This is a genomic window from Mycobacterium sp. IS-836, assembly GCF_001954275.1.
GTDB lineage: Bacteria > Actinomycetota > Actinomycetes > Mycobacteriales > Mycobacteriaceae > Mycobacterium.
Genome location: NZ_MBEU01000055.1, coordinates 1 through 56,680 on the forward strand (window position 1 = coordinate 1; position 56,680 = coordinate 56,680).

General features: G+C 67.7%; 57 protein-coding genes and 1 pseudogene (1 of these 58 cut by a window edge). 31 read left to right on the forward strand and 27 right to left on the reverse strand.

From position 1 onward, the window contains the following. Both A5747_RS15120 and A5747_RS15125 read right to left on the reverse strand, forming a co-directional pair. On the reverse strand, window positions 1-1,094 hold a 1,094-nt coding region (locus A5747_RS15120), incomplete at its 3' end, for a DEAD/DEAH box helicase (RefSeq protein WP_233148057.1). Between the two features lie 39 nt (window positions 1,095-1,133). Next, window positions 1,134-1,802, reverse strand: coding sequence for a TetR/AcrR family transcriptional regulator (locus A5747_RS15125; protein WP_076125576.1), 669 nt, complete (start codon window positions 1,800-1,802; stop codon window positions 1,134-1,136). A 360-nt stretch (window positions 1,803-2,162) separates the two neighbouring features. Here A5747_RS15125 and A5747_RS15130 point away from each other — a divergent pair, with 360 nt between their 5' ends. Next, window positions 2,163-2,546 carry a hypothetical protein gene (locus A5747_RS15130; protein WP_076057658.1) on the forward strand — a complete coding sequence of 128 codons (384 nt, stop codon included), beginning with the start codon at window positions 2,163-2,165 and terminating at the stop codon, window positions 2,544-2,546. Between the two features lie 13 nt (window positions 2,547-2,559). Here A5747_RS15130 and usfY read toward each other — a convergent pair whose 3' ends face one another. Both usfY and A5747_RS15140 read right to left on the reverse strand, forming a co-directional pair. Beyond that, window positions 2,560-2,874 carry a protein UsfY gene (gene usfY, locus A5747_RS15135; protein WP_076125578.1) on the reverse strand — a complete coding sequence of 105 codons (315 nt, stop codon included), beginning with the start codon at window positions 2,872-2,874 and terminating at the stop codon, window positions 2,560-2,562. Between the two features lie 64 nt (window positions 2,875-2,938). Beyond that, window positions 2,939-3,319, reverse strand: a complete 381-nt coding sequence (locus A5747_RS15140; RefSeq protein WP_076125580.1) for a phage holin family protein — start codon at window positions 3,317-3,319, stop codon at window positions 2,939-2,941. Between the two features lie 437 nt (window positions 3,320-3,756). On the opposite strand from A5747_RS15140, the gene A5747_RS15145 reads away from it, so the two are divergent. Continuing rightward, entirely contained in the window at window positions 3,757-4,194 is a 438-nt protein-coding gene (locus A5747_RS15145; RefSeq protein WP_076125582.1) for an anti-sigma factor, read from the forward strand. Continuing rightward, entirely contained in the window at window positions 4,191-4,979 is a 789-nt protein-coding gene (locus A5747_RS15150; RefSeq protein ID WP_076125584.1) for an RNA polymerase sigma factor SigF, read from the forward strand. The genes A5747_RS15145 and A5747_RS15150 overlap by 4 nt, the downstream gene beginning before the upstream one ends. Here the strand turns inward: A5747_RS15150 and A5747_RS15155 are convergent. The 4 genes from A5747_RS15155 to A5747_RS15170 all read right to left on the reverse strand — a co-directional run bounded on the left by A5747_RS15155 (window position 4,942) and on the right by A5747_RS15170 (window position 8,794). Then, window positions 4,942-5,361: an STAS domain-containing protein gene (locus A5747_RS15155; RefSeq protein WP_083667583.1), complete on the reverse strand. Its 420-nt coding sequence runs from the start codon at window positions 5,359-5,361 to the stop codon at window positions 4,942-4,944. The two genes, A5747_RS15150 and A5747_RS15155, sit on opposite strands and share 38 nt — an antisense overlap. A 195-nt stretch (window positions 5,362-5,556) precedes the next feature. After that, on the reverse strand, window positions 5,557-7,353 hold the full coding sequence (locus A5747_RS15160; RefSeq protein ID WP_076125587.1) for an acetyl/propionyl/methylcrotonyl-CoA carboxylase subunit alpha: 1,797 nt from the start codon (window positions 7,351-7,353) through the stop codon (window positions 5,557-5,559). Between the two features lie 131 nt (window positions 7,354-7,484). After that, complete coding sequence (locus A5747_RS15165) at window positions 7,485-7,904, reverse strand: SufE family protein (RefSeq protein ID WP_076057664.1); 420 nt, start codon at window positions 7,902-7,904, stop codon at window positions 7,485-7,487. After that, window positions 7,904-8,794, reverse strand: a complete 891-nt coding sequence (locus A5747_RS15170; RefSeq protein ID WP_076125589.1) for a sulfurtransferase — start codon at window positions 8,792-8,794, stop codon at window positions 7,904-7,906. The genes A5747_RS15165 and A5747_RS15170 overlap by 1 nt, the downstream gene beginning before the upstream one ends. Window positions 8,795-8,890: 96 nt before the next feature. On the opposite strand from A5747_RS15170, the gene A5747_RS15175 reads away from it, so the two are divergent. Both A5747_RS15175 and A5747_RS15180 read left to right on the forward strand, forming a co-directional pair. Then, window positions 8,891-9,874: an NAD-dependent epimerase/dehydratase family protein gene (locus A5747_RS15175; protein WP_076125592.1), complete on the forward strand. Its 984-nt coding sequence runs from the start codon at window positions 8,891-8,893 to the stop codon at window positions 9,872-9,874. A gap of 144 nt (window positions 9,875-10,018) precedes the next feature. Next, window positions 10,019-11,050, forward strand: coding sequence for a hypothetical protein (locus tag A5747_RS15180; protein ID WP_233148061.1), 1,032 nt, complete (start codon window positions 10,019-10,021; stop codon window positions 11,048-11,050). 12 nt (window positions 11,051-11,062) lie between these two features. Here A5747_RS15180 and A5747_RS15185 read toward each other — a convergent pair whose 3' ends face one another. From A5747_RS15185 to A5747_RS15215, 7 genes are all read right to left on the reverse strand, one after another. After that, window positions 11,063-12,283, reverse strand: coding sequence for a peptidoglycan DD-metalloendopeptidase family protein (locus tag A5747_RS15185; protein WP_076125595.1), 1,221 nt, complete (start codon window positions 12,281-12,283; stop codon window positions 11,063-11,065). Between the two features lie 11 nt (window positions 12,284-12,294). Next, on the reverse strand, window positions 12,295-13,224 hold the full coding sequence (locus tag A5747_RS15190) for an SAM-dependent methyltransferase (protein WP_076125772.1): 930 nt from the start codon (window positions 13,222-13,224) through the stop codon (window positions 12,295-12,297). Between the two features lie 155 nt (window positions 13,225-13,379). Further along, a complete protein-coding gene (locus A5747_RS15195; protein WP_076125597.1) occupies window positions 13,380-14,288 on the reverse strand; it encodes a class I SAM-dependent methyltransferase in 909 nt (302 codons plus the stop codon). A 38-nt stretch (window positions 14,289-14,326) separates the two neighbouring features. Next, entirely contained in the window at window positions 14,327-15,763 is a 1,437-nt protein-coding gene (locus tag A5747_RS15200) for a serine hydrolase (RefSeq protein ID WP_142245599.1), read from the reverse strand. Window positions 15,764-15,936: 173 nt separating this feature from the next. Further along, a complete protein-coding gene (locus A5747_RS15205; protein ID WP_076125602.1) occupies window positions 15,937-16,593 on the reverse strand; it encodes a nucleoside triphosphate pyrophosphatase in 657 nt (218 codons plus the stop codon). Beyond that, window positions 16,590-16,829, reverse strand: coding sequence for an acyl-CoA carboxylase subunit epsilon (locus A5747_RS15210; protein ID WP_083667585.1), 240 nt, complete (start codon window positions 16,827-16,829; stop codon window positions 16,590-16,592). Before A5747_RS15210 ends, A5747_RS15205 begins: the two co-directional genes overlap by 4 nt. Continuing rightward, window positions 16,826-18,466, reverse strand: a complete 1,641-nt coding sequence (locus A5747_RS15215; RefSeq protein WP_076125604.1) for an acyl-CoA carboxylase subunit beta — start codon at window positions 18,464-18,466, stop codon at window positions 16,826-16,828. The genes A5747_RS15210 and A5747_RS15215 overlap by 4 nt, the downstream gene beginning before the upstream one ends. Window positions 18,467-18,692: 226 nt before the next feature. Here A5747_RS15215 and A5747_RS15220 point away from each other — a divergent pair, with 226 nt between their 5' ends. Genes A5747_RS15220 through A5747_RS15230 form a run of 3 tightly spaced genes read left to right on the forward strand, consistent with a single transcriptional unit; the run spans window position 18,693 to window position 21,682 of the window. Further along, window positions 18,693-20,285, forward strand: coding sequence for an MFS transporter (locus tag A5747_RS15220; protein ID WP_083700474.1), 1,593 nt, complete (start codon window positions 18,693-18,695; stop codon window positions 20,283-20,285). Between the two features lie 24 nt (window positions 20,286-20,309). Beyond that, the gene (locus A5747_RS15225; protein WP_076125609.1) at window positions 20,310-21,143 is read left to right on the forward strand and encodes a biotin--[acetyl-CoA-carboxylase] ligase; all 834 of its coding nucleotides are present in this window, start codon (window positions 20,310-20,312) and stop codon (window positions 21,141-21,143) included. 20 nt (window positions 21,144-21,163) lie between these two features. Continuing rightward, window positions 21,164-21,682: a PH domain-containing protein gene (locus A5747_RS15230; RefSeq protein WP_076118993.1), complete on the forward strand. Its 519-nt coding sequence runs from the start codon at window positions 21,164-21,166 to the stop codon at window positions 21,680-21,682. Here A5747_RS15230 and A5747_RS15235 read toward each other — a convergent pair. Continuing rightward, complete coding sequence (locus A5747_RS15235) at window positions 21,637-22,293, reverse strand: GtrA family protein (RefSeq protein WP_076125611.1); 657 nt, start codon at window positions 22,291-22,293, stop codon at window positions 21,637-21,639. The two genes, A5747_RS15230 and A5747_RS15235, sit on opposite strands and share 46 nt — an antisense overlap. Window positions 22,294-22,402: 109 nt before the next feature. On the opposite strand from A5747_RS15235, the pseudogene A5747_RS15240 reads away from it, so the two are divergent. From A5747_RS15240 to A5747_RS15265, 6 genes and pseudogenes are all read left to right on the forward strand, one after another. Further along, window positions 22,403-23,708, forward strand: a pseudogene (locus tag A5747_RS15240) (5-(carboxyamino)imidazole ribonucleotide synthase); the annotation flags it as partial. Continuing rightward, the gene (purE, locus tag A5747_RS15245) at window positions 23,706-24,221 is read left to right on the forward strand and encodes a 5-(carboxyamino)imidazole ribonucleotide mutase (RefSeq protein WP_076125613.1); all 516 of its coding nucleotides are present in this window, start codon (window positions 23,706-23,708) and stop codon (window positions 24,219-24,221) included. The pseudogene A5747_RS15240 and the gene purE, both read left to right, overlap by 3 nt. A gap of 74 nt (window positions 24,222-24,295) precedes the next feature. Continuing rightward, window positions 24,296-25,465, forward strand: coding sequence for an acyl-CoA dehydrogenase (locus tag A5747_RS15250; RefSeq protein WP_076125616.1), 1,170 nt, complete (start codon window positions 24,296-24,298; stop codon window positions 25,463-25,465). Window positions 25,466-25,681: 216 nt separating this feature from the next. Further along, window positions 25,682-26,845, forward strand: coding sequence for a PP2C family protein-serine/threonine phosphatase (locus A5747_RS15255; RefSeq protein ID WP_076125778.1), 1,164 nt, complete (start codon window positions 25,682-25,684; stop codon window positions 26,843-26,845). Window positions 26,846-26,919: 74 nt separating this feature from the next. Continuing rightward, on the forward strand, window positions 26,920-28,443 hold the full coding sequence (locus tag A5747_RS15260) for an ATP-binding protein (RefSeq protein WP_233148062.1): 1,524 nt from the start codon (window positions 26,920-26,922) through the stop codon (window positions 28,441-28,443). Then, on the forward strand, window positions 28,440-28,880 hold the full coding sequence (locus A5747_RS15265) for a response regulator (RefSeq protein ID WP_076125621.1): 441 nt from the start codon (window positions 28,440-28,442) through the stop codon (window positions 28,878-28,880). Before A5747_RS15260 ends, A5747_RS15265 begins: the two co-directional genes overlap by 4 nt. Before the next feature lie 10 nt (window positions 28,881-28,890). Here the strand turns inward: A5747_RS15265 and A5747_RS15270 are convergent, their stop codons facing one another. The 5 genes from A5747_RS15270 to A5747_RS15290 form a co-directional block, all read right to left on the reverse strand. Next, window positions 28,891-30,102: a CoA transferase gene (locus tag A5747_RS15270; RefSeq protein ID WP_076125623.1), complete on the reverse strand. Its 1,212-nt coding sequence runs from the start codon at window positions 30,100-30,102 to the stop codon at window positions 28,891-28,893. A gap of 111 nt (window positions 30,103-30,213) precedes the next feature. Beyond that, on the reverse strand, window positions 30,214-32,322 hold the full coding sequence (gene ctpC, locus A5747_RS15275) for a manganese-exporting P-type ATPase CtpC (protein ID WP_142245604.1): 2,109 nt from the start codon (window positions 32,320-32,322) through the stop codon (window positions 30,214-30,216). 58 nt (window positions 32,323-32,380) lie between these two features. Then, window positions 32,381-32,656: a DUF1490 family protein gene (locus tag A5747_RS15280; RefSeq protein ID WP_076125628.1), complete on the reverse strand. Its 276-nt coding sequence runs from the start codon at window positions 32,654-32,656 to the stop codon at window positions 32,381-32,383. A gap of 83 nt (window positions 32,657-32,739) precedes the next feature. Then, window positions 32,740-33,438 (reverse strand): TIGR03089 family protein, encoded by a 699-nt coding sequence (locus A5747_RS15285; RefSeq protein WP_369805106.1) that lies wholly within the window; start codon window positions 33,436-33,438, stop codon window positions 32,740-32,742. Window positions 33,439-33,478: 40 nt separating this feature from the next. Then, window positions 33,479-34,951, reverse strand: a complete 1,473-nt coding sequence (locus tag A5747_RS15290) for an LCP family protein (RefSeq protein ID WP_369805108.1) — start codon at window positions 34,949-34,951, stop codon at window positions 33,479-33,481. A gap of 84 nt (window positions 34,952-35,035) precedes the next feature. Here A5747_RS15290 and rfbD point away from each other — a divergent pair, with 84 nt between their 5' ends. Genes rfbD through A5747_RS15305 form a run of 3 tightly spaced genes read left to right on the forward strand, consistent with a single transcriptional unit; the run spans window position 35,036 to window position 37,936 of the window. Beyond that, the gene (gene rfbD / locus A5747_RS15295) at window positions 35,036-35,941 is read left to right on the forward strand and encodes a dTDP-4-dehydrorhamnose reductase (RefSeq protein ID WP_142245600.1); all 906 of its coding nucleotides are present in this window, start codon (window positions 35,036-35,038) and stop codon (window positions 35,939-35,941) included. Next, window positions 35,938-36,843, forward strand: a complete 906-nt coding sequence (locus tag A5747_RS15300) for a glycosyltransferase family 2 protein (RefSeq protein WP_076125633.1) — start codon at window positions 35,938-35,940, stop codon at window positions 36,841-36,843. Before rfbD ends, A5747_RS15300 begins: the two co-directional genes overlap by 4 nt. Before the next feature lie 13 nt (window positions 36,844-36,856). Beyond that, complete coding sequence (locus A5747_RS15305; RefSeq protein ID WP_076125636.1) at window positions 36,857-37,936, forward strand: sugar phosphate nucleotidyltransferase; 1,080 nt, start codon at window positions 36,857-36,859, stop codon at window positions 37,934-37,936. 75 nt (window positions 37,937-38,011) lie between these two features. On the opposite strand, the gene A5747_RS15310 is transcribed toward A5747_RS15305, so the two are convergent. From A5747_RS15310 to cofD, 4 genes are read right to left on the reverse strand one after another with little or no spacing between them, the layout of a single operon-like run. Then, a complete protein-coding gene (locus tag A5747_RS15310; RefSeq protein WP_198938200.1) occupies window positions 38,012-38,545 on the reverse strand; it encodes an NUDIX hydrolase in 534 nt (177 codons plus the stop codon). After that, window positions 38,542-40,131, reverse strand: a complete 1,590-nt coding sequence (locus A5747_RS15315) for a class I SAM-dependent methyltransferase (protein ID WP_076125638.1) — start codon at window positions 40,129-40,131, stop codon at window positions 38,542-38,544. Before A5747_RS15315 ends, A5747_RS15310 begins: the two co-directional genes overlap by 4 nt. Window positions 40,132-40,141: 10 nt before the next feature. Continuing rightward, a complete protein-coding gene (locus A5747_RS15320; protein ID WP_076125640.1) occupies window positions 40,142-41,506 on the reverse strand; it encodes a coenzyme F420-0:L-glutamate ligase in 1,365 nt (454 codons plus the stop codon). Beyond that, a complete protein-coding gene (gene cofD, locus A5747_RS15325; protein WP_076125643.1) occupies window positions 41,503-42,504 on the reverse strand; it encodes a 2-phospho-L-lactate transferase in 1,002 nt (333 codons plus the stop codon). The genes A5747_RS15320 and cofD overlap by 4 nt, the downstream gene beginning before the upstream one ends. A gap of 376 nt (window positions 42,505-42,880) precedes the next feature. Between cofD and A5747_RS15330 the strand changes: the two genes are divergently transcribed. After that, entirely contained in the window at window positions 42,881-43,216 is a 336-nt protein-coding gene (locus A5747_RS15330) for a WhiB family transcriptional regulator (protein WP_076125646.1), read from the forward strand. A 39-nt stretch (window positions 43,217-43,255) separates the two neighbouring features. Here the strand turns inward: A5747_RS15330 and A5747_RS15335 are convergent, their stop codons facing one another. Continuing rightward, on the reverse strand, window positions 43,256-43,678 hold the full coding sequence (locus A5747_RS15335) for a metallopeptidase family protein (RefSeq protein WP_076057693.1): 423 nt from the start codon (window positions 43,676-43,678) through the stop codon (window positions 43,256-43,258). A gap of 198 nt (window positions 43,679-43,876) precedes the next feature. On the opposite strand from A5747_RS15335, the gene A5747_RS15340 reads away from it, so the two are divergent. The 4 genes from A5747_RS15340 (at window position 43,877) to manA (ending at window position 48,192) form a co-directional block, all read left to right on the forward strand. Further along, window positions 43,877-44,317 (forward strand): DUF3499 domain-containing protein, encoded by a 441-nt coding sequence (locus A5747_RS15340; protein WP_076125648.1) that lies wholly within the window; start codon window positions 43,877-43,879, stop codon window positions 44,315-44,317. 122 nt (window positions 44,318-44,439) lie between these two features. Continuing rightward, complete coding sequence (locus A5747_RS15345; protein WP_076125650.1) at window positions 44,440-45,837, forward strand: phosphomannomutase/phosphoglucomutase; 1,398 nt, start codon at window positions 44,440-44,442, stop codon at window positions 45,835-45,837. Continuing rightward, entirely contained in the window at window positions 45,834-46,958 is a 1,125-nt protein-coding gene (locus A5747_RS15350; protein ID WP_076125653.1) for a TobH protein, read from the forward strand. Before A5747_RS15345 ends, A5747_RS15350 begins: the two co-directional genes overlap by 4 nt. Window positions 46,959-46,965: 7 nt before the next feature. Continuing rightward, complete coding sequence (manA, locus tag A5747_RS15355; protein WP_076125655.1) at window positions 46,966-48,192, forward strand: mannose-6-phosphate isomerase, class I; 1,227 nt, start codon at window positions 46,966-46,968, stop codon at window positions 48,190-48,192. On the opposite strand, the gene A5747_RS15360 is transcribed toward manA, so the two are convergent. Beyond that, window positions 48,193-49,590: an NAD(P)/FAD-dependent oxidoreductase gene (locus A5747_RS15360; protein WP_142245605.1), complete on the reverse strand. Its 1,398-nt coding sequence runs from the start codon at window positions 49,588-49,590 to the stop codon at window positions 48,193-48,195. Window positions 49,591-49,681: 91 nt separating this feature from the next. On the opposite strand from A5747_RS15360, the gene A5747_RS15365 reads away from it, so the two are divergent. The 9 genes from A5747_RS15365 to mtrB form a co-directional block, all read left to right on the forward strand. Further along, entirely contained in the window at window positions 49,682-51,178 is a 1,497-nt protein-coding gene (locus A5747_RS15365) for an APC family permease (RefSeq protein WP_076125658.1), read from the forward strand. 89 nt (window positions 51,179-51,267) lie between these two features. Beyond that, entirely contained in the window at window positions 51,268-52,524 is a 1,257-nt protein-coding gene (locus A5747_RS15370) for an alkane 1-monooxygenase (protein ID WP_076125784.1), read from the forward strand. After that, entirely contained in the window at window positions 52,521-52,745 is a 225-nt protein-coding gene (locus tag A5747_RS15375; protein WP_076125659.1) for a rubredoxin, read from the forward strand. Before A5747_RS15370 ends, A5747_RS15375 begins: the two co-directional genes overlap by 4 nt. After that, the gene (locus A5747_RS15380; RefSeq protein ID WP_076125660.1) at window positions 52,742-52,924 is read left to right on the forward strand and encodes a rubredoxin; all 183 of its coding nucleotides are present in this window, start codon (window positions 52,742-52,744) and stop codon (window positions 52,922-52,924) included. Before A5747_RS15375 ends, A5747_RS15380 begins: the two co-directional genes overlap by 4 nt. Window positions 52,925-52,950: 26 nt before the next feature. Next, a complete protein-coding gene (locus A5747_RS15385; protein ID WP_142245606.1) occupies window positions 52,951-53,547 on the forward strand; it encodes a TetR family transcriptional regulator in 597 nt (198 codons plus the stop codon). Between the two features lie 119 nt (window positions 53,548-53,666). Next, the gene (gene ahcY, locus A5747_RS15390; protein ID WP_076125663.1) at window positions 53,667-55,139 is read left to right on the forward strand and encodes an adenosylhomocysteinase; all 1,473 of its coding nucleotides are present in this window, start codon (window positions 53,667-53,669) and stop codon (window positions 55,137-55,139) included. A gap of 92 nt (window positions 55,140-55,231) precedes the next feature. Next, on the forward strand, window positions 55,232-55,864 hold the full coding sequence (locus tag A5747_RS15395; RefSeq protein WP_076125665.1) for a dTMP kinase: 633 nt from the start codon (window positions 55,232-55,234) through the stop codon (window positions 55,862-55,864). A gap of 94 nt (window positions 55,865-55,958) precedes the next feature. Further along, window positions 55,959-56,645, forward strand: a complete 687-nt coding sequence (gene mtrA / locus A5747_RS15400) for a two-component system response regulator MtrA (RefSeq protein ID WP_007168097.1) — start codon at window positions 55,959-55,961, stop codon at window positions 56,643-56,645. Then, window positions 56,642-56,680 carry the 5' end (the start) of an MtrAB system histidine kinase MtrB gene (gene mtrB / locus A5747_RS15405; RefSeq protein WP_076125666.1) on the forward strand. It continues 1,629 nt past the right edge of the window, so 39 of the gene's 1,668 nt are visible here — the first part of the coding sequence; the start codon lies at window positions 56,642-56,644; the stop codon falls past the right edge of the window. The genes mtrA and mtrB overlap by 4 nt, the downstream gene beginning before the upstream one ends.

A 56,680-nucleotide genomic window follows, 5' to 3' on the forward strand; every position in this document is an offset into this window, starting at 1 on the left:
GGGTCCCCGCGGTCCGCGCGTCCGGGGGGGCGCGCGGGGCGCCGGGGGGGGGCCGGGGGCGGGCGCCCCCCCGGCAGGGGGCGCCGCGCCCACCCCCCCCCCCCCCCCCCGCCCCGCCGGCCGCCGCCCCCCCCCCCGGGGGGCCCGACCCCCCCCCCGCCCCCCGTGGCGTCGCCCCCCCGCCCCCCCCAACCACCGCTGCGCTCGGCGTGAATCTCGTTGAGCCGTGCGGTCAGTCGCTCGGCCAGCCGCCGCGAGTTGGCGAACACGATGGTCGAACCGTGCGATTCGATCAGGTCGACGAGCCGCGCTTCGACGTCCGGCCAGATGGTGTTGTTCGCCAGGTTGGCCATGTCGGGCACCGGCACTTGCACGGTCAGCTCGACGGTCTTGGCCGACGGCGGGGCCACGATGGTCGTCGGCGCCTGGCCGGACAGGAACCGGGCGAGTTCCTCGGGCGGACGCACGGTCGCCGAGAGCCCGATGCGCTGGGCGGGCCGGCCCCCGGGGACGTCGCGTGACAGGTCGTCGAGGCGCTCGAGCGACAGGGCCAGGTGCGCGCCGCGCTTGCCGCCGGCGATGGCGTGGATCTCGTCGACGATCACGGTCCGCACGCCGGCCAGGGTTTCGCGCGCGGACGAGGTCAGCATCAAAAACAGCGACTCCGGCGTGGTGATCAGCACGTCGGGCGGGGAGTTGATGAGCTGACGACGGACGGCGGGTGGGGTGTCGCCGGAACGGACCCCGACGCTGATGTTCGGTGCGGGCTGGCCGTGGCGCTCGGCGATCCGGGTGAGGCCGGCCAGCGGGGTGCGCAGGTTGCGCTCGACGTCGACGGCCAGCGCCTTGAGCGGTGACACGTAGAGCACCCGGGTCCCGGACGGGCGCTCGGCGCCGCCGGCGAGGCTATCCAGGGCCCACAGGAAAGCCGCCAGCGTCTTACCGGACCCGGTGGGCGCGATCACAAGAGTGTTGTCGCCGTCGGCGATCGCGTCCCACGCGTCCGCCTGCGCGGTGGTCGGAGTGGCGAAGGTGCTGCCGAACCACTCACGCGTGATCGCGCTGAACCGGCCTAGCGGGTCGCGAGTGGTCATCTAGCCATGGTGCCAACAGGCACCGACAAAAACGATCGGCTAGCGCGGTTCGAGACGAGCGGTCGCCATCGCGTGGGACAGCTCGTCGGGGATCTCCGGCACCCGGGCGATCGCGTCGAACAACGCGTGCGCGCACGAATCGGCGAGGCGGTCGGCGTTGGTGCTGGGGTCGATGATGCGCTGCCGGCACGTCTCGAAGGTGAACGCGAGCCAGCCGTGGCAGATCACCCGCAGGTCCCGTTCGACGTCGGGTTCCAGCTTCGTCCCCAGCTTGTGGACGAGCTCGGCGATGCGGCTCATGATGTGTTCCATTTGCCGGTTCTTGGCGTCGTCCTCCACGCCCAGCAGAACCGGGTCCGACCGGCCCAGGCCGACGTATGCGGCCCACGCCGCCTCCGGGTTCTGCTCGTGATAGGCCATGTAGGCGAGCACACCGCTGCGCACCTCTTCGAACATCGTCAGTCCGGTGGCGGTGTCCTTGTTGGTGGTTTCGTACAGCCGGTCGGCCTCGTCCTTGACGACGGCGGCGAAGAACGCGCGCTTGTCGGGGAAGTAGTGATACATCAGGGCCCGGGACACGCCGGCGCGCTCGGCGATCTCGTCGATACGGACCTCGTCGTAGGGCCGCTTCCCGAAGACTTCGGCACCTAGCGCGAGCAGCTCGGCGCGCCGATCCTCTGGGGATAACCGCCTCCTGGCTGTCGGCATGTGTCAGATAGTACTCACGGTGTTCAAGATCACTCGCCGACTGCGCGTTATTCGAACTTCCCCCCTGGCCAGCGGTAACTCGCCCGAGTAATTGACGGTGTTGGTACTTCGGCGCGCGGAGGCCTTCCCGCTGCCGACCCCCGCCATTTCGCGCGCCGCTTTGGTGGCTGCTGCTAGGCCGGCGACGCAGGCGATATCGAGGCGGTAAGCGGTTTACCCGGGTTTAGCGCGGGGTATCTGCTCCCATGCGCCTTCTCGCCGGGCCGGCAGGACGGGGCGGGAGGAAATTTCAATAACGCGGTAATAAATGCCGCGTAACGAACGATGGATCAAGAGCAGCCGGAGATATGAGGTTCTCAGATGCCAAAAGCGGATGAGCGATCACGAGGTGATCGCTTAGGCCAGGAAGACGGCGAGGTACACGCCGCCATCCGTTTTGCCGCCCTGGCCACGGCCGCCGGCGTCGGGTTCATCGTCCTGGCCGCGTTGTGGGTCAGCACGTGCCCGGGGACGGGCGTCGACACCGCGGCGTGCGGCGCGCCCCAGCGGACGGTGCTGGCATTGGGGGGACCGCTGATTCTCCTGGCCGGCGGGCTCTGGGCATTCCTGCGCACCTACCAGGTATGGCGCCACGAGGGGACCTGGTGGGGATGGCATGGCGCGGGCTGGTTTCTGCTGACGCTGACCGCGGTGACGGTCTCTATGGGCGTGCCCGCGATCGCGGGACCGGTTCTGGCCCTTTAGCCGCTTCCGGCGCTTAGCTGACGGCGCGCTGGCGCGGCGGGCTCTTGGCGCCCGTGACGTGCCACTGCTCGTCGATGCGGCTCACGCGGCGAAGCTCTACGACGAACCACAGCGCCCCGGCCACGGTGCCGAGGACCGCGACGAGGACCGTCGTGGGCAGCCATTCGTAGTGTCCGTACGCGGCGGCCGCCGCGGTGGCGATCATCCCGGCGACTGCGACGACGAACAGGATGAATCCCGGCCAGAAGAGGTTGTCCTTCATCGTGATACCAGCGTGAGGTTGCGTGGTCCGGAAATGGTCCGTCGGATCGTGATGCCTGTCTCCCATCACCTCTCCCTCCGCCTCTCCCTCCGCCAATGACGGATGAGATAACCAACCTTCTAAAACGCCGTCAGATAGGGCCTGGCGCCTCGCGAACCAGCGCCTCGGGCAGCGTGATCGCCCCGACCGTCGTCACGAGCCAGACGACGGTCGTCGCGGCAATCCAGGACGCGCCGCCGTGGATGGTGAGCCCGTGAGTGAACCCCGACGCCAGACCCAACGCGACGACCGTCAGCGCGAGCCCGGTGCCGCCGAAGAGCAGCGACGCGTACGCGCGCGGCAACCGCAAAATCCACGGGGACAGGATCGCCTGCAACACCGAGAACACCACCACCGCGACCACGAATCCGGACACCGACACCCGAACGCCGGGGACAACCCAGGCGGCCACCGCCAGGCCGATCGCCCACGATCCCAGAAGCACAACTGCCCGAAGCAGAATTTGCCTCATGACGACAAGTGTAGGTCTCGCGGTTGCCGCCGTTAAGGGCCGCGATTACGGACCGCGATCGCCAATCGCAAACCGCTTCGGAGGGTTCGCCAGAAAACCCGGTCGTTGCGGTTACCGGGCGCGCGGAGCGGGTATCTGGACTAGACCATGAATGAGTGCCGCGATGCTGCGTTAGCGTGGTTATCCCATCATGGGAGACAAAATCACGAAGGCACCGACATAGATGGCTATCGCGATAACGACCAATACGACCAGCGTGATCCCGGCGACGACTGCGACGCGCTTGAGCCGGCGCGTCCGCACAGTGTCGGTCGTGTCAGGCCCGTTCATATCGGGTGGAATACCCGGCGGGAATCGTGACTAACCGGCTCGATCACGCGGCCGAAGGCGGGCTGCGAAGCGGAAGTAGTGTCAGTCAAACATTGCCGGGAGACCATATGACCGATGCGCGATTGCACGGGAGCAAGCGCCAGCGAGGCCACCGCGCCGTCGAGGTACACGTTGCTGCACGCCTGGAAAACCTGGCGATGCTGCGCACCCTGGTCGGTGCCATCGGCACCTTCGAGGATCTCGATTTCGACGCCGTGGCGGACCTACGGCTCGCGGTCGACGAAGTGTGCACTCGGTTGATCCGGTCGGCCACCCCCGATGCCACGCTCGTCGTATTGGTCGACCCGCTCGACGACGAATTGATAGTGGAGGCGTCCGCGGCGTGCGACACTCACGACGTGGTGGCCCCGGGTAGCTTCAGCTGGCACGTGCTGACCTCGTTGGCCGACGACGTCCAGACTTTCCATGACGGTCGCGAACCCAGTGAAGCCGGCAGCGTTTTCGGTATCGCGCTGACGGCGCGAAAGGCGGCCGCCACCCGGTGACGGCCCGAGATGCCGGCGGTTCGGATACGCGGCCGAACGAATACGCCGATGTTCCGGACATGTTCCGGGAATTGGCTACTTTTCCCGCCGACTCCATGGAATTCCAGCGCCAGCGGGACAAGATCGTCGAGCGGTGCCTGCCGCTGGCCGATCACATCGCCCGGCGGTTCGAGGGGCGGGGGGAACCGCGCGACGACCTGGTTCAGGTCGCCCGGGTCGGGCTGGTCAACGCGGTGGTCCGCTTCGACATCGACGCCGGGTCGGACTTCGTCTCGTTCGCGGTGCCCACGATCATGGGAGAGGTCCGACGGCACTTCCGCGACAACAGCTGGTCGGTCAAGGTTCCGCGGCGGCTTAAGGAACTGCACCTGCGGCTGGGCACCGCCACCGCCGATCTGTCCCAGCGGCTCGGCCGGGCCCCGACCGCGACCGAACTGGCCGGCGAACTGGGAATGGATCGCGACGAGGTCATCGAGGGCCTGGTGGCGGGCAGCTCCTACAACACGTTGTCCATCGACAGCGGCGGCGGCAGCGACGACGACGACGCCCGCGCGATCGCCGACACTCTGGGCGACGTGGATACCGGCCTGGATCAGATCGAGAACCGCGAATCGCTGCGACCGCTGCTCGAGGCGCTGCCCGAGCGGGAGCGGACGGTGTTGGTGCTGCGCTTCTTCGAATCGATGACCCAGACGCAAATCGCCGACCGGGTCGGCATCTCACAGATGCACGTGTCTCGGCTGCTGTCTAAATCGCTAACCCGATTGCGCGACCAGTTGCGGTAGCGCCACCGGCGGCCCAGGTCGTCGACTGCAGCAGCGGCTCGTCGGCCGGTGACGTCACCGGCAGGGTGCCGTCCGGGTCGCAGACACGCAGCAACCGCGAGACCGCCGCATTCGTTACCATCGCCCAGGACGTCTGGGCGGCCGAGCACACCACGTTAATGCGATGCAGCGCCGAAAAACCGGCTGTACCAATGAATTCCAGTCCGCGCAGGTCCACTATCACGCGCTGGGAAGGGCTGGCGCTGCGGCGCACATACTCGGCGAGCTGATCCGAGTTGGCGGCATCGAGCTCACCGTCGACGGTGATCACCATGCCCCCCGGCTCCCAGCGGGCGCTGAATTGGGCGGTGTGGCTTTGTTGCCAAGATTGGGTCACAGGCATTGCGTACTCCCTCGCTACCGGAGGATTCGTGCGGTGCAATACGCCAGCCGCGCGTCCTAAAACGCTTGAGGGCAGGGAATTCGCCTACCTCGACGTCAGCGACGTATTCCGGGTGGCTGTGAACTCAACCTGTCCCGAACCCTACCCGTGCCTGGACGGCCCGACAACGTTTCGCGAGTATTGCCGGTCGGACCCTTACTTGATCTCGGCGAGCACCGTGCCCTGGGTGATGGCGGCGCCGGCTTCGACCGCGAGTCCGGTGATGGTGCCGTCCTTGTGCGCGGTGACCGGGTTCTCCATCTTCATCGCCTCGAGGACCACGACCAAGTCGCCGGCGGCGACCTCCTGGCCCTCCTCGACCGCCACCTTGACGACCGTGCCCTGCATGGGTGCGGTGACCGCGTCACCCGACGCCGCCGCGCCGGAATGCGAACCGCGCTTGCGGGGCTTGGGCTTTTTGCGGATGGCGCCGACGGCGTCGGTGGTGGCGCCGTTGGACAGCGCGAGGTCCGCCGGCAACGAGACTTCGAGCCGCCGGCCGCCGACCTCGACCACCACTTTCTGCCGCGGCCGCGCGTCCTCGTCGTCCAGCGGCTGGCCGCCGGTGAAGGGCTCGACGGTGTTGTTCCACTCGGTCTCGATCCAGCGGGTGTGCACCGAGAATCCGTCGTCGTCGCCGATGAACGCCGGGTCGGACACCACGGCGCGATGGAACGGGATCACCGTGGCGAGGCCCTCGACCTCGAATTCGTCCAGCGCGCGCCGCGCCCGAGCCAGCGCCTCGTTGCGGTCGGCGCCGTAGACGATCAGCTTGGCCAGCATCGAGTCGAACTGCCCGCCGATCACCGAGCCGGTCTCGACGCCGGAGTCCAGCCGCACGCCCGGACCGGTGGGCGGGTGGAACTTGTTCACGGGGCCGGGGGCCGGCAGGAAGTTGCGGCCCGCATCCTCACCGTTGATGCGGAATTCGATGGCGTGCCCGCGCGGCGTGGGATCCTCGGTGAGCTCCAGCCTGTCGCCGTTGGCGATCTTGAACTGCTGCAGCACCAGGTCGATGCCGGCGGTCTCCTCGGTGACCGGGTGCTCGACCTGCAGGCGGGTGTTGACCTCCAGGAACGAGATCAACCCGTCCTGGCCGACCAGGTATTCGACGGTTCCGGCGCCGTAGTAGTGGGCCTCTTTGCAGATCCGCTTGGCGGACTCGTGGATCTCCTTGCGCTGGGCGTCGGTCAGGAACGGCGCCGGCGCCTCCTCCACCAGCTTCTGGAAGCGGCGTTGCAGCGAGCAGTCGCGGGTGCCGGCGACGACGACGTTGCCGTGCTGGTCGGCGATCACCTGCGCCTCGACGTGGCGGGGCTTGTCCAGGTAGCGCTCGACGAAGCACTCGCCGCGGCCGAACGCCGACACCGCCTCGCGCACCGCCGACTCGTACAGCTCGGGAATCTCCTCGATGGTGCGGGCCACCTTCATGCCCTTGCCGCCGCCGCCGAAGGCCGCCTTGATCGCGATCGGCACGCCGTATTCCTTGGCGAAGGCCACCACCTCGTCGGCGTCCTTGACCGGGTCGGGGGTGCCGGGAACCAGCGGCGCCTGCGCGCGGGCGGCGATGTGGCGGGCGGTGACCTTGTCGCCCAGGTCGCGGATGGACTGCGGGCTGGGGCCTATCCAGATCAGGCCGGCATCGATGACCGCCTGGGCGAAGTCGGCGTTCTCCGAAAGGAATCCGTACCCGGGGTGGATGGCGTTGGCGCCGGACTTCTCTGCCGCGTCGAGGATCTTCCCGAAGTCCAGGTAGGACTCCGCCGACGTCTGACCGCCCAGGGCGAACGCCTCGTCGGCCAGGCGCACGTGCGGCGCCTCGGCGTCGGGCTCGGCGTACACCGCCACGCTGGGCAGGCCCGCGTCGCGGGCCGCCCGGATCACCCGGACAGCGATCTCGCCACGGTTGGCGACGAGCACCTTGGCGATCCTCGAGCTGGCGTGATTGGCCACTTCGCCTCCTGTTTGGCTGGACGTCTCTTTGTCTAAGAGAATTTCTTACAAGTCTTGTCCGGGGAAGTTTATGCGCCGCGCCGTGGGCGCTGATACCCGGTCTCCGATCCGTTTGAAGATCACGTTTGCGATCACGCCGCCTCGCGCAGCCGCCGTTTGATGCGGGCCAGCATCGCCGACATGCCGCGCAACCGCAGCGGGCTGATCAGAGCGGCCAGACCCAGCTCGGCGTAGAAATCCTCGGGTACCGCGAGAATGTCGGCGGCGGGTTGTTCGTCGAGCCCGGCGGCCAGGATCGAGGCAAACCCGCGGGTCGTCGGCGCCTCGGCGGGCGCGCTGAAGTACAGCCGCACCCGATCCGGGTCGTGCGCGTCGACATGCAAAAACAGCGGTGACTGGCACTCGGGGACCGGCTCCATGGCCGCTTGTTCCATGTCGGCGGGCAGCTCCGGCAGGTCGTTGGCGAATTCGAGCAGCAACGTCAGTTTGTCCTGGCCCTGCACTTCGGCGAAGTCGGACACCACCTCGGCCAGCGGCGCGGGCAGACTCATCAGACCGGCACGGCTCCCGGTTCCTCGCCGGCGACGATCGGCACCCGCACGGTGTTGCCCCACTCGGTCCACGACCCGTCGTAATTGCGCACCCCGGGCTTGCCCAGCAAATGGGTGAGCACGAACCAGGTGTGGCTGGACCGCTCGCCGATGCGGCAGTAGACGATGGTCTTGTCGTCCGGCTGCACAAAGCCGTACAGCTCTTCCAGCTCTTCGCGGCTGCGGAAGCGGCCACTCTCGTCGGCCGCCTTGCCCCACGGGATCGACCGGGCGGTGGGGATGTGGCCTGCGCGCAGCGCGCCCTCTTCGGGGTAGTCGGGCATGTGGGTGCGCTTGCCGGTGTACTCGTCGGGCGAGCGCACGTCGATCAGCGGCTGGCTGCCGAGGTTGGCCAGCACGTCGTCCTTGAACGCGCGGATCGGCGCGTCGTTGCGCTGCACGACGGGATAGCCCGACGAGGTCTTGGTGGGGACCTCGAGCGTCATGTCCCGGCGATCGGACAGCCATAGGTCGCGCCCGCCGTTGAGCAGCCGCACGTCGGCGTGGCCGAACAACGTGAACACCCACAGCGCGTAGGCCGCCCACCAGTTGCTCTTGTCGCCGTAGATCACCACGGTGTCGTCGCGGGCGATGCCCTTGCGGTCCATCAGCTCGGCGAACTGCTCGCCGTTGATGTAGTCGCGCACGCGCGGGTCGTTGAGGTCGGTGTGCCAGTCGACCTTCACCGCACCCGGAATGTGGCCGACGTCGTAGAGCAGGACGTCCTCGTCGGACTCGACGATCGCCAGGCCCGGGGCGCCCATGTTGGCGGACAACCAGTCGGCGGTGACCAGCCGTTCGGGGTGGGCGTAGGCCGACAGCGTGGGGCTCGGATCAGGAGGTAGCGGCACAACGTCGAGCCTACCGCCAGGAAAAAAAGCGGGTTATTGACCCGCGAGTACCGATTAAACTTACGGCTTACCAATAACACCCGAGGGGCGAACCAGATGGAAATACTTGTCACGGGGGGCGCGGGCTTCCAGGGAAGTCATCTATCCGAGTCGCTACTCGCGAACGGGCATTGGGTCACTGTCCTGAATACATCGTCGAAGAGCGCAACCCGAAACACGAGTGACTTTCGTTCGCACGAGCGCGCCGCCTTTATTTCGGGTTCGGTCACTGATGGGGAAACGGTCCATCGCGCGGTGCGCGATCACCACGTCGTTTTTCATCTGGCCGCCAATATCAACGTCGACCAGTCTCTCGGCGAACCAGAGAGCTTTCTCGAAACCAACGTCATGGGTACCTACCGCGTGCTCGAGGCGGTCCGACGCTACAAGAACCGGCTGATCTACGTGTCAACCTGCGAAGTGTATGGCGACGGACACAATCTGCGGGAGGGCGAGCGTCTCGACGAGAGAGCGGAGCTGAAACCGAACAGCCCCTACGGTGCCTCCAAGGCGGCGGCCGATCGGTTGTGCTACTCCTACTACCGCTCCTATGGCCTTGACGTCACGATTGTTCGGCCATTCAACATCTTCGGGGTGCGGCAGAAAACCGGGCGATTCGGCGCGCTGATTCCACGACTCGTCCGCCAGGCCATCAACGGCGAAAACCTCACGATCTTCGGCGACGGCTCGGCGACACGCGACTATCTATACGTCAGCGACATCGTTCGTGCCTACAACCTTGTGTTGCAAAACGCCGGGCTTCGCGGACAGGCGATCAATTTCGCGAGCGGCAAAAACACCCGGGTGAAGGACATCGTCGAGTACATCGCGGAAAAGTTCGGCGCCAAGATCGCCTATCGCGAGGCACGCCCCGGAGAAGTCGCTAGTTTCCCGGCCAACATCGATCTCGCAAAGAGCATCGGATTCAAGCCCGAAGTCGGTATCTGGGAAGGCATCGACCGCTATATCCAATGGGCGAAGGATCAGCCGCAATACGCCTACGAACAAGACGGGGTCGGCGGCGTCTTGTCTTTCCAGTGAGCCCCATCATTGCGGGTAAAAAAAGCGCATCTTGACCCAGTTCACCGCAGTTAGGCTGATGAAAGGCTGCATTCCACATGCGGCGGGTGTTGTGTCGTGTTCAGGGAGCGAGAAATTGACGTGAACGGTCCGGCTGAGGTGTCGATGCGTGGCGGCGAGTGGGATGGCGAGTTCTTGACGTCGCTGCACGGGGATGTCGACGCGTGGAGCGCCCACGACGCGCTGGCGCAGTTGGTTGCGATGTTCGGCGGAGATTTCCCGCGGCACGACAGTCTGGCGGACCGGTTGGCCTACCTGGACGAGTTCAGCGAGGTATGGGATTACCGGAGCCGGACGCGGGCACGTTACGGGGAACAGGTGCGGTGCCAAGACGCCGGCGGCGGAGCGCGGTGGATGATCCCCCGTCTAGACTTGCCGGACCGGCAGCTGAACGCGATCACGACGCTGGCGCGACGGCTGGGCCTTACAGATGAAACATGGCCCACTGAAACAAGATTCGACTACATGCTGGTGATCGGCACCGGACGTTACTCGAACATGCTCAGGGCCCGGTTGGCGCGGGACCTGGCTGCAGAGAACCGCGTCGGTCATGTCGTGTTGGCCGCCGCTTCTCGGCGGCTGTTGCCGTCCGAAGACGACGCGGTCGCGTCCTGCGCGCCAGGCGCGCGTTCCGAATTCGATTTGCTGGCCGCCGCCGCGGCCGACGCGTTTGGGGTGGATACTCGCGAAGCCGTACGGCATGGGCGTCAGCGGGGCGGCGACCCGCATCGAGGCCAGATGGTCTGGCGCTTCGACGAAGACAGCAATGGCCTCGGGCTGCCCATCACACTCATCGAGGCACCGTCGCCGGACCCCGACATCCGCCGTGCCACCTCCGCGGATACCTTCACCTTTACCGCGCGGACCCTGGATATGAACCAATCGAGTTGTCTACTGGTGACCGGTCAGCCGTTCGTCCCCTATCAGCACTTTGACGCGCTGCGAACTCTGGCCCTGCCGTTCGGAATTCGTATCGAGACCGCGGGTTTCGGCATCGACCGCTACGAAGGACTACACGACGTGGACCTGCAGCATCCCGCCAAACTGTTGCAGGAGGTCCGCTCGACGATCCGCGCAGGCCGCAGTCTGCTGGAACGGATCGAGGCTTGCCAACGAACAGCCCACGCTCCGCGCTGACGTCGCCCAGGATTACTCGTCGGCGATGATCGTGCATGGTGTGGCGGGCGGATAGCTGCCCGATACCGCGCGCAGCCGCCCCGGCGGCGGCCAGGGCCGCAGCCCCATGTTGCCCAGATAGCGCAGGGGATTGACGTGTGCACGCCCAACCCGCGTCTCGAAATGCAGATAACCGTCCGTCGATTGGTCTTCCGCACCGATGCTGCCAATCCGGGTTCCCGCGCTTATCCGATCACCGCGCGCGATTTGTGTGTCGCCACCAGGCCGGAACACGTAGCGGATTTCGGTATCGCCGTTCGAGATGATCACTGAGTAAAGATCACCGACATCGCTTGCGCGGCAAACAGTTCCGGATATGACGGCGTAGATCGGGCTGCCGGGGTCAGCGGCGAAGTCGACGCCGGGATGGAAACCGTCCGCGCGGGGCCCGTATCCGCGGCCAATCGCGCGTGGCTCCGCCTCGATCGGCAGCCGCGCCCGCGGCTCGATCCGGTCGAAGTCGCCGCGCACTCGCCGCTGGTAGTCCGCTTTGAGGAGGTCGACCTCGTCGAGTGCATAGCCGAACAACAGCGACCGATCGTAGGCCACGCCGAAGTTGTGCCGAAAATCCGGATCGAGCCGCAGATAGTGTTTGACTCGCGAGATCCGTTCCTCCAACGTCGCCCAGCCGTTGTGCGTCAAGCGGATTCCGTCCAGCTGCCCTATCCGACCGTGCTCGGTGATGTTGGCCGGCCAGTGCGAATTGTGCATCAACTTGGGCCCCGCATACAGGCCCGGGTACCAGCGCCAAAACGGCCCGCGCATCGCCTCGGCGGTGCCCATCACCGGCACCATGTCCGGATATTCCGGATCATCCCAGCGGGATACCATCGGACACATCAGCGCGGCTACGTCGTCCGGTGTGCGCGCAAGCACCTCACGGATGTCCACGTCGATCTGGAAAGTCCAGTCGGCGTCCACCATCACCATCCAGTCCGGGCGACAGAAATCGGCCATCCGGTACAGCAGCTCCAGCCCGGTGGACTCGGGGACCAGCCATGGTGTGGACGGTAGATCTGCCCGGGCGCGAACAACATTGGTGACCGCGGGGTGGTTCGCGAGAATCGCGGCGGTGTCGTCGGTGCTGCGGTCGTCGATCGCGTAGATGTCGTCGCTGAAGGTGGCCAGCGAGTCCAACGTTTCGGCCAAGGTCTTGCCGGCGTTGTGGGCACGCGTGACCGCCAGAATCCGCAACGAGTTCCCCTTTAAGCCGCCAGAACCGAAGTGTAATAGCTGGGCTTGTCGGAGGGCGAGTCGTAATCGCCAGGCGTCCCGAGCAGGCCGTGATCGGCCAGGAGCTGCGCGGCCGTGGTCCCCGTCGACTGCCACCCGTGGTTGTCGAGATACCCGGCGACCTCGTTGCGGGCCCCGGGATAGTTCAGCGAGCAGATGTCCAGATCGAATCCGTGGTCGCGCCAGGTGCGAGTCGCACCGCGGATGATCTCTTGGACCCGCCCGGAGTCCAGCTCCGCCGACCCCACGAACGCCTCGATGGCCATCCGGCTTCCCGGCGCGCTGAGCCCGGTGACGTTGTCCAGCAGGCGATCCTGGGCTTCAGGGGGGAGATAACCGAACAATCCTTCGGCGATCCAGGCGGTCGGTAACGCGGGGTCGAATCCGCTACGCAGCAGCGCGACCGGCCAATCGTCCCGCAGGTCGGCCGGCACTATTTGCAGCCGCGCCGTGGGCTGGGCGCCCAGCCTTGCCAGCGTTTCGGCCTTGAACCGAAGCACGGCCGGCTGATCGATCTCGAACACCGCCACGCCCGGCGGCCACGGCAGCCGGTAGCCCCGCGCGTCGAGCCCAGACGCCAGGATCACCACCTGCCGGATACCGGTCGCGGTCGCGTCGGTAAGGAACTGATCGAAATAGCGAGTGCGGGCCACCAAATCGGTGGTCATTCGCTGCAGACCCCAGGCCGCTCCGGGCTCGTCGACGTCGGACGCGCGGAGCTCTCCGGTGGCCCATTTGACAAGGAATTCGATACCCACCGCGCGGACCAACGGCTCGGCGAACGGGTCCTCGATCAGCGGCTCGGGCGAATTGGTGGCCCTGGCGCGGCCCGCGGCCACCAGCGTCGCGGTCGCGCCGACATGGCTGGCCAGATCCCAGCTATCGCGGTCTTGGCGCATCACGATTCCGCCTTTCTGGTGTGGGATCTCGGCGCCCGAGGGACGGCCGAGCTGCACACTTCGAATCTAGGAAGATTTGGTCTGGCGGAACTCCGCCGATCGGCCCGCAATGGTGATGAACGCGTCGTCCCCCGATCGGGGGACACGGCGGGGGTTGGTTACCGCGGCTGGTCGGTCAGGGTGCCGCTGATGAAGATGGTGTCGTCGTCTCCGGCGGGCGCATCGAGGCCGCTGCGCCGGAACAGTTCGGCGAGCGGCACGCCCTCGAGCTGCCAGCCCAAGGCGGTCAGGTAGTCGAGGACGTGGTTGCGTTCGCCGGGGTAGATCAACGAAGCCAAGTCGACGTCGACGCCATGGTCGCGGAATGGGTTGGATATGGTCCGCGCTCGCTCGGCGCCGAAATCCACGATACTGGAAACGAATTCGGTGGCTGCCATACTCCCGGGCGCACTGAGTGCGGTGATGTCGTCGAACAGCCGATCCTGGGCCTCCGGCTTCAGATAAATCAGTAGCCCCTCGACCAGCCACGCCGTCGGTGCTGACGAGTCAAAGCCGGCGGCTCGCAACGCCGTGAGCCAGTCCGCGCGCAGGTCGATGGGCACGGCGCGCAGAGTGGCGGAGGGCTCCGCGCCCAGGTCGGCCAAGGTCGTCGTCTTGAACTCCATCACCCGTGGTTGGTCGACCTCGTACACCACCGTCCCGGCCGGCCACGACAGCCGGTAGGCCCGGGCGTCCAACCCGGAAGCGAGGATCGCCACCTGCCGAACACCCCCATCGGTGGCGTGGAGGACGTAGTCGTCAAAGTACTTCGTGCGCACCGCGTTTCCGTCGACCATCGCCTGCGCCACGGTCGGCGAGACGTCCGCGATTGCCGACATGCCGAGTTCGCCGTCCATCAGCTTGGTGAAGAAATCCAGGCCCACCGCACGGACCAGCGGCTCGGCGAACGGATCGTTGATCAAGCCGCGCGGATCCCTGGTGGCCAGCGCGCGCCCGGCCGCGACAATGGTGGCGGTGACGCCGACACCAGACGCCAGGTCCCAGCTGTCGTCGTCGGTGCGGGGCATCGGCCCACCTTAGCGCCGCCTAATTCTGCGGTGCGGTGTTATTGGCGTCGGAACAGACGCCCATGCTGACTACAGAACCAGGCGATGTTGCCGTCCGGACCGCGGACGAAGTTTGATCGACTGCCGGTGGGCTGGCCGTCGGGTCCGAGGTCGAGCCCATAGTCGGGCCGGTAGAAGGCGAGGCCCAGTTCGACGTTGTTTTCGCCATCCGCGTCGGCATCGCCGGCGCCCATGGTGCCGGCGAGCTGGCCGTGCCTTGCCCGGAATTCGATGACCGTTTGCTCGACGCTGCCATCTTGCGAGACTTGCTCGGCAATGTACCTGCCCTGGTAGGGCTCGAGCTCGGCGGCGCCAAGGTGTTGTGGTGTGGCGGGCAGGTTGGTGACCCCGGCGAATCTTCGCAACGCCCAGTCGCAGGCGAAAAGGTCGTTGATGAGATGAAATCCACCATCGGAATTGGTGAGCACGGTCATGGCGAAGTTGCGATCGGGCACCATGACGAAACCGGAGCGTTGCCCCTTCCAGGTCCCCCCGTGCTCAACGATGGTCACATTCTCCGCGGAGGGCCGCAGCATCCAGGTCACGCCCATCCCGGTCAGCTCGACAAAAAGTGTTCCGCCCGCGCCCGGGTTCGAACGCATCGCCTCCAGCGACTGTCGGCTCAGGGTCCGCTCGCCGTTGGGCACCCTGCCGTCGCCGAGGTGGAACTGTGCGTAGCGCAGCTGATCTCGCGCCGTGGACATCAACCCACCGGTGGGATTGCAGCTGCGCGGGAATGCCCAAAAGTCGGTATCGACCAGGGGTTTGCCGTCGACCACCCGGTGAGGTGCCGCCACATTCAGACCGATGATCTGGTCGGAAAAGTAGTGGGTGTGCGCCAGCTGCAGCGGGTCAAGCACCAGTTTCTGCATCGCAGACTCGTAGGTTGTTCCGGTGACAAGCTCGATGATGCGGCCCGCCACCACAAGGCCCGAATTGTTGTACGAGAACGCGGTTCCCGGAGGAGTCAGCTGCGGTAAACGTGTCATCGAGTTGACGTAGCGCCCCACCGCGTCATCGCCGCGCCCGAAGTCCTGCCCATTGCGACCATCCCAGCCCGCAGTGTGGTTGAGCAGTTGGCGCACGGTCACCACGGCGCTGGCTGACTCGTCGGCCACCGCGAAGTCGGGGATAAAGCGACGCACGTGTGAATCCAGGTCTACCTCGCCCCGCTCGACCAGCCGCATCATCGCCGTGCCTGTGAAAGTCTTTGTGGTAGAACCGATTCGGAAGACGGTGTCGCCGTCGACGGGCAACGGATGGTCGACGTTGGTGACCCCGTAGCCCTTGACGTATTCTTGGCCGCCGGCCCACACGGCAACCGCGACGCCCGGAATCGCATAGGCCTTCATGCCCGCGTTGATCTTGGCATCGAGCTCGTCGAACGCTACGCCAAGGTCTGTGCGGTTAGCGGTTTCAACCACGGCAGCGGCGATTTCTTGCGGCGGCCCGGCCCGTGGCGGCTGATCTGAATGGGTTCGTGGGCGGCGGTAACGTCCACATGGCCATTAAATATAACTGAACGTACCCGAAACATCCTGAAGCCCAGGAGTGGGAGTGGATTCGGTTGCAGCGCTTGGGGCCTCGCCCGCTCCCGCGGGACCCGGTTTTACCGCGGGCGGTGCTGGCCGAGCGGATTGTCCGCCCACAGCGCGGCGATCGACAGGCCCGCGCGGCCGAGCAGCGATCGCGTCAGCGGCAGCCCGAGGCCCACCACAGCCGACGGGTCGCCGTCGACACCGTCGATGAACCAGCCGCCAAGGCCGTCGAGCGTGAACCCTCCGGCGACCCGCAACGACTCCCCGACGGCAAGGTAGGCCTCGAGGTCATCGGGTGATGGATTACCGAACCGCACAGTGGTGATCGATGTTTCCGCGTCACGATGAACGATTTCGCTGTCCACCAATCGGATAGCGCAGTGGCCGGTATAGAGCCGGCCGGCCCGGCCCGCCATCGACTGCCACATCTGACGAGCGGCAGCGACGGATTGCGGCTTACCGCACAACTTGTCGTCGATGTAAAGCATCGAATCACAGCCGATGACAACGCAATCCGCGGCGATGCCGCCATCCAGCCTGCCGGCGACCTCATCAGCCTTGGCCACCGCCAGCGCGTTGACGACGTCACCGGGTGATGCGTCCGGGCCCAGGGCCGCGGCGATTGCATCCTCGTCCACACCGGAGACGACGACCAGCGGATCGACGCCGGCCTGGCGCAGCACCTTGAGCCGGCCGGCCGAGGCCGACGCCAGCACCAGCCGGGTCACTGCTTCATATGAGTCATCTGCTGCATGGTGAGCCGCTGGTAATTCGTCATCGCAAAACGCAACCGGTCGACCGGGAGGCCCCAGCGGGTGCGCTCGGCCGGTGGCGGCTCCGGCGCAGCGCCGGCGGCGCCCAGCACCGCGATCAGTGCGGCCAGCTCCTCGGCGGTGGGTTGCCCCTTGAGGATCTGGATGTGCGGCTCGTGCGGCTTCTGAGTCTCTTGGATATCCGGGCTCACAGTGGGATGTTCCCGTGCTTCTTGGGCGGCAGGTGCGAGATCTTGCGCTCCAGCAGACGCAGCGCCGTGCCGATGTAGCCGCGCGTGTGCGACGGCGGGATCACCGCGTCGACGTATCCGCGCTCGGCCGCGACGTAGGGGTTGACGAGCGTGTCCTCGTACTCCTGCTGCAGCTGCAGCCGCAGCGCGTCGACGTCCTTGCCTTCCTTGGCGGCCTCGCTCAACTGCTTGCGGTAGACGAACCCGACGGCGCCCGAGGCGCCCATCACCGCGATCTGCGCCGTCGGCCAGGCGATGTTGACGTCGCAGCCCATGTCCTTGGAGCCCATGACGCAGTAGGCGCCGCCGTAGGCCTTGCGGGTGATGACGGTGATCTTCGGGACCGTGGCCTCGCCGTAGGCGAACAGCAGCTTGGCGCCGCGCCGGATGATGCCGTTGTATTCCTGGCCGGTGCCGGGCAGGAAGCCGGGCACGTCGACCAGCATCACGATCGGGATGTTGAAGCAGTCGCAGGTCCGCACGAACCGCGCCGCCTTCTCGGAGGCGTCGATGTCCAGGCAGCCCGCGAAGTGCGTCGGCTGGTTGGCCACGATCCCCACCGGCCGGCCCTCGATCCGACCGAACCCGACGACGATGTTCTGGGCGTAACCGCCCTGGATTTCCAGGAACTCGTCCTCGTCGAGGATGCGGGTGATCACCTCGTGCATGTCGTACGGCTGGTTGGGGGAGTCGGGGATCAGCGTGTCCAGCTCGATGTCCTCGTCGGTGAGGTTCTCCTCGATGGCGCCCACCGGGATGGGCGCGGCGTAGCGGGGCGGATCGGTCGCGTTGTTGGGCGGCAGGTAGCTCAGCAGGTCGCGGACCCATTCGAAGGCGTCCTGCTCACCGGAGGCCACGTAGTGCAACGTGCCGGACTTGGCCATGTGCGTGTGGGCGCCGCCGAGCTCCTCCATCGTGACGTCCTCGCCGGTGACGGTCTTGATGACGTCGGGTCCGGTGATGAACATCTGGCTGGTCTGATCGACCATCACCACAAAGTCGGTCAGGGCCGGCGAGTACACGTGCCCGCCCGCCGCGGCCCCCATGATCAGCGAGATCTGCGGGATGACACCGGAAGCCAGGATGTTGTTGCGGAAGATCTTGCTGTACAGGCCCAGCGAGACGACGCCCTCCTGGATGCGCGCCCCGGCACCGTCGTTGATGCCGATCAGCGGGCGCCCGGTCTTGATCGCCAGCTCCTGGACCTTGACGATCTTCTCGCCGTACACCTCGCCGAGGCTGCCGCCGAACACGGTGGCGTCCTGGCTGAAGATGCATACGTCGCGGCCGTCGATGGTGCCGTAGCCGGTGATGACGCCGTCGCCGAGCGGGCGGTTTTTCTCCAGGCCGAAGTTGGTGCTGCGGTGCTTGGCCAGCGCATCGAGCTCGACGAACGAGTCCTCGTCCAGCAGGGCGAGGATGCGCTCCCGGGCGGTCAGCTTGCCCTTGGCGTGCACCTTCTCGACGGCCTCTTCACCGACCGGGTGCAGTGCCTCTTCCCGGCGCTTGTGCAGCTCGGCCAGCTTGCCCGCCGTGGTGTGGATGTCGATGCTGTGCTCGGCCGCGGGTTCCGCGGTGTGGTCGGTAACGCTCGTCATGGGTGTCGAGCTTAGCGGCGGTTATCCCGTCTTCCCCATGAAGGGCCTGCCCATGAGGGTGAGGTCTCGGGTCGAGCGATCGTGAAGATCCCCGAATCTGAGTCCAAAGCAGCCGAAGTGAGCAAAATTAGATGCGCGAGAGCAAGGAGGGCCTGATGGGCCATTGTCCCGAACCCGTCGCGAAAAGCTTGTCGCAATGACCGGGGTGCAGCATGCCCATCCGGCGATGACGGCGCGCCAGCGGATGACCGTGGTCGCGGCCGGGCTGGGCATCTTCATCGTGTGTGTGGACGTCAACGTCGTCAACGTCGCGCTGCCCAGCATCCAGGCGGCGTACAAGGCGGGTGAGCGAGGTCTTCAGTGGGCCGTCGCAGGCTATAGCCTGGGCATGGCTGCCGCGTTGATGAGCTGTGCCTTGCTGGGTGATCGGTACGGTCGCAAGCGCGGGTTTTTGATCGGGCTCGCGGTATTCGTCACCTCCTCCGTCGTGTGCGCGCTACCCGTCAGTCTTGGACTGTTCACGGTGGCGCGAATTATTCAGGGCGTGGGAGCGGCCTTCATCTCGGTGTTGTCGCTCGCCCTGCTCAGTCACGCGTTTCCCGACCCGGGGTTGAAAGCGCGGGCGATAGCCGGCTGGATGGCCATGGGGAGTGTCGGTGCAGCGGTTTCCCCGGCGCTGGGCGGGTTCCTGGTCCAGGACCTCGGATGGCGCAGCGTCTTTGCGGTGAACCTCCCGATGGGAGCAATCGTCGGGCTCCTCACGCTGGTTGCTGCCGCTGAGTCCAGGGATCCCGACCCGACCCAACTCGACTGGCCGGGTCAGCTGATGTTCGCCCCCGCGATCGCAATGATCGCTTACGGACTCATCGAGGTCCCGCGGATGCATCGGGAGCTGAACGTAGTAGGGCCGGCGCTGCTGCTGGCTGTCGTGCTGCTATGGCTGTTTGTTCGGCACGAACGCCGCGCGGCATTCCCCTTGATCGAACTTCAGCTGCTTAGCCAGCCGGTGTACCGATCGGCGCTGCTGATCTACTTCCTGGTGACATCCTGCTTTTTTGGCTTGCTGATGGTGGCCACCCAGCATTTCCAGAACGTACGCGCGTTCTCTCCCATGCACGCGGGTCTGCTGCTGTTGCCGGTCCCGGTGGCATTTGGGGTCGCGAGCGTACTGGCTGGCCGCGCGGTAGAAGATTCGGGCCCCCGACTGCCGGCGCTGGTCTGTCTGGCGGCGTCGATCATCGGGTTGGCACTATTCGCGGTCGCCATCGGCCGCGCAATCCCCGTGGTGATCATTGGCCTGGCGCTATTCGGTGCGGGGTATGGGGGCTGCGCCACGCCACTGTTGCAGCTTGCTATGACCGAGGTTGACGATCACCGAGCCGGTATGGGCGCTGGCCTGATCAATCTGCAACGGTCGCTGGGCAGCATTTTCGGCGTCGCACTTTTCGGCTCCGTCCTCGCGGTCTGGCTAAGCGCGACGTTGCCGACCCGGCTGGACACCGTCATCGCCGATCCCGCCGAACGCAAAGCTGTCATCGGGGCCGTAGTGGAAGGCGCGAATCCGTCCGCCCACCCCGCAAACATTGGGCCAGGCCATCCAATGACATCAGCGCAGGAGCGTCTGGTCGTGCGCGCTGCCGACAAAGACTTCATCGGCGGTGTCCGGCTAGCGGTCGCCGGCGGGGCGGCATTGCTCACGGCAGGCTTCATTCTCGGTTGGAGGCGGTTTCCGCGCACCCGCGGCGATCTCGGTGGACAGCAGCTCAACAGCGGCACCAGGGATCCGGTCCTCGACGCGCGCAACCAGAGCCCTCGATGAGCCACGCGTTCTAGGCTGGGTCCGGTGACAGACTCCGATGAGCTCAGAACGCCACTGGACGCCGCCGCACTGCGCGCCGAGTTGATCGGCACCGGGCTGGGCTGGCGACGGCTCGACGTCGTCGACGAAACCGGTTCCACCAACGCCGATTTGCTGGCCCGCGCTGCCGCGGGAGACGACGTCGCGGGGGCGGTGCTCATCGCCGAGCATCAGACCGCCGGCCGCGGGCGGCACGGCCGCGGTTGGTCGGCCTCCCCGCGCGCGCAGATCACCATGTCGGTCGGCGTCAGCGTCGTGGACGTCCCGACCGAGGGCTGGGGCTGGCTATCGCTGGCCACCGGGGTGGCCGTCGTCGACGCGCTGGCCCCGCTGCTCGACGGCATCGGCGTGCAGGCCGGGCTGAAATGGCCCAACGACGTGTTGGCCGGTCCACCCGATTCGCGGGGCAAACTGGCCGGAATCCTTGCCGAGGTGACGCGGCCGGTCGTGGTAATTGGCTTGGGGCTCAACGTCACTCAGGCCCCAGAGGAGGTCGACGAGCCCGGGACCATTGCGCCCACGTCGCTGCTCAACCTCGGCGTGGCCGCGCCCGACCGCAACACGTTGGTCCGCGCCGTGTTGCGCGAGCTCGGCAGCCGCATCACCGCCTGGCGGCTCGCACGCGGGGCCGACTGGCAGCTGGCCGCGGATTACCGAGCCCGCAGCCTGACCATCGGCACGCGGGTGCGCGCCGAACTTCCGGGCGGCCGGGAAGTCGTCGGGACCGCGAGCGCCGTCGACGACCAGGGCAGGTTATGCGTGGAAACGGAGGGGGAGACCGTCGTCGTTTCCGCCGGCGACGTGGTGCATTTACGTTAGGAAGCGGTAACTTCGCGACCATGAGCTACCCGGACAACGCCCTGGCCGCCGGCGAACAGGTCGTCATACACCGCCACCCGCACTGGAAGCGCTTGATCTGGCCCGTCGTCGTACTCATCGTGGTGACCGCGCTCGCGGCGTTCGGGTCGGGCTATCTCAACTCGACGCACTGGGGGCAGCTCGCCAAGAACATCATCTACGGCGTCATCTGGGGGATCTGGCTGGTGATCGTCGGCTGGCTTACGCTGTGGCCGTTCCTGAGCTGGCTGACCACACATTTCGTCGTCACCAACCGGCGGGTGATGTTTCGGCACGGGGTGCTGACCCGCAGCGGGATCGACATCCCGTTGGCGCGGATCAACAGCGTGGAATTCCGGGACAAGATCGTCGAGCGAATGTTTCGCACCGGCACGCTGATTATCGAGTCGGCGTCACAAGATCCGTTGGAGTTCTACGACATTCCGCGCCTGCGCGAGGTGCACGCGCTGCTGTATCACGAAGTCTTCGACACCCTGGGTTCCGAGGAATCGCCGAGCTGACGCGCCCGCGCCCTGTTGCGCCAGACCCGCAGCAGCGTGACGTTGCCGCCCTCGATCTCGTCCTCGAAGATTTCGGCGATACCGCCCGCGGTGAGGGCGGATTCGAGTGCCTTGTCGGGGCTGCGCGCGAACTCGTCGGGGAACACCCAGCGCCGGAACGCCCAGAACCGGAACGCCATCTGCAGCAGGTTGCCGATGATGTACGCCGAGATGAAGTCGGCGATGTTCTCCACCGTCAGCGACACCGTCGGCACCCGCAGTTGCAGGACGTAACTGGAGATCCACAGCGGGGCCATGGACAGCAGCACACCGACGCCGCTGAACGCGAAGAACAACAGCGCCTCGTGGTGGCGCTCGCGCCCGCCGCGGTCGCGGAAGCTCCACTCCCGGTTCAGCACGTAGGACGCGATGACGGCGACGATGCCCGCGATGACCTTGGCGGTCACCGGCTTGGGCTCGAGGATCGTGAGCTTCAGCGTGTAGAAAATCGCCGAGTCGATGATGAACGTGGTGCCGCCGACGATGGCGAATTTGATCAGTTCATGATGGCGCTGCGCATACGGCTGAATGACCCCGGGCAAGCGCGCGATTGTGGCTTCGGCGAAGGACACAACACGTCAGTGTACGGACGGACGCAAAATCGACGCAAAATGGTACATAACGATTGTGTGTCAGAGCCGGTCAACACGCCTCGAGCACGGGCCTGTGCGCCATGACACCATGATGGCCGTGCCGAGTTCACGCCCGCCGCGCACCGCGCCCGTCGTCGCCATGGTCGGCGGCGGGCAGTTGGCCCGGATGACGCATCAGGCCGCCATCGCGCTGGGCCAGACGCTGCGCGTGCTGGCGACCGCGGCCGACGAATCGGCCGCGCAGGTCAGTCCCGACGTGGTGATCGGCTCGCACGCCGATCTCGAAGATCTGCGCCGGGTCGCCGCCGGAGCCGACGTGCTGACCTTCGACCACGAGCACGTCCCGACCGAACTGCTGGACAAGCTCGTCGCGGAAGGCGTCAATGTGGCGCCGCCGCCCCAGGCGCTGATACACGCCCAGGACAAGCTCGTCATGCGGAGGCGAATGGAGGCACTCGACGCCCCGGTGCCCCGCTATGCCGAGATCCGAAGCGTCGACGAACTCGACACCTTCGCGCGGCGCATATCCGGCCCCGTGGTCGTGAAAGCGGTCCGCGGCGGATACGACGGGCGCGGGGTGCGGATGGCCCGCGACCCGTCGCACGCCCGCGAGATCGCGGCCACCTTCCTTGCCGATGGGGTGCCGGTGATGGCCGAGGAGCAGGTGAACCTGCGCCGCGAACTGTCGGCTCTGGTGGCGCGCTCGCCGTTCGGGCAGGGGGCGGCGTGGCCGGTCGTCGAGACCGTGCAACGAGACGGGATCTGCGTGCAGGTCATCGCGCCCGCTCCGGAGCTGCCCGAGGACCTCGCGTCGGCCGCGCAACGGCTGGCGTTGCGGCTGGCCGCCGACCTCGGCGTGATCGGCGTGCTCGCGGTCGAGCTGTTCGAGACGGTCGACGGCGCGCTGCTGGTCAACGAGCTCGCGATGCGCCCGCACAACTCCGGGCACTGGACCATGGACGGGGCCCGCACCAGCCAATTCGAACAGCATCTGCGCGCGGTGCTGGACTATCCGCTGGGCGACACCGACGCCATCGCGCCGGTCACGGTGATGGCCAACGTGCTCGGTGCCGCGCAGCCGCCGGCGATGACCGTCGACGAACGGTTGCACCATCTCTTTGCGCGCATGCCCGACGCCCGGGTTCACCTGTACGGCAAGGCCGAACGCCCCGGACGCAAGGTCGGGCACATCAATTTCCTGGGCGATTTCCCGGGCTCCGATGCCGCCGGCTTGGCGAAGCTGCGTGAACGCGCCGAGCTGGCCGCACACTGGTTGTCACACGGGCAATGGGCTGACGGATGGGATCCACATGGCTAGCGCCAGCGACGATCCAGAACAAAAGAGCGATGTGGGGGCACCTCCCGCTTGCGGGGGAGAGGAGTGGCGCCGAATGACCGAGCATCCGCGCGTAGCGGTGATCATGGGCAGCGACAGCGACTGGCCGGTGATGGGCGACGCGGCGGCGGCGCTGGCCGAGTTCGACGTACCGACCGAGGTGCGGGTCGTCTCGGCGCACCGCACCCCGGCGGAGATGCTCGACTACGCCCGCGGCGCGGCCGACCGCGGCATCGAGGTGATCATCGCCGGCGCCGGCGGCGCGGCCCACCTGCCCGGGATGGTCGCCTCGGCGACGCCGCTGCCGGTGATCGGCGTGCCGGTGCCGCTGGCACGGCTGGACGGCCTCGATTCCCTGCTGTCGATCGTGCAGATGCCGGCGGGCGTGCCGGTCGCGACGGTCTCCATCGGTGGCGCCCGCAACGCGGGCCTGCTGGCCGTGCGGATTCTCGGATCGTCCGACCCGGCGCTGCGCGCGCGGCTCGTCGCTTTTGCCGAGGAGCTGGCCGAGAGCGTGCGGGCCAAGGATGCGGCGCTGCGGAAGCGTCAGGGTAAAGTTACCGGCCAGTAGCCCGGCGACGAGGCGAGCTGGGTAATGGCCCGTGGGACAGCCGGGCAAATTTGGCAGAGTGCAAGGAGGCCAAGATGGCTCAGTGGGCCGGAGACCCCACATTCGACCTGTTCCAATTGCCCGAGGAGCACCAGGAGCTGCGGGCGGCGATTCGAGCGCTGGCGGAAAAAGAGATCGCGCCGCACGCCGGCGACGTGGACGAGAATTCGCGATTTCCGCAGGAGGCCCTCGACGCGCTGAACGCGTCCGGGTTCAACGCCGTCCACATCCCCGAGGAGTACGGCGGTCAGGGCGCGGACTCGGTCGCCGCGTGCATCGTGATCGAAGAAGTCGCGCGCGTCGACGGGTCCGCCTCGCTGATTCCCGCTGTCAACAAACTGGGCACCATGGGCCTGATCCTGCAGGGTTCCGAGGAGCTGAAGAAGCAGGTGCTGCCGTCGCTGGCCACCGAGGGCGCGATGGCCTCCTACGCCCTGAGCGAGCGCGAAGCCGGCAGTGACGCGGCGTCCATGCGGACCCGGGCCAAGGCCGACGGCGATCACTGGATTCTCAACGGCACCAAGTGCTGGATCACCAACGGCGGCATGTCGACCTGGTACACGGTGATGGCGGTGACCGATCCGGACCGGGGCGCCAACGGCATCTCGGCGTTCATGGTGCACAAGGACGACGAGGGATTCAGCGTCGGCCCGAAGGAAAAGAAGATGGGCATCAAGGGTTCGCCCACCACCGAGTTGTACTTCGAGAACTGCCGCATACCGGGCGATCGGATCATCGGCGAACCCGGCACCGGGTTCAAGACCGCACTGCAGACACTCGACCACACCCGCCCCACCGTCGGGGCGCAGGCCGTGGGCCTCGCGCAGGGCGCGTTGGACGCCGCCGTCGCCTACACCAAGGACCGCAAGCAGTTCGGCAAGTCGATCTCCGAGTTCCAGGGTGTGCAGTTCGAGCTGGCCGACATGGCGATGAAGGTCGAAGCGGCCCGGCTGATGGTGTACAGCGCCGCCGCCCGCGCCGAACGCGGCGAGCCGAATCTCGGATTCATCTCCGCGGCCGCGAAGTGCTTCGCCTCGGACACCGCGATGGACGTGACCGAGGCGGCCGTGCAGCTGTTCGGGGGCGCCGGATACACCACCGATTTCCCGGTCGAGCGGATGATGCGCGATGCCAAGATCACCCAGATCTACGAGGGCACCAACCAGATCCAGCGCGTCGTGATGTCGCGGGCGCTGCTGCGCTGATTCGGTGCTGATGCCGGCTGATCGGCAATTCGTTAGACATTCTCCAAATCGCACGTGGGACACCGGCGGCCCCGGTTATTATCGCGAACGTCATAACACTCGAGCCAGCGCAGGTTTGCCGCGGCGGCCAGGGGGTCTGAATGAGGGACACGGTCGTCCGTGCGTGCACCACATGACCGCCAACTGATCCCGGCGCGGGCCGCGGCCGCCGACTTCATGGTGGATCGGCGGACGCTGTCTTTGCTGCTCGTCGAGGATGATCGATCGGACGCGGTGCTGGTCGACGAGCTGATCTCGGACGCCGTCACCGACATCAAGATGGTCTGGGCGCAATCGATGGCGCACGCGGAGCAGGAGCTATCGGCCGCGCGCCCCGATTGCGTGCTGCTGGACCTGAACCTGCCCGACGCCAGCGGAATCGACGCGCTCGACCGCATCGCCACACGGGATCCCACCGTCCCGATCGTCGTGCTGACCGGGCGCGACGACGAGCTGTTCGGTGCGAAGGCGGTCGCCGCCGGCGCGCAGGACTACCTGATCAAGGGGTCCGTCGAGCCCGAGATGCTGCGCCGCGCGCTGCTGTATGCGATCGAGCGAAAACGTGCCGAGCTCATCGCCGCGGACCTGCGTGCCAGCCAGGTCCGCGCGCGGGAGAACGCGTTGCTCGAGCGCGGCCTCCTGCCGTCCGCGCTGCTGCTCGACGACCCGGGCGTCGACATCATCGCCCGCTACCGCCCAAGCCGCGAGAAGGCGCTGTTGTGCGGTGACTTCTACGACGTCGTACAAACTCCCGACCGGGTGGTGCACGTGCTGATCGGCGACGTCGCCGGGCACGGACCGGACGAGGCGGCGTTGGGCGCGGCGCTGCGGATCGCCTGGCGCACGCTGACATTCGCCGGCGTCCACGGTGCGGACCGGATGCGGCAACTGGAGGGGGTGCTGCACGCCGAACGCGCCGAGATCGGCCTCTTCGCGACGGTGCTCAGCCTCGCGATACCGCCCGACGGCTCACCCATTGTCACGGTGCGGGCCGGTCATCCCGGGATGTTGCTGCACGGCCCCGGCACGGTGGAGTGGGTCGAGCCGGATTTCGGGCCGGCTCTGGGCCTGCGCGCCGACGACTGGCCCGAGCACAAGGTGGAGCTGCCCGTCGATCATGCGCTCCTGCTGCTCACCGACGGACTGTTCGAGGGACATTCGGGGCAAGGCGACCGGCGCCTCGGCGAGGACGGCCTGCTCGAGCTGGGCCGGTCGCTCGCGGGACTGCCGGGCCCGGTGTTCGTCGACGCGCTGATCGACGGCGCCGAGGAATGTGCCCGATCCCACGGCGGGCTGACCGACGATATCGCGGTGCTCCGCGTCGAGCGGACCACCAGGTGACGACCGACCCCGACACTCCGGTGCGCGAACCACGACTCACCGTGCTGGGATGGCAGGTCGTGGTCCTGTCCATCATGGGCGCTGTCGTGCTCGTCGGCGCGCTGACCGGATATGTGTTGCTCAATCGTACGGACGGGGTGTCGCGCGAGCTGAGCGACAACATTCGGCCGGCTCGCCTGGCCGCAAGCCAATTGCAGGCGGCGCTGCGCGACCAGGAAATCGGCGTCCGCGGGTATCTGATCTCCGCCAATCGCCAGTTCCTGGCGCCCTACTACGACGGGCAACGCGCCGAAGTGGCTGCGGCCGAAGACATCCGGCGCCACCTTGGCCGGCACGCCGACCTGATGGCCGACCTCGATGCCATCGAGAGGGCTGCCGGCGTCTGGCGGGCGAATTACACCGAGCCGCTCATCGCCAGCGTGGCCCCCAACACTCCCACCGTCATCAGCGGTGCCGCCGCGGAACGTGGCAAGGCCGAATTCGACCATCTGCGTGAGCTTTTCGACATGCAAAACACGCACCTGTTCCAGACGTGGGACAATACCGCCGCCGAGCTGAAGAGCGCCCAGGACTGGCGCAACGGGGTACTGGTCGCGATCCTGCTGCTGTTCGTCGTGACCGCGGGAGCCCTAGCCGCCCTGGTTCGAAGCACCGTCACCCTACCGCTGGCCGCGCTGGCCGCCGCCTGCCGGCGGATCACCAAGGGGGACTTCGGCGAAGTCATCGTGCCCCCGCGGCGGCCGAAGGACATTCGCGGCATCGCTACCGACGTGGAGAACATGCGGCAGCGGCTGGTGGAGGAACTCGACGCAATCCATTCGGCCCGAACGCAATTGCACGAGCGGGCGGTCGAATTGCGCCGTTCGAACACCGAACTCGAGCAGTTCGCCTACGTCGCGTCGCACGATCTGCAGGAACCCCTGCGAAAGGTCGCGTCGTTCTGCCAATTGCTGGAGAAGCGATACGGCGACCAGCTCGACGAGCGCGGCCTCGAGTACATCGGATACGCGGTCGACGGCGCGAAGAGGATGCAGGTGCTCATCAACGACCTGCTCACCTTCTCCCGCGTCGGCCGGCTGGGCAGCGTGCACACCGAGGTTGACCTCGATGCCGCGCTGGACACCGCGCTGGAGAACCTGGCCGTCGCGATCCAGGAATCGGGCGCCGAGATCGTGCGGCCCACACAGCGGTTGCCGCGGATCGTCGGCGACCCCACCCTGCTGAGCATGCTGTGGCAGAACCTCATTGGCAATGCGGTGAAATTCCGGCTCGCCGAACGCACGCCGCGCATCGTCATCGAATGCCAGGCGGGCAGCGGTGAGCGCGATGGCCAATGGGTGCTGAGCGTGTCGGACAACGGCATCGGCATCGCCGAGGAGTTCACCGAGAAGGTCTTCACCATCTTTCAACGCCTGCACGGCCGTGAGCAGTACGCCGGGACGGGCATGGGTCTTGCCATGTGCAAGAAAATCGTCGAGCACCATGGCGGCACGATCCGAATCGACACGTCCTACACCGGCGGGACCCGCTTCGAATTCACTCTGCCGATTGTCCTCGGCGCACAACATCGGGAAACCTTAGAGGGAGCGCGACCTTGACACATGCAGGCAGACCAATTGACATCCTGCTCGTCGAAGACGATCCAGGAGACGAGCTCATCACTCGGGAAGCGTTCGAGCACAACAAACTTCAAAACAATCTGCACGTCGCACACGACGGCGAAGAGGGCCTGAACTACCTCTATCAGCGCAACGGGTACGAGGACGCGGTGCGCCCGGACCTGATCCTGCTCGATCTGAACCTGCCGAAATACGATGGGCGCCAACTGCTGGAAAAGATCAAGTCCGACTCCGACCTCTGCCGCATTCCCGTCGTCGTACTGACCACCTCCTCGGCGGAGGAAGACATCCTGCGCAGCTACAAGCTGCACGCCAACGCCTATGTCACCAAGCCGGTCGACCTCGACCAGTTCATGAAGGCGGTCCGGCAGATCGACGAGTTCTTCGTTCAGGTCGTCCGGCTGCCGGGCTTCTGAGCGCGCACACCTACCTTGCTGTCTCCGGTGCCCTGAGATACGTGCCGTTGTGTGCTCCGGCGGCGGGCGGGGGATCGGTGTTCACCGCGTCGAAGCTGGAGTAGCGCGCCGGGGTGCGGATCACCGTGATGGCCTCGTCACCGCTGCCGACGCGCAGGGCCAGGTCGTTCTCAGCGAACAGCGGGGTTTCGACGACCTGCTTCCAGCTGTAGGCGAGGCAGGCCATCAGCCCGCCCTCGTGCAGCAGCTCGACCCATTCCGCTGCGGTCTTGGCGGCCAGGGCCGACTCGAGTTCCTCGGTCAGCTCCGGGTAGTTCAGCGCCCGCGCGCGCTGATCAACGAATCGCTCGTCGTCCAGCAGATCGGGCCGGCCGATGATCTCGCACAGCTTGGCCCAATGCTTGGGCACATACGCGGACAGGACGAGATAGCCGTCGGATGCCTTCCGGGCACCCCACGGCTGGGTGGCGAAACCAACTCCCTTGCGCTTCTTGGTATCTGGCTTGATTTCTGGCTTGGGTTTGGACGGCTCGCTGGGCTTGTTCAGGTGCATTGTGAGCTGGTTGGCCTGCAGCCCCACCGCTACGTCGTACATCGCGACCCGGACCACGTCGGCCACCCCGTGACGCTCGCGGTTGAGCAGCGCGGCCAGCACCGCCTCGGCCAGCACGTGACCGCTGGCGTTGTCGACAAGCTGGAACGGGATGATCTGCGGTTTACCCGTGGGCGTGGGCATCCCGGTGGTCATGCCCGCCTCGGCCGCAACCATCAGGTCGACGCCCGGGCGCGTGCCGTGCGGGCCGTTACCGCCGAAAGCGCTCAGGCGGGCATAGATCAGTTTGGGGTTGCGCGATTGCAAGTCTTTGGGCCCCAACCCCATTCGTTCCATGACGCCGGGACGAAACCCCTCCAGCACGACGTCGGCGGTGTCGGCGAGCCGCAGTATCTGTTCCTTGACGTCGTCGTCGGTAAGATCCGCCGTCACCGACTTCTTGCCGCGGTTGTTCGGCAGGAAATACGTGGCCAGCGGCGGGCGACCGGGAAGGACCGCGGTAATCTGGCGGGCCGCCTCACCGCCGGGCGCCTCGATTTTGATGACCTCGGCACCCAGGTCGGCCAGCACCTGCCCGGCCAGTGGCCCGGCCACATTCTGGGTGAAATCGAGTACCCGGAATCCGTCGAGGGGCTTCGCGGGCTTGCTGTTGGGCTCGCTGTCTGGCATGTCGGCCTTTAGTAGTAGTTCCTGCGAACCCAGGTGTTGTTGTCGGTTCGCGCCATGATTAGACAGAATAACGATACGGTCCCCGGGGCCCGACCGTGGCTGTGCAGTCGCTTAGTCGAGGCGATATCTGATGAGACGGGAGCTATTGGCCACCACCGCAACCGACGACGCGTTGTGCAGGATCGCCGCCAGCACGGGGGAGAGCGCCCCGCCCGCGCCGATGACCAGCCCGGCGGCGTTGACGGCGATGGACATGCCGTAGTTCTCGCGGATCACGTCGACCGCCCGGGAACCCAGGTCCCCGACGTCGAGCAGCCGATGCAGGTCGTCGTTGGCCAGGGCGACGTCGGCGGTTTCGACGGCGACGTCGGTGCCGGCCAGTCCCATCGCGATGCCGATGTCGGCGGCGGCCAGCGCCGGGGCGTCGTTGATGCCGTCGCCGACCATCCCGACGACGTAACCCTCGCCCTGCAGTTCGCGCACCACCTCGAGCTTGTCCTCCGGCATCACCTCGGCGCGCCACTCGTCGATCCCGAGCTCGGCGGCGACGACCCGGGCGATGTCGGGATGATCCCCGGTGAGCATGACGATGCGGCGAATCCCGTTGGTCCGCAACTCCTTCAGCACCGCAGCCGCCTCGGGTCGCACCTCGTCGCGCAGGCTGATCAGCCCGACCAGGGTGCCGTCCACCGCGAGCAGCAGCGGGGTCTCCGCCTCGTTTCGCAGCTTGTCAACCCACTCCGAGGCCTTCTTCGACACCTTCACCTTTTCGGCCCGCAGCAGCGATGGGCTGCCCAGCAGCAGCGTCCGGCCGTCGGCCCAGGTCCGCATGCCCAGACCCACCAGCACCTCGCACTCCTCGTGCGGCGGGATGGTGATGTGGCGTTCCTCGGTCGAGCGGATCACCGCTTCGGCCAGCGGGTGGCGCGAGTGAATCTCCGAGCTGGCCGCATACGCCAGCACCTGCTCGGGCTGCCAATCCTTATGCATTGCAACGATATTCGTCACGACCGGGCGCCCGACGGTCAGGGTTCCGGTCTTGTCGAAGACGATTGCGTCGACCCGGCCGGCCTGCTCCAGGTGGGAGCCGCCCTTGATGAGGATGCCGCGGCGCGCGCCATTGCCGATCGCGGCGCTGATCGCCGTCGGGGTGGCCAGGCCGACCGCGCACGGGCATGCGATCAGCAGCATGGTCATCGCCCGGCGGACGTCACCGGTGATCGCCAGGGTGATCGCCGACACGACGAACGAGGTGGGAACGAAACGGCGAGAGAAGTTTTCGCCGACCGTCTGGATGGGTGCGCGGTCGTGCTGCGCCTCCTCGACGCGGGCGATGATGCGGCCGATGGTGGTCTGGTTGCCGACGGCCTCCGCGCGCACCACGAGGCGTCCGCGCACCACGACCGAACCGGCGTGCACGCGCGAGCCCACCACGACGCTAACCGGCAGGGTTTCCCCGGTGATCGCGGATTGGTCGACGACCGCCTCGCCGTCGACCACCTCCCCGTCCACGGGTATCGCGACGTGGTCGTGGACCACCACGTCGTCGCCGATCTCCACGCTGTCGATCGGCACCTGTATCTCGGTGCCCGCGCGCGGGCCCTCGGTGAGCCGGATCCACGCCGTGTCCTGGCTACCGCGCAGCAGGTCGGAGATGGCCCGCCGGGTCCGGCGCAGCGTCAGATCCTGAAGGTACTCACCGATGTTGAGCAACCACAGCACGGTCAGCGCGACCACGTTCTCGCGCAGGATCAGGCTGGCCACGGTCGCCGCGGACACCAGCGCATCGGTGCCGGCCCTACCGGAACGCAGGGAGCGCAACGCGCCGCGCAGGAACGGGTAGCCGGTGAAGACGGTGACGCCGGTGGCGACCAGCCGGCCGCTCGGGCCCAGCAGCGGCGGCCGGGCGAAGACGTAGCGGCGCACGCCGAGCAGCGCCAGCGCAGCACCGCCGATGACCATGCGCAGCACGTCGGCGTTGCGGATTTCCGACGAATGCGGTGCCCGGGCCGGGATCAGTTCGGCGGCAACGCGTTCGGCGCCACTGATCGCCGCCAATATCGCGGGGCGGTCGCAGCGCTGGGGCGAATACCACACGACGACCGACCCGGTGCGCGGGTAGGCGTGCACGGTGCGCACGCCGTTCTCTTTGGCGACGGCCTCTTCGACCGCGACCGCGCGCCGCGAGTTGCCGCGGACCCAGCCGACCGAAACCCGCATGCGTCCGGCCGCGTCCGAAAGCACCGCCAGGGCAGGATCGTTCGCCTGTATCAAGCGATCAGTGCTCGTGAGCGTCGCTGATGGACGGGGTGGGCGCCTCCTCGCCGACGCGCTCGCGGGCTTCGGCCATGACGTCGGCGAGCTTGAGGCGGGCCGACTCGGCGGCTTCCTCGGCCTTGCGGGTGCCGCGCAAACCAAGCTCGGCCGCCGACACCGCGGTCTCGTGCAACGGCGCCTTGGCCACGGCCTTGCGCACCACCTCGTAGGCCGTCACGCCGACCAGTCCGGTGAACACCGTCCCGGCCGCCTTTGCCAATAGCCCGAACCCCGCCATTGCCTTACCTCCCTGTCGCCACGGCCTCAGCGCTGCTTTCCCGACCGTAACATCGAAATATTGCGATATCAATATGGATTGGGTCAGAGGACGCGGGTTACCTTTTCGGTCTCGATCCGGCGCTGCAGAGCCGAGGGATCGGGATTGGCGACCTGCACCAGCGACCCGCCCACGGCCATGATGGCCAGCAGGTGATCCAACAACTCGGCGGGCCCGGGCCACGACGCGGTGGACAGCACGCGATCCTTCGACGTCAAACCGCTTGCCGCCGCGGAACTCTCACAGTCGGTCAGAATTTCTTCGGCGGCCCGGCCGTCCAGTGCGGGACCGGGATGGCGCTCCGGAACTATCTGGTCGCCGTGCACCCGCACCGCGGTCGCATAGTCGGTGACACCGATCGGCAGATCGGGTGCCGGGCGGCCGAACGGATCCAGCGACAGCACCGCCACCTCGGCCCCGGGCTCGACGAGCCCGTCCGCCTCCTGCAGCCGGTCGGCGGTGCACAGCGCCAAGTCAGCCGGGTCGCCCGCGCCGAGCACCGCCTCGGCGCCGATCCACCACACCCCGAACAAGACCGCCGCGGTCTGCCAGTGGGCCGGCAACAGGATCGCGATCCGGCTGGCCGGGGCGGCGCCGAGCTCGTCGCGCAGCAGGTTGCCGGTCTTGGCGGCCCAGTTCGCCAGCGTCACCGCGGACAGCTCGATGCGCTCGCCGGTGGCGTCGTCGTAGTAAGTGATGCGCGGACCGACCGGGTCGGCCCGCAACATCGGATCCAGGATCATCCCAGAAAGTGTTGTTAGCGTCGATTCATGCACCGCTTGGTCAGTTTATGCACTCCGGCTTGTCCGAGCCGGCGGTGAGGATCGGCGAGGGCGCCGGGACATTGGGGTCGGCGGCGGCCGCTTGGTCGGAAAGCTTGGCGGGCATGATCGTTCCGCTGCCGGACAGCCCGGAGCCCGGACCGGTGTAGTCGTTGGCCAGCACCACCTTGACCGCTCCGGGTGCCAGCGACGTATCCGGGACGACCGGCAACCCGCCGAGTTCCTTGGACACCTCCTGCGCGCCCAGGTCGTCGGTCTTGGCGGCCCGCACCTGGCTGCCCTGCACATGCCCGCCGTCGTTGTTGCCCACGGTACCGGTGACAAACCCCTTGGAGCTCAACACATCTGCCACCGCAGCGGCCAGCCCGTTGATGTCGGTGTCGTTGACGACGCTGGCCGTGGTCTTGGCGGGCGTGTACGCGAGCTCCTCGGTCTTGCCTTGAGCCTGATCGTTCAGCAGGCCGGCCACCCAGTCCGCGACCTGGTGTGCGTCCACCCGCACCACGCTTTGCGTGCCGTCGTCACTCCAGCCGGCGCCGTCGAGGACCGGGATGGTGGCGAACGCGACGTTGCCCCCGGCCAGCTTCTGCATCTGCTGGACGAAATCCATGACATCCCAACCCTGGGAGATCACCACGGAGCGCTGGACGGCGGCCTGCAAACGCTTCACCGTCGCCGGGCTGGACAGCGTCTTGCTCGAGATGATCTTGTGGGCCAGCGAGGCCATCACCACCTGCTGACGCACCACGCGGTCCAGGTCGCCGCGCGGCAGCTCGTGGCGCTGGCGGACGAAGCTGAGCGCCTGCGGACCGTCGAGCTTTTGCTGGCCGGCGGGAAAGTCGGCGCCCGAGAGTGGTTCGAACACAGGCTCTTTGAGGCAGACGTCGACGCCGCCGAGCGCGTCGGTGATCAACGCGAACCCGAGCAGCCCGATCTCGGCGTAGTGGTCGACGGTGACCCCGGTGAGGTCGGCGACGGTCTTGATCAGGGCATCGCGTCCGGCCTCGGTGCCCTGCGCCGCGGCTTCGGCGGCGGACGCGCCGGCCTTGACGAGGCTGACCCGCTTGGCCTCCCGGGTCTGGCCGTAGACGCCGTTGATCTTCGTCTTGCCCAATCCGGGGGCGGCGACGTAGGAGTCCCGCGGAATCGAGATCGCGGTGGCCGACTTCCCGTTGTTCGGTATCCGGACCAGGATGATGGTGTCGGTGTTGGTCGCTTCCTCGTCGCCGGCGCGCAGCGTTTCCAGTTCCTCGGCGGACAACGGGTTGCCGTGGGCGTCGGTGCGGCTGTCCATGCCGACCAGCAGGATGTCGATCGCGCCGTCGTCGCCGCCCTTGCCCAGCGAGGGTGCCGACATGTGGAAGATGCCGTCTTCGAAGGACCGAACGTTGTTCCAGGCGACCCCCGTGCCGATGACGACCAGGACGGCCAGGGCAGTGGCAACCGCACGAACCACACGTTGCACAGGCATCACATTAGGTTACTTGTGACACACCCGCTTCTCGGGTAGCCGGCCGCGGCGTGGCCCGGGCTTCTCGGCGCATGCCAGACTCGAGGCATGTCGGGCGGCTCAGGAAGGCTAGTCATCACCGGTGCCGGGGGGCAGCTCGGCAGCCGCCTGGCGGCCCGGGCCGCCGCCCAGGGCCGCGACGTGCTGGCGCTGAGCTCGTCGCAATGGGACATCACCGACCCGGCCGCGGCCGAGCGGATCGTGCGGGACGGCGACGTCGTGCTGAACTGCGCGGCGTACACCGACGTCGACGGTGCCGAGAGCGCCGAGGCGGCCGCGTACGCGGTCAACGCCACCGGCCCGGAACACATCGCCCGGGCCTGCGCGGGCGCCGGCGCCCGGCTGATCCACGTCTCCACCGACTTCGTGTTCAACGCCGACCTCGGCCCTGAGGGCGCCGCATGCCGCCCCTTCGAACCCGGCGACGACACCGCGCCGCAGGGCGTATACGCCCGCACCAAGCTCGCCGGGGAACGCGCCGTGCTGGCGGCACTGCCCGACGCGGTCGTGGTGCGCACCGCGTGGGTGTACACCGGCGGCACCGGCCGGGACTTCGTCGCCGTCATGCGCCGGCTGGCCGCCGGGGACGGCCCCGTCGACGTGGTCGACGACCAGGTCGGCTCGCCCACCTACGTCGGCGACCTGGCCGACGCGCTGCTGCAGATCGCCGACGACCGCGTGCCCGGCCCCGTCCTGCACGCCGCCAACGAGGGCGCGGTCTCGCGATTCGAGCTGGCCCGCGCGGTCTTCGAGGAATGCGGCGCCGATCCGGCGCGGGTGCGCCCGGTCAGCAGCGCACACTTTCCACGGCCGGCGCCGCGGCCGAGCTATTCGGCCCTGTCGAGCCGGCAGTCGGCGGCGGCGGGCCTGCGGCCGCTAAGGCACTGGCGTGCAGCGCTTGTCGCGGCGCTGGCGGCCTCGGGCCAGGGATCGACCGATACGCTCTACGCGTGACTGACGTCCTGCCGGTCGTGACGGTGACCTACTCGCCGGGCCCGCACCTGGAGCGGTTCCTGGCCTCGTTGTCGTTGGCCACCGAGCGTCCGGTCAGCGTGGTGCTGGCCGACAACGGCTCCACCGACGGAACGCCGCAGGCCGCCGTCGAGCGCTATCCCAACGTCCGGCTGTTCGATACGGGCGCCAACCTCGGCTACGGGACCGCGATCAATCGCGCCGTCGCCCACCTCGACGAGGTCGGCCAGCCGTGGGTCGACGACTGGGTGATCGTGGCCAACCCCGACGTGCAGTGGGGTCCGGGCAGCATCGACGCGCTGCTGGACGCCGCGACCCGCTGGCCGCGCGCGGGTGCGCTGGGTCCGCTCATTCGGGATCCGGACGGCTCGGTGTATCCGTCGGCGCGGCATCTGCCCAGCCTGATCCGTGGCGGCATGCACGCCGTGGTCGGGCCGTTCTGGAAGCGCAACCCGTGGACGGCCGCATACCGCCAGGAGCGGCTCGAGCCCAGCGAACGGCCGGTGGGCTGGCTGTCGGGCTCGTGCCTGCTGGTGCGCCGGTCGGCGTTCAGCAGCGTCGGCGGCTTCGACGAGCGCTACTTCATGTATATGGAGGACGTCGACCTCGGCGACCGGCTCGGCAAGGCGGGCTGGTCGAGCGTCTACGTACCGTCGGCGGAAGTCCTGCACCATCGCGGCCACTCCACCGGGCATGACCCGGCCAGCCACCTCGCGGCCCACCACAAGAGCACCTACCTTTTTCTCGCCGACCGGCACGCGGGTTGGTTGCGCGCGCCCCTGCGCTGGACGTTGCGGGGATCGCTCGCGGTTCGTTCTCGTCTGATGGTGCGCAGTTCACGGCGCACGTCCCGCAGGCAGCGACTGGCAGAAGGGCGGCACTGAGTTGGCTAACCCGTTGGCAGGCAATCAAATCGACGCGGTGGTGCTGGTCGGCGGCAAGGGCACCCGGCTGCGGCCGCTGACCCTGTCGGCGCCTAAGCCGATGCTGCCGACCGCCGGGGTGCCGTTCCTCACCCACCTGTTGTCGCGGATCGCAGCGGCGGGCATCGAGCACGTCATCCTGGGCACGTCGTATCAGGCCGCGGTGTTCGAGGCCGAGTTCGGCGACGGCTCCAAGCTGGGCCTGCAGATCGACTACGTGACCGAGGAGCGCCCCCTGGGCACCGGCGGCGCGATCGCCAACATCGCCGGCCAGCTGCGGCACGACACCGTGATGGTGTTCAACGGCGACGTGCTCTCCGGCGCCGACCTAGGCCAGCTGCTGGATTTCCACCGGACCAACTCCGCCGACGTCAGCCTGCACCTGGTGCGGGTGGGCGACCCGCGGGCCTACGGCTGTGTGACCACCGACGAGCGGAACCGGGTCGTCGCTTTTGTCGAGAAGTCGGAGGATCCGCCGACCGATCAGATCAGCGCGGGCACCTATGTGTTCGAACGCCACATCATCGACCGGATTCCGCGCGGCCGCGAGGTTTCGGTCGAACGCGAGGTGTTCCCCTCGCTGCTGGCGGACCCGGACGTCAAGGTGTGCGGCTACGTCGACGCCACGTACTGGCGCGACATGGGCACCCCGGAAGACTTCGTGCGCGGATCGTCGGATCTGGTGCGCGGCATCGCCCCGTCGCCGGCCCTGCACGGCCACCGCGGCGAGCAGTTGGTGCACGACGGCGCGGCGGTGTCGCCCGGCGCGCTGTTGATCGGCGGCACCGTCGTCGGCCGTGGCGCCGAGATCGGCCCGGGTGTGCGGCTGGACGGCGCGGTGATCTTCGACGGCGTCAAGGTCGAGGCGGGCAGCGTGATCGAGCGTTCGATCCTCGGCTTCGGTGTTCGCGTCGGTCCGCGGGCGCTGATCCGCGACGGCGTGATCGGCGACGGCGCCGACATCGGCGCGCGCTGCGAGTTGCTGCGCGGCGCCCGGGTCTGGCCGGGCATCTCCATTCCCGACGGCGGCATTCGCTACTCGTCCGACGTCTAGGTTTCCCTTTTGCGCCGAACGTGCGTCTGGCCGCACGCTCGGCGTCGAATGTGCGGCTAGCCGCACGCTGGGCGGTTAGTGAGTCGCGCGGGCGACGAGGTAGGCCAGCGCGTGGTCGGTACCGTCCGGCAACGCGTCGGCGGGCCACCACTGCAGGTCGTCCGACTCCTCGCTGATTGCGATCTGCGCGCCGGGCGGCGCGTGCGCGACGAATTGCAGGTCGAGGTGCCGCGTCGGCACGCCCAACGAGCACACCACGGGGTGCACATGCACCGCGGCCAGCTGAGGCGCGATGCGCAGGCCGGCGATGCCCGATTCCTCGGTGGCCTCGCGCAGCGCCGCGGACACGATGTCGGGGTCCTCCTCGTCGCAGTGCCCGCCGAGTTGTACCCAGCGGCCGACGCGGGGGTGCAGGGTCAACAGCACCCGGGTGCCGCTGTCGTCGACGACCAACGTCGACGCGGTGACGTGTCCGGGCACGCACTCCCGACGGCAGGCGTCGGCATGGCCGTGCACGAACGCCAGCATGGCGTGCCGCAACGAGTCCTGCGCCGGATCGGGCGCCCGCCACTCGGTGAGAATCGAGAGCGCGGAGTCCCGAACGCTCACCGGGAGCCTCGCTTGGTCCGGCGAGCGCGCAGCGCCGCCCATGCCGACCGGCACTGCGCCACCACATCCGGCGACCAGCCGAGCCCGTCGATCAGGACTTGACGGTCCACCAGGTCGAGTGCCTTGTCGATCTCGTTGGCCTTCAACAAAAGGTCGACGTCGCAGGCGAGTTCGGCGCCGGCGTAGGCCGGCGGGGGAATGGGCAGCTGCTCGGCTTCCCGCGGCTCCAACTCCAAAATCCCTCCGCCGTAGCTGCGGCCCATGATCTCGGCGAAGGCAAACGTCGCGCTGTTGTGGAACACGGCGGCAACCGCGCACGCGTCTATCTGGGAGTGGACGTGTGGGGCGAGCCGGAGCCGATGCACGGTGTCGGTGCTCGTCGCCGCGGCGGCGTTGACGGTCAGCCGTGGCGCGGTGTGGATCTGGCGCAGCATGAAGAGGTCGGGAATCCACAACGACGGCGTGCCCCACCAGGGCGTGCGGATCGAGCACTTGTAGCCGCGGTGCACGCCGGCCGCCTCACCCGCGGCGATGTGCGCGAGCAGGGCGGGATCGCTCGGATCGCGGGGAGCGTCGAGCAACCAGGTCCGGTGTCCGGCCGCGAGATCGCTTGCGCGGCAGTCGGTGTCGTATACCAGGCCGGTGAGCTGCGCGCTGCGCGAAACGAGCGGGACGCAGTGCGGGGTGAGTGCGAGTTCGCGGGCTTGCGCATCGGTGAGGGTGAAGAAGCTGTTGCGCCCGGTCACGACGCCGACATCCACGTCGGCCACAGAGTCGAGCCGGGTCAGGGTGTCGGATCCCTTGAGCGTGCGCAGCAGCCGGATCGCCGCGGGGTCCAGAAAATACTTGGTCCACTTCTCCTTTTCGTGCAACAGCGCCGGGGCCGACTCGACGTCAAGCTCGGCATCGGCCAGCGCTTCGGCGTCTCTGAGATGGACCGTGCGTATCCGCGCCGGCCCGGAACCGACGACGCCGCAGAACAATACGACCTCCTGCAGGATCCCGTCGAACACCAACCGCTCGAATGTCAGCAGCGTGATCGCAGAGAACCGGCTCAGCAGAAAGTCGCGCAACTGCGCGGCGTAGCCGACTTGAAGCAACTCGGCGGGAAGGACCAGGCCCACGCGCCCGCCGTCGCGCACCAGCACGGTGGCGGCGACGACGAAGGGCACCCAGGCGTTGGTCAACCTGCTGGGGCGCAGGCGCTCGCGCCGCATGAGCTCCAGAGCCGGCTCCCGCTGATCGGATGCCCAGTTGCCGAACCGGATGTAGGGCGGGTTTCCCGCGACCCCGTCCCAGTCGGCGGCCTCGGTATTCGCGAGCCAGGTGAACAGGTTTTCGGTGTCGACTGGAGCGAACTGCCGCGCCTTGACCGCCTCGCCCGCGACGAGTTCGACGCCCTGTGCCCGGGCGCCGAGCGCGGCGAGCTCGCGCAGGATTCGGCCGTCGCCGCAGGACGGTTCCACGATGCGCGGGCCGGCTTCCCGCACCCAGCGGGCCAGGAACCGGGCCACCGGGGCCGGGGTGTAGTAGCCGCCGCGAACCTTGTCGGCCGAGGCCGCCGCCTTGCCCGCGAACGTCGTCATCGGCCCAGTATCACTTGCGGATCAACAGATCCCCGGCGTCCCGCGCCGCGTCGCGCAATCCGGTCGGCTCCGCGGGGTAGCCGATCGCGATGGCGCCCAACGGCTCCCAATCGGACGGCAGCTCGAGCTCGGCGCGGACCAGGTCGGCGGCGAAGATCGTCGAGCCGATCCAACAGCTGCCCAGCCCGCGCACCGCCAGCGCGACCAGCAGCGCCTGCACGGCCGCGCCGACGGCGACCGTGAACATCGTGTGCTCGGCGCCGGTGCGGGCGGCGTCGGGATAGCTGTGCGCGCCGTCGGGGACCAACATCGGGATGACGACCTCGGGTGCGTCGTAAAGGATCTGGCCGCGGGCAACCCGGCGTTCGATCGAGTCCGCGGGCCGGCCGTCGCCGGCAAGGTCGGCGCGCCACTTGTCCTTCATCCGGTCCAATAGCCGGGCCCGGGTGGCCGGAGTCCGCAGCCACACGAACCGCACCGGGCGGGTGTGGTGGGGGGCCGGCGCGGTGAGGGCCTCGGCGACGGCTGCCTCCACCAGGTTTGGCGGCACCGGCTCGCCGCTGAACCGGCGCACCGATCGGCGCAACAGTTGGGCCTGCCGACGACCCATCTCGATCGCTTCGGCGGTACCGAGCCAGAACAGGTCTTCCTCGCCGGGGCGCAGCAGCTGCCGGGCGGTGGTGCCGTCGTCGGACACGACGCGCTTGGGTAGCCCGCGCACCACGGCCACCGGAACGGCGGTCAGTTTGCCCTTGACCAGGTCGGCGGCGGCCGCGATCTCGTCGGCGATCGCGATCTCGGTGACGATCAGTTCGTTGCCGTGCTGGTCGACGGCCCCCGAATAGCCGTGCAGCACAGTCAGACCCGCCGCGCCGACGGCCGCATCGGTCTGACCGTTGCGCCAGGCGCGGCCCATCGTGTCGGTGATGACCACGGCGACGTCGACGCCGAGCCGCTCGCGCAGGCCGGCGCGCAGCGCGGCCGCGCTGGCGTCGGGGTCGACGGGCAGCAGCGCGAGCTCGTCGCCGCCGACGTTGGAACCGTCCACGCCCGCGGCGGCCTGCACCAGCCCGAGCCGGTTCTCGGTGATCAGGGTCCGGCCCTTGCGCGCGAGCACGCGGACCGCCTCGTCGTCGACCAGCTTGCGCCGCATCCGATCGCGCTCCTCGGCGTCCCGCGGCGCCTGCACCAGCCGGCCCTCGCACTTGGACACCACCTTGCTGGTGACGACCGCGACGTCGCCGTCGCGCAGCCAGGGTGCCGCGGCGGCCAGCGCCGCGCTCAGGTCGTCGCCGGGCCGGAACTCGGGAAGGCCGGGCACGGGCAGGATCTCGATCGCCGCGGCGGTGCCATGCTCTTTCGAACGGTCGGTCACGCCGTCACGCCCGCAAGGTCCAGTCCAGCGGCGACCATTTCGGCCGTCGCCTTCGGGTCGCTCATCAACAGCGGCACGGAGCGCACCGCGACCCCCTCGATGTCGGCCTGGTCCCCGTCGTGCACCAGCCAGCAATCCAGTATGCCGGTGTCGCGCCGCGGCCCGTAGTGCCGGCCGACCGCTTCCGCGGTGGATTCGACCCCGATCACGGAAAGGCACGCATCGGCCATGCCGCGCAACGGCTTTCCGCCGATGATCGGCGAATAGCCGACGACTGGGGCGCTGGCTCCCCGCAGCGCGCCGCGGATGCCCGGGACGGCCAGGATGGCGCCGACGCTGACCACCGGGTTGGACGGCGCCAGCAGGATGACGTCCGCGTCGCCGATGGCCGTGACCGCTTCGGTTGCGGCGCTGGCCTTTTCGGCGCCGACGAAGGCGAAGCTGTGGGTCGGCACCCGCGCCCGGTAGCGCACCCACCACTCCTGGAAGTGGATCGCGCGGCGGCTGCCGTCCGCCGGATCGGTGATCACCACGTGTGTCTCGCAGCGGTCGTCGGTGGCCGGCAGCAATCGTGCGCCGGGTTGCCAGCGGTCGCACAGCGCCGTGGTGATCTGCGACAGCGGGTAGCCCGCCTGCAGCATCTGGGTGCGCACCAAGTGGGTGGCAAGATCGCGGTCGCCGAGTTCGAACCAGTCCGGCTGCACGCCATAACGCGCCAATTCCTCTTTGGCATGCCAGGTTTCGTCGCGGTGACCCCAACCCCGTTGTGGATCGACGCCTCCACCTAAGGTATACATGCAGGTGTCCAAATCCGGGCAGACACGTAAGCCATGGATCCACGCGTCATCACCGATGTTGACGATCGCGGTTAGCTCGTGGCTGGTGGTTTCAGCATCGGGGCGCTGTTGCGCCGCGAACTGACCCAGGCCGAGCAGCTGCTGGACGCCAAGCAGGAACCGGGCGCCACCGACCCCACCGACCAGCACGGTGACCTTCACACCGCACGACAGTACCGGCCGGCGACGCACGGCATGCCGGCCACCAAGTGGGCCATAAAAGCCCATTTCGACCAGCACAATTGGGAAACTTGGGACAGTTGTGACCGACACGCCGAGCGTCAATAACAACAGAAACGCCGAAATTTGATCACGAGATGATATGGAAATGCGCCGAAGTGCTTGACCGGGCAGCTCAACCCGTGTCTAATCACATCAGTGTCATTTCCCGGTTGGCCGGCCGGTTCCGGTGTCGCAGACCGAGATTCGATCACTTGTTCGAATTGTCTGTACATCAGAACAGTGGCAACAAATCACTCTCTCAAAATCAACCTGAGGAGGCGGACGACGCATGTCTTATGAACACCTTCGGGGCGTTATGACAAGCACACCGCACACCACCATTGGTGCGACGCCGGCGCCAATTGCGCGTCCGCACCTGACCGTGGTTCCCGATGCCCCAGTGGCATTCGAACCCGAGCCCCTGCCGCCGACCGCCGATCAATGGCAGGACCGCGCGCTGTGCGCGCAAACCGATCCAGAGGCCTTCTTTCCCGAGAAGGGTGGTTCCACCCGCGAGGCCAAGAAGATCTGCCTGGGTTGCGAGGTGCGTCATGAGTGCCTGGAATACGCCCTGGCGCATGACGAACGCTTCGGCATCTGGGGTGGTCTGTCCGAGCGCGAGCGCCGTCGCCTCAAGCGCGGCATCATCTGACCCGCTTCAGACCCGCCCCAAATCTGACCCCGCCCAGCGTCATTCGTCGTCGATCGTCGGGTCGATGACCGAGGGTTCCACGTCCAGATAGATGGCCACCTGAGCCACCAGGATTTCGTGCAGCAACTCGCCAAGTTCGACGGTGTCCTTCGCCCGTCTCTCGATCGGCTTGCGGAACAACACAATTCGCGCGCGTGTCGCATTGCCGCGGACGTCGACGCCCGCCGGTATCAAGCGGGCCAGTGCGATCGGCCCATCGGCGATGACCTCGGGCGGCCACTGCACACTCTCCGGGTCCTTGGCGGTGATACGCGGGATCTCATCGACGGCCACGTCGAGCTCCGACACCCGGTCTTGCCAGCGCCGCTCGATGGGTTCGTATGCCTCGAGCACCGCCATGTCGAACCGCTCGGCGCGGCTGCGCCATCCCGGTACCGTCGGCGGCAACAGCGGACCGCGCATATCGCGGCCCCGCCGCGTGGCCCGGTGTGCAGCCGAGCGGCCCCCCGACGGGCCCTGAGACCAGCCACCGCGCGGGGAGCTGCGCGAATCGCCGCGGGAATCATTCACTGGGCCCGATGGTAACGGTTGAACATCGGGGGTCGAACGGTTGCGCGTGTCCGGCGCTTCCGCGGCGTTTGTCCACGATAGCCTTTCGTCGTGAACGTTCCCCGTCGCTGTTGCCGGCCCGGGTGTCCGCACTATGCCGTGGCGACCTTGACGTTCGTCTACTCGGACTCGACGGCAGTGGTAGGCCCGCTCGCCACCGCGCGCGAACCGCATTCCTGGGATCTGTGCGTCGGCCATGCCGGCCGGATCACCGCGCCGCGCGGCTGGGAACTGGTGCGCCACGCCGGCCCGCTGCCCAATCCCGATGAGGACGACCTGGTGGCGCTGGCGGACGCGGTGCGCGAGGTCCCGGGCGGTGGCGGGGTGCCCTATGGCGGCGCAACCGCGATGAACGGCTTCTCCGCCGACCCGGCTCTGCGCCCCGCCGGGGCCCATGCCACCGCGCCCAGCGGCGGTCTGCTCGCGCCGCCCGAGCAGCGTTCCGGACGCCGCCGCGGGCATCTGCGCGTGCTGCCCGACCCCGCCGATTAGCGCTGCCGACTAGCACCGCGCACCGTTTGGACCCGTAACCTTGGCGGGCCGATAGGCTGGCTGCCAAGAGTCCAAGAAGAGTCCAAGAAGAGTCCAAGCAAGTAGTCGTCAGGAGCCTCCGCATGTCCCGGCCCGCCGCGGCTATCCGCCGTGTCATCAAGGCTTACGACGTACGCGGGCTGGTGGGCGAGGAGATCGACGATTCGTTGGTCGCCGACGTCGGCGCCGCGTTCGCCAGGTTGATGCGCGCCGACGGGGCGCAGCGGGTGGTCATCGGCCGCGACATGCGGGATAGCTCGCCGTCGCTCGCCGCTGCCTTCGCGGCCGGGGTCAACACCCAGGGCCTCGACGTCGTGCGCATCGGTTTGTCGTCCACCGATCAGCTCTATTTCGCTTCGGGATTGTTGGACTGCCCCGGCGCGATGTTCACCGCGAGCCACAACCCGGCGGCCTACAACGGCATCAAGCTCTGCCGGGCGGGGGCCAAACCCGTCGGCGCGGACACCGGGCTCCAGGTGATCAGCGGCGAAGTGATCGCCGGGGTACCGACGTATGACGGGCCGCCGGGCGATATCTCCGATCGGGACGTGCTCGCGGACTACGGCGAGTTTCTGCGCTCACTGGTGAACACCTCGGGGCTGCGTCCGTTGCGGGTGGCGGTGGACGCCGGCAACGGCATGGCCGGGCACACCGCGCCCGCCGTGCTGGGCGCGATCGACTCGATCACGCTGTTGCCGTTGTACTTCGAGCTCGACGGTTCGTTCCCCAATCACGAGGCCAATCCGCTCGACCCGGCGAACCTGGTGGACCTGCAGCGCTACGTGCGCGAGACCGGCGCCGATATTGGGCTGGCCTTCGATGGCGACGCCGATCGCTGCTTCGTGGTCGACGAACGCGGGATGCCGGTTTCGCCGTCGACGGTGACCAGCCTGGTGGCCGCCCGCGAGCTGGGTCGCGAGATCGGCGCCACCGTTATCCACAACGTGATCACCTCGCGCGCCGTGTCCGAACTGGTCACCGAGCGCGGCGGCACCCCACTGCGCTCGCGGGTCGGGCATTCCTACATCAAAGGATTGATGGCCGAGACCGGCGCGATTTTCGGCGGCGAGCACTCGGCGCACTACTACTTCCGCGACTTCTGGGGCGCCGATTCCGGGATGCTGGCGGCGCTTTACGTGCTGGCCGCCCTCGGCGAGCAGCATCGGCCGCTGTCGGAGTTGACCGCCGACTACCAGCGCTACGAATCGTCGGGCGAGATCAACTTCAAAGTCGACGACGCGTCGCGGTGCGTGGACGCCGTGCTGAAGTCGTTCGGCAGCCGGATTCACTCGATCGACCACCTGGACGGGGTGACCGTGGATTTGGGCGACGGCAGCTGGTTCAACCTGCGCAGCTCCAACACCGAGCCGCTGCTGCGGCTCAACGTGGAGGGCCGCAGCACCGAGGACGTCGACGCGGTGGTTCAACAGGTCAGCGCCGAGATCGCCGCCGAAACCCAAACCCCAGAGGCCGCCCGGTGAATGCCACCGGAGCAATCGATCTCGAGGACACCGCCGGCCTGCTCGGCGCCGACCGGGCCGGCCTGCTGCGGGCCGCGTCGTCGGCCGGCGCGCAGGTTCGCGCCGTTGCCGCCGCCGCCGAAGAAGGCGCACTGGATTCGCTGCGCATCGACGACCGGCCGCGCAGCATCATCTGGGTGGCCGGCCGCGGGACCGCCGAGACCGCGGGGACGCTGCTGGCCGCGACGCAGGGCGGCGCCGCGTCGGCGCCGATCGCGCTCGCCGACGACGCCCCGCCGTGGATCGGCCCGCTCGACGTACTGATCGTCGCGGGCGACGACCCCGGCGACCCCGCGCTGGTCGGGGCCGCCGCGACCGGGGTGCGCCGCGGCGCGCGGGTCGTCGTGGCGGCGCCGTACGAGGGCCCGCTGCGCGACTCCACGGCCGGGCGCGCCGCGGTGCTTGGGCCGCGCCTGTCGGTTCCCGACGAGTTCGGACTGCCGCGCTACCTGGCCGCCGGCCTGGCCGTGCTGAAATGCGTAGACCCCGCACCCGACATCGATCTGGCGCTGCTCGCCGACGAGCTGGACGCCGAGGCGCTGCGCAACAGTGCCGCCCGCGAGCTATTCACCAACCCGGCCAAGATGATTGCCGCGCGCATCTCCGACGCCCGAGTGGCACTGGCCGGCGACTGCGCCGCGACGCTGGCGCTGGCCCGGCACGGCAGTTCGGTGCTGTTGCGGATCGCCCACCACGTGACGGCCGCGACCGGGCTTGCGGATGCGGTGGTGGCGCTGCGCGCGAGCTCGGAGTCGGGGTCCGGGTTTGGCGAAGCGCCGTCCGCCGTGGACGCGCTCTTTCATGACGAGCAAATCGACGGACCACTGCCCGAGCGACTCCGGGTGCTCGCGCTCACGTTGGCCGGCGAGCGCACGGTGGTGGCCGCGCGCGTCGCCGGGCTGAACGAGGTCTACCTCATCGCGGCCGAGGATGTGCCCGAAGCGCCCGGGGGTGTGGGCGGGTCCGCCGGTCTGGTCGGGGCGTCCGCTCCGGGTGGTGCCGCACGCACCGAGCAGCAACTGGCAGTATTAGCCGTTCGGCTGGAGATGGCCGCCGTTTACTTGAGACTGGCGCGGGGATAGAAAACAAGTGGAACTGCTTCGCGGGGCGTTACGGACGTACGCATGGGGATCGCGCACCGCCATCGCCGAATTCACCCGGCGTTCGGTGCCGGCCGCGCACCCGGAAGCCGAACTCTGGTTCGGCGCCCACCCGGGCGACCCGGCGTGGCTGGAAACGGAGCAGGGCGAAATCTCGTTGATGGAGGCGCTGGTCGCCGACCCCGAGGGACAGCTCGGTCCCTGCTCGCGCGCCCGCTTCGGTGATGTGCTGCCGTTCTTGGTCAAGGTGCTGGCCGCCGACGAGCCGCTGTCCCTGCAGGCCCACCCGAGCGCCGAGCAGGCGGTCGAGGGTTACCTGCGTGAGGAACGGTTGGGAATTCCGGTGTCCTCGCCGGTGCGCAACTATCGCGACACCTCGCACAAGCCCGAGTTGCTGGTGGCGCTGGAGTCGTTCGAGGCGCTGGCCGGATTTCGCCCGGCGTCGCGCACCGTCGAGCTGCTGCGGGCGCTTGCGGTCTCCGACCTCGACCCATACATCGATCTGCTCAACGACCAGTCCGACGCCGACGGGCTGCGCGCGCTGTTCACCACCTGGATCACCGCGCCGCAGCCCGACCTCGACGTGCTGGTGCCCGCCGTGCTGGACGGCGCCATCCAGTACGTCAGCACGGGCGCAACGGAATTCGCCGCCGAGGCCAAGACGGTGCTCGAACTCGGGGAGCGCTATCCGGGCGACGCCGGTGTGCTGGCGGCGCTGCTGCTCAACCGCATCACGCTGGAACCGGGCGAGGCGATCTTCGTGCCGGCCGGCAACCTGCACACCTATCTGCGCGGTTTCGGGGTGGAGGTTATGGCCAACTCCGACAACGTGTTACGCGGTGGGTTGACCCCCAAGCACGTCGATGTGCCCGAACTGCTGCGAGTGCTGGACTTCGCCCCCACCGCCGAAGAGCGGTTGCGAGCGTCGACCCACCGCGAAGGTCTCGGGCTGATCTACGAAACGCCGACCGACGAGTTCGCGGTCGCGCTGTTGGTGCTCGACGGCGAGAACCTCGGCCACGAAGTCGACGCGTCGTGCAGCCACGAAGGGCCGCAGATCCTGTTGTGCAGCGAGGGTTCCACGACGGTGCACGCAAAGTCGGGATCGCTGACGCTGGAACGCGGAATGGCGGCGTGGGTGGCGGCCGACGACGGCCCCATCCGGCTGGTGGCGCGAGAGCCCGCCAAGCTGTTCAGGGCGACCGTGGGGCTGTGACTAGCCCTGATGGTGGCGACCCGCTTCGCCCGGCTCTGCCGCGCTCGCGATCGCCACGGCTTGCCGGCGCTCGCGCAGCCACAGCCGCATGTTGTGCGCCACGGTACGGCCCACGATCCGTGGCGGCGGGATCATATAGAGGCTGTCGAGAAGCGAGAACCGGCGCAAAAACCATTCCGCGAGAACGGGTTCGGTTTCGGCGGCCCCGAGGAATTGGTCGAACAGCGCGCCTGAGGGACGCCACCACCACGGGGCGGGCTCCTTCGTTTCGGCGTGATGGAACGCGACGTCGCCGATGCCGTTCATCGTCCACACCGGGAAGGTGGTCTTGGCCGTGGCCCGGTTGAGTTCCGCGGCCAGTTCGCTGTCCGGGAATTGCAGAGCCCGCCGCAGATGACCGGCCTGCAGTGACGTCATCGTCATCCCCTGCCCGAAGGTGGGGTTGAAGCTGGCGACGGCATCGCCGAACGGGATGATCCCGGCGGGAAAGCGGTCCAGCTTGTCATAGCGGCGCCACCTGCTGGCCGGAAAGGCGTGGAATGCCGGCTCGCCGAGGGGTTCGGCCCGCGCCAGTGCGTCGGTGAAATGGTCCGGCAGCAGTTTGTCCGCGAGCGCCAGCATCTCGGGGAACGTCCGCGGCGGCTTGGCGTCGGCCACGCCGAAGGTGGTGAGCACCCAGGTCCCGTCCTCGTAGCACAGCATCCCGAGCCCCAGCGACTCGTCATGGGAAGCGCCGGCGACGACCACCTTTTCGGCGATCAGGCCGTCGGGGATGCGGAACTGGTGGGTGGCGTAGTTGATGCCGATGTCCACGATTTCCTCGGTGGGCCGCGCATATCCCCACTGCGACAACCACACCGGCAGCCGGGTGCCCCGACCGGCCGCGTCGACCACGAGGTCGGCGCGCACGAACTCCGGCTCGCCCGCCTGGCGGTCGGCGGGGTCCAGCAGCACGCCGGTCACCCGCTGCCGGGCGGGCTCGAACCGCGGCTCGGCCACCGAGCGCCGGACGATCTTGACGTTGTCGAGGTCTTCCACTCGCCTGCGCAACTGCCACTCCAGGTGCGGCCGGCTGGGCACGTACGCGGTGAACTCGTCGCGCAGGGTGCTCCCCGTCCCCAGGACGTGCCCCGCCGCGCCGAGGTAAATGCAGTCCGGGCGGTTCTCCAGCATCGGCACGCCCGCGGCCACCATGTCTTTCAGCAGGCCCGGGAACAGGTTCTCGAACTCGATGGCCCCGCGGGCCATCAGCATGTGCAGGTGCCGGTCCTGGGGCACCGTCGCGCGGTTCGCCGGCGCGCTCGGCAGCTCGTCCCGCTCATAAAGGGTGACTGCGCCATAGCAATCCGAGAGCACCCGCGCGGCGCACAGCCCGGCGATGCTCGCCCCGATGACCACCGCGTGGTTCCGCGTGTTTGCTGCGCTGTGGGGCATCCCCGCAGACTACCCACTAGGGTGCGGACAAATGGGTGACGGAAGGGGCGGGCAAATGGCCAATCGGTGGCGCATGAAGTCGGTCGAACAGTCGATCGCCGACACCGACGAGCCGGGCACCCGGCTACGCAAGGACCTGACCTGGTTGGATCTCGCGGTGTTCGGGGTCGCCGTGGTGATCGGCGCGGGCATCTTCACGGTCACCGCGTCGACAGCCGGCGACATTACCGGGCCGGCGATCTGGATCTCGTTTGTGATCGCCGCGGTCGCGTGCGCGCTGGCGGCGTTGTGCTACGCCGAATTCGCGTCGACGCTGCCGGTGGCGGGCAGCGCGTACACCTTCTCCTACGCCACCTTCGGGGAGTTCGTCGCCTGGATTATCGGCTGGAACCTGGTGCTGGAGTTGGCGGTCGGCGCGGCCGTCGTCTCCAAGGGTTGGTCGAGCTACCTGGGCACGGTGTTCGGATTCGCAGGGGGCACAGTGCATTTCGGATCGGCCGACGTCGACTGGGGCGCGCTGGTGATCGTCGGGCTGGTGTCGACCCTGATCGCCTTGGGGACGAAGTTGTCGTCGAGGTTCTCCCAGGTGATCACCGCCATCAAGGTGTCGGTGGTGATCCTGGTCGTGGTGGTCGGCGCCTTCTACATCAAACCGGCGAACTATTCGCCGTTCATTCCGAAGCCGGAAGTCGGCGGCGAAGCGTCGGGCGTCAACCAGTCGGTGTTGTCGCTGCTGACCGGGGCGCACAGCAGTCACTACGGCTGGTTTGGCGTCCTGGCCGGGGCGTCGATCGTGTTCTTCGCGTTCATCGGCTTCGACATCGTCGCGACCATGGCCGAGGAGACCAAGGAACCGCAGCGCAACGTCCCGAAGGGGATCCTGGCGTCGCTGGCGATCGTGACGGTTCTGTATGTCGCGGTCTCGGTGGTGCTTTCCGGAATGGTCTCCTATACCCAGCTCAAGACCGCCCCCGGCGGCAAGTCCGCGAACCTGGCTACCGCGTTCACCGCGAACGGGTTGACGTGGACCAGCAAAATCATCTCCGTGGGGGCGTTGGCCGGCCTGACCACCGTCGTGATGGTGCTGATGCTCGGGCAGTGCCGGGTGCTCTTCGCGATGGCGCGCGACGGGCTACTGCCGCGCCCGCTGGCCAAGACCGGTTCGCGCGGAACACCGGTCCGGATCACCGCGCTGGTCGCGGTGGTGGTGGCGGCGACGGCGGCGGTGTTCCCGATCAACAAGCTCGAGGAGATGGTCAACGTCGGGACGCTGTTCGCGTTCGTCCTGGTGTCCGCCGGTGTCGTCGTCTTGCGCCGGACCCGGCCGGACCTGCACCGCGGATTCAAGGCCCCGGGCGTGCCGTGGCTTCCGATCGCGTCGATATGCGCCTGCGTGTGGCTGATGGTCAACCTCACCGCGCTCACCTGGGTTCGCTTCGCGGTGTGGCTGGTGATCGGGACCGCGATTTACGTCGGCTACGGCCGCTGGCATTCGGTGCAGGGCCGCCGGGACGTCGAGCAGGCACCAGAGGCAGACGCCTTTACAAAATAGGGCTCTGTGTCTAGACAGGAGACGCAGAGCGGCGTATTGTCCAACTTCAATGTGGCATGACGTGGCATGACTACAAGGAGGTTTGGCATATGACCACACTCAGGCCGGCGAGCGGGCCCGAAGCATCGGCCGACGCGCCCGTTTGGCGGGACAAGAAGCGCCACCTGTGGCTGATGGGACTGATCGCCCCGACCGCGTTGTTCGTGATGTTGCCGATCATCTGGGGGTTGAATCAGCTCGGCTGGCACGCCGCCGCGCAGGCGCCGCTGTGGATCGGGCCCATCCTGCTCTACGTCCTTTTGCCCATCCTCGATCTGCATTTCGGGCCCGACGGCCAGAACCCGCCCGACGAGATGATGGAGCGGCTGGAGAACGACAAGTACTACCGCTACTGCACCTACATCTACATCCCGTTCCAATACCTCAGCGTGGTGCTGGCCGCCTACCTGTTCACGGCGTCGAACCTGCACTGGCTCGGCTTCGACGGCGGACTGGGCTGGGCGGGCAAGATCGGCTTGGCGCTGTCCGTCGGTGTGCTCGGCGGCGTCGGCATCAACACCGCGCATGAGATGGGGCACAAGAAGGACGCGCTGGAGCGATGGCTGTCCAAGATCACCCTGGCGCAGACCTGCTACGGCCACTTCTACATCGAGCACAACCGCGGCCACCACGTGCGCGTCTCCACCCCGGAGGACCCGGCGTCGGCCCGCTTCGGCGAGACGTTCTGGGAGTTCTTGCCGCGCAGCGTCTTTGGCAGTCTGCGCTCCGCCGTTTCCCTCGAGGCGCAACGGATACGACGGCAGGGCTCGAGCCCGTGGAATCCCAAGACGTACCCGTCCAACGACGTGCTGAACGCCTGGGCGATGTCGTTGGTGTTGTGGGGCGCGCTGATCGCGGTGTTCGGGCCGGCGCTGCTCCCGTTCGTCGTCATCCAGGCGGTCTTCGGCTTCAGCCTGCTCGAGAACGTCAACTACCTCGAGCACTACGGGCTGCTGCGGCAACGCAACGCCAACGGCCGCTACGAGCGCTGCGCGCCGGTGCACAGCTGGAACTCCGACCACGTGGTCACCAACCTGTTCCTGTATCACCTGCAGCGGCACAGCGATCACCACGCCAACCCGACGCGGCGATATCAGACGCTGCGCAGCATGGCGGGCTCGCCGAACCTGCCCAGCGGCTATGCGTCGATGATTGGGCTGACCTATTTCCCGCCGCTGTGGCGCAGGGTGATGGATCATCGGGTGCTCGAGCACTACGACGGCGACATCACCCGGGTCAACCTGCAGCCGCGGCTGCGCGCGAAGCTGCTGGCTCGCTACGGCGTCCCCGAAGGGGTCGCGGCATGATCGCCTACCGATGCCCCGGTTGCGACTACACCTACGACGAAGCGAAAGGCGCTCCGCGGGAAGGGTTTCCCCCGGGTACGCCCTTCAGCGACATCCCCGACGACTGGTGCTGCCCCGACTGCGCAGTGCGCGAGAAGGTCGATTTCGAAGAGACGTCCGGCGACGATGCAGAGCGGAGCGATGAGGAGAAGCCGGACAATCGGATAGGAGTGAATCAGTGAGCGACTACAAGTTCTTCATCTGCGTCCAATGCGGATTCGAGTACGACGAGGCCAAGGGCTGGCCGGAGGACGGCATCGCGCCCGGCACCCGATGGGACGACATCCCCGAGGACTGGAGCTGCCCCGACTGCGGTGCCGCGAAGTCCGACTTCGAAATGGTGGAGGTCGCCCGGTCTTGAGCACTATCGTCGCGCCTGTGAAGCGGATGCCGTACGCCGAGGCGTCCCGCGCCCTATTGCGCGACTCGGTGCTGGACGCGATGCGGGAATTGCTGCAGACGCGAGACTGGTCCGCCATCACGCTTTCCGACGTGGCCCGCGCCGCCGGCATCAGCCGGCAGACCATCTACAACGAGTTCGGCTCGCGGCAGGGCCTGGCGCAGGGGTACGCCCTGCGCCTGGCCGATCGCCTGGTCGACGCCGTCCATGCCGCCATCGACGCCAACGTCGGCAACATCTACGAAGCGTTCCTGCAGGGCTTTCGTTCCTTTTTCGCGGAGTCGGCGGCCGACCCGTTGGTGATCTCGTTGCTGACCGGCGTCGCCAAGCCCGACCTGCTGCAGATCATCACCACCGACAGCGCGCCCATCATCACGCGCGCGTCGGCGCGGCTGACCACCGCGCTCACCGAAAGCTGGGTGGCCACCAGTGAAGAGGACGCCGGTGTGTTGGCGCGGGCGATCGTCCGGCTCGCGATGAGCTACGTGTCCATGCCCCCCGAGGCCGACTATGACGTGGCACGGGATCTGGCGCGGCTGATGACGCCCTTCGCGGAGCGTCACGGGGTCGTCAAGGTTCCCTGATCCTTCCCTGATCCCTGGGGCCGCCGCGGCGGCGACTACAGTGGCGGAAGAACATACCTAAGCTAAGTACCGCTTGAATCCGGTGCGCCTTAAGAAGCCCAAGAAGGATGAAACACGCTATGACGACGACCGAAAACGCGCTCACCCCCGACGTTCGCAACGGCATCGAGTTCAAGGTCGCCGATCTGTCGCTGGCGGAGTACGGCCGGCGCGACATCGAGCTCTCCGAGCAGGAGATGCCGGGTTTGATGTCGCTGCGCCGCGAGTACGCCGAAGTGCAACCGCTCAAGGGCGCGCGGATCTCGGGCTCGCTGCACATGACGGTGCAGACGGCCGTGCTGATCGAGACCCTCGTCTCGCTGGGCGCCGAAGTCCGCTGGGCGTCGTGCAACATCTTCTCCACCCAGGACCACGCCGCCGCGGCGATCGTCGTCGGCCCGCACGGCACCCCCGAGGAGCCCAAGGGCGTGCCGGTGTTCGCGTGGAAGGGCGAGACGCTCGAGGAGTACTGGTGGGCCGCCGAGCAGATGCTGACGTGGCCCGACGAGCCGGCCAACATGATCCTCGACGATGGCGGCGACGCGACCATGCTGGTGCTGCGCGGCGCGCAGTACGAGAAGGCCGGCGTCGTGCCCCCGGCCGAGGACGACGACCCCACCGAGTGGAAGGTCTTCCTGGACCTGCTGCGCCGCCGCTTCGAGACCGACAAGGACAAGTGGACCAAGATCGCGGAGTCGGTCAAGGGCGTCACCGAGGAGACCACCACCGGGGTGCTGCGGCTCTACCAGTTCGCGGCGGCCGGTGACCTGGCGTTCCCGGCGATCAACGTCAACGACTCGGTGACCAAGTCCAAGTTCGACAACAAGTACGGCTGCCGCCATTCGCTGATCGACGGCATCAACCGCGGCACCGACGTGCTGATCGGCGGCAAGAAGGTGCTCGTCTGCGGCTACGGCGACGTCGGCAAGGGCTGCGCCGAGTCCGTCAAGGGTCAGGGTGCGCGCGTCGTCGTCACCGAGGTCGACCCGATCAACGCGCTGCAGGCCCTGATGGAGGGCTTCGACGTCAAGCGGGTCGAGGACGCGATCGGCGAGGCGGACATCGTGATCACCGCGACCGGCAACAAGGACATCATCACGCTGGCCCACATGAAGGCGATGAAAGACCACGCGGTGCTGGGCAACATCGGGCACTTCGACAACGAGATTCAGGTCTCCGCACTGGAAAGGTCCGGCGCCACCAAGGTGAACATCCGGCCGCAGGTCGACCTGTGGACGTTCCCCGACAGCGGCAAGTCGATCATCCTGCTCTCCGAGGGCCGGCTGCTGAACCTCGGCAACGCCACCGGCCACCCATCGTTCGTGATGAGCAACAGCTTCTCCAACCAGGTGATCGCGCAGATCGAGTTGTGGACCAAGAACGACGAGTACGACAACGAGGTGTACCGGCTGCCCAAGCACCTCGACGAGAAGGTGGCCCGCATCCACGTCGAGGCGCTGGGTGGTGAGCTGACCAAGCTGACCAAGGAGCAGGCCGAGTACATCGGCGTCGACGTCGACGGTCCGTACAAGGCCGACCACTACCGGTACTGAGCCGTCTGCGGCCGAGCGCCCGGCCCGCCGGGCGTTGGGCGCCGACTGCCCGGCCCGCCGGGCGCTCGACGGCGGCGGGTTAGGCTCGCGCCGTGCTGATCGCGATCGAAGGGGTCGACGGCGCCGGCAAGCGGACGTTGTCCGAGGGCTTGCGTAAAGCGTTCGAGGCGGCCGGGAAGTCGGTTGCCACGCTGGCGTTCCCGCGCTACGGGCAGTCGGTGACCGCCGACGTCGCCGCGGAGGCGTTGCACGGCGAGCACGGCGACCTCGCCTCGTCGGCGTACGCGATGGCGATGCTGTTCGCGCTCGACCGCGCGGCGGCGGTCGGCGAAATCGAGGCGCTGGCCCGCGCGCACGACGTGGTGATCCTGGACCGTTACGTCGCTTCCAACGCGGCCTACACCGCCGCCCGGCTGCGCGAGGACGCGGCGGGAGAAGCGGCGGCCTGGGTGCAGCGGCTGGAATATCAGCGACTGGGGTTGCCCGCGCCGGACTGGCAGGTGCTGCTCGCGGTGTCCGCCGAACTCGCCGCGCAGCGGGCCCGCGACCGCGCCGAATCGGAGCCGGGCCGGGCGCGCGACAGCTACGAACGCGACGACGACCTTCAGCAGCGCACCGGTGCGGTGTACGCAGGTTTGGCCGCCGCGGACTGGGGCGGGCGGTGGCTCGTCGTCGACGCGGACGTCGATCCGGGCGGGCTGGCGGCCGCGTTGATCGCCCCGTAGAGACGGCCAGATAGCACAAATTTGTCACGATTTGCCCCTATCGAATAAGAAACGCCCGTGTGGCGCCCGAGTTTTGTCCCGATTCGGTGACACCATGGACTCCATGAGGCAAAGGATCTTGGTCGTCGATGACGACGCTTCGCTGGCGGAGATGCTGACCATCGTGCTGCGTGGGGAGGGCTTCGACACCGCGGTCATCGGTGACGGCACCCAGGCCCTGACCGCGGTGCGCGAGCTGCGCCCGGATTTGGTGCTGCTGGACCTGATGTTGCCCGGCATGAACGGCATCGACGTGTGCCGGGTCTTGCGCGCCGACTCCGGCGTGCCGATCGTCATGCTGACGGCCAAGACCGACACCGTCGACGTGGTGCTGGGCCTGGAGTCGGGTGCCGACGACTACATCATGAAGCCGTTCAAGCCCAAGGAGCTGGTCGCCCGGGTGCGCGCGCGGCTGCGGCGCAACGACGACGAGCCCGCCGAGATGCTGTCGATCGCCGACGTCGAGATCGACGTGCCCGCCCACAAGGTCACTCGCAACGGCGAGCAGATCTCTCTGACCCCGCTGGAGTTCGACCTGCTGGTCGCGCTGGCACGCAAACCACGCCAGGTGTTTACTCGTGATGTGCTGCTCGAACAGGTGTGGGGATACCGGCACCCAGCGGATACCCGCTTGGTAAACGTGCATGTCCAGCGTCTACGGGCCAAGGTCGAAAAAGACCCTGAGAACCCGACTGTGGTGTTGACCGTTCGAGGAGTGGGATACAAGGCCGGACCTCCGTGATCCGGCGCTCGCCGCGACGCACCAGGAGTCGTTGG

What these genes read in the sequence shown, in the direction of transcription:
- A5747_RS15125 (WP_076125576.1), bottom strand. Translation starts at nt 1,802, where the DNA reads ATGCCGACAGCCAGGAGGCGGTTATCCCCAGAGGATCGGCGCGCCGAG.
- A5747_RS15130 (WP_076057658.1), top strand. Translation starts at nt 2,163, where the DNA reads ATGCCAAAAGCGGATGAGCGATCACGAGGTGATCGCTTAGGCCAGGAA.
- usfY (WP_076125578.1), bottom strand. Translation starts at nt 2,874, where the DNA reads ATGGGAGACAGGCATCACGATCCGACGGACCATTTCCGGACCACGCAA.
- A5747_RS15140 (WP_076125580.1), bottom strand. Translation starts at nt 3,319, where the DNA reads ATGAGGCAAATTCTGCTTCGGGCAGTTGTGCTTCTGGGATCGTGGGCG.
- A5747_RS15145 (WP_076125582.1), top strand. Translation starts at nt 3,757, where the DNA reads ATGACCGATGCGCGATTGCACGGGAGCAAGCGCCAGCGAGGCCACCGC.
- A5747_RS15155 (WP_083667583.1), bottom strand. Translation starts at nt 5,361, where the DNA reads ATGCCTGTGACCCAATCTTGGCAACAAAGCCACACCGCCCAATTCAGC.
- A5747_RS15165 (WP_076057664.1), bottom strand. Translation starts at nt 7,904, where the DNA reads ATGAGTCTGCCCGCGCCGCTGGCCGAGGTGGTGTCCGACTTCGCCGAA.
- A5747_RS15175 (WP_076125592.1), top strand. Translation starts at nt 8,891, where the DNA reads ATGGAAATACTTGTCACGGGGGGCGCGGGCTTCCAGGGAAGTCATCTA.
- A5747_RS15180 (WP_233148061.1), top strand. Translation starts at nt 10,019, where the DNA reads ATGCGTGGCGGCGAGTGGGATGGCGAGTTCTTGACGTCGCTGCACGGG.
- A5747_RS15195 (WP_076125597.1), bottom strand. Translation starts at nt 14,288, where the DNA reads ATGCCCCGCACCGACGACGACAGCTGGGACCTGGCGTCTGGTGTCGGC.
- A5747_RS15215 (WP_076125604.1), bottom strand. Translation starts at nt 18,466, where the DNA reads ATGACGAGCGTTACCGACCACACCGCGGAACCCGCGGCCGAGCACAGC.
- A5747_RS15220 (WP_083700474.1), top strand. Translation starts at nt 18,693, where the DNA reads ATGACGGCGCGCCAGCGGATGACCGTGGTCGCGGCCGGGCTGGGCATC.
- A5747_RS15230 (WP_076118993.1), top strand. Translation starts at nt 21,164, where the DNA reads ATGAGCTACCCGGACAACGCCCTGGCCGCCGGCGAACAGGTCGTCATA.
- purE (WP_076125613.1), top strand. Translation starts at nt 23,706, where the DNA reads ATGACCGAGCATCCGCGCGTAGCGGTGATCATGGGCAGCGACAGCGAC.
- A5747_RS15250 (WP_076125616.1), top strand. Translation starts at nt 24,296, where the DNA reads ATGGCTCAGTGGGCCGGAGACCCCACATTCGACCTGTTCCAATTGCCC.
- A5747_RS15255 (WP_076125778.1), top strand. Translation starts at nt 25,682, where the DNA reads ATGGTGGATCGGCGGACGCTGTCTTTGCTGCTCGTCGAGGATGATCGA.
- A5747_RS15260 (WP_233148062.1), top strand. Translation starts at nt 26,920, where the DNA reads ATGGGCGCTGTCGTGCTCGTCGGCGCGCTGACCGGATATGTGTTGCTC.
- A5747_RS15270 (WP_076125623.1), bottom strand. Translation starts at nt 30,102, where the DNA reads ATGCCAGACAGCGAGCCCAACAGCAAGCCCGCGAAGCCCCTCGACGGA.
- ctpC (WP_142245604.1), bottom strand. Translation starts at nt 32,322, where the DNA reads ATGCGGGTTTCGGTCGGCTGGGTCCGCGGCAACTCGCGGCGCGCGGTC.
- A5747_RS15280 (WP_076125628.1), bottom strand. Translation starts at nt 32,656, where the DNA reads ATGGCGGGGTTCGGGCTATTGGCAAAGGCGGCCGGGACGGTGTTCACC.
- A5747_RS15285 (WP_369805106.1), bottom strand. Translation starts at nt 33,438, where the DNA reads ATGATCCTGGATCCGATGTTGCGGGCCGACCCGGTCGGTCCGCGCATC.
- rfbD (WP_142245600.1), top strand. Translation starts at nt 35,036, where the DNA reads ATGTCGGGCGGCTCAGGAAGGCTAGTCATCACCGGTGCCGGGGGGCAG.
- A5747_RS15315 (WP_076125638.1), bottom strand. Translation starts at nt 40,131, where the DNA reads ATGACGACGTTCGCGGGCAAGGCGGCGGCCTCGGCCGACAAGGTTCGC.
- A5747_RS15330 (WP_076125646.1), top strand. Translation starts at nt 42,881, where the DNA reads ATGACAAGCACACCGCACACCACCATTGGTGCGACGCCGGCGCCAATT.
- A5747_RS15335 (WP_076057693.1), bottom strand. Translation starts at nt 43,678, where the DNA reads ATGCGCGGTCCGCTGTTGCCGCCGACGGTACCGGGATGGCGCAGCCGC.
- A5747_RS15345 (WP_076125650.1), top strand. Translation starts at nt 44,440, where the DNA reads ATGTCCCGGCCCGCCGCGGCTATCCGCCGTGTCATCAAGGCTTACGAC.
- A5747_RS15365 (WP_076125658.1), top strand. Translation starts at nt 49,682, where the DNA reads ATGGCCAATCGGTGGCGCATGAAGTCGGTCGAACAGTCGATCGCCGAC.
- A5747_RS15370 (WP_076125784.1), top strand. Translation starts at nt 51,268, where the DNA reads ATGACCACACTCAGGCCGGCGAGCGGGCCCGAAGCATCGGCCGACGCG.
- A5747_RS15375 (WP_076125659.1), top strand. Translation starts at nt 52,521, where the DNA reads ATGATCGCCTACCGATGCCCCGGTTGCGACTACACCTACGACGAAGCG.
- A5747_RS15385 (WP_142245606.1), top strand. Translation starts at nt 52,951, where the DNA reads ATGCCGTACGCCGAGGCGTCCCGCGCCCTATTGCGCGACTCGGTGCTG.
- ahcY (WP_076125663.1), top strand. Translation starts at nt 53,667, where the DNA reads ATGACGACGACCGAAAACGCGCTCACCCCCGACGTTCGCAACGGCATC.
- mtrA (WP_007168097.1), top strand. Translation starts at nt 55,959, where the DNA reads ATGGACTCCATGAGGCAAAGGATCTTGGTCGTCGATGACGACGCTTCG.